General features: G+C 69.0%; 40 protein-coding genes and 1 pseudogene. 21 read left to right on the top strand and 20 right to left on the bottom strand.

Annotated features, from left to right (window positions below):
• On the bottom strand, positions 1-1,009 hold a 1,009-nt coding region (locus HR086_RS08550), incomplete at its 3' end, for a DUF4157 domain-containing protein (RefSeq protein ID WP_174465332.1).
• Positions 1,010-1,166: 157 nt separating this feature from the next.
• The gene (locus HR086_RS08545) at positions 1,167-1,757 is read right to left on the bottom strand and encodes a hypothetical protein (protein ID WP_174465331.1); all 591 of its coding nucleotides are present in this window, start codon (positions 1,755-1,757) and stop codon (positions 1,167-1,169) included.
• Between the two features lie 159 nt (positions 1,758-1,916).
• Here HR086_RS08545 and HR086_RS08540 point away from each other — a divergent pair, with 159 nt between their 5' ends.
• The 5 genes from HR086_RS08540 (at position 1,917) to HR086_RS08520 (ending at position 7,582) form a co-directional block, all read left to right on the top strand.
• Positions 1,917-2,600 (top strand): spermidine synthase, encoded by a 684-nt coding sequence (locus tag HR086_RS08540; RefSeq protein WP_141643536.1) that lies wholly within the window; start codon positions 1,917-1,919, stop codon positions 2,598-2,600.
• Between the two features lie 55 nt (positions 2,601-2,655).
• On the top strand, positions 2,656-3,228 hold the full coding sequence (locus HR086_RS08535; protein WP_141643537.1) for a TetR/AcrR family transcriptional regulator: 573 nt from the start codon (positions 2,656-2,658) through the stop codon (positions 3,226-3,228).
• Positions 3,229-3,310: 82 nt separating this feature from the next.
• On the top strand, positions 3,311-4,399 hold the full coding sequence (locus HR086_RS08530; protein WP_174465330.1) for an SDR family oxidoreductase: 1,089 nt from the start codon (positions 3,311-3,313) through the stop codon (positions 4,397-4,399).
• Positions 4,400-4,500: 101 nt separating this feature from the next.
• Entirely contained in the window at positions 4,501-5,817 is a 1,317-nt protein-coding gene (locus HR086_RS08525; RefSeq protein ID WP_174465329.1) for an amidohydrolase, read from the top strand.
• Positions 5,818-5,839: 22 nt separating this feature from the next.
• The gene (locus tag HR086_RS08520; protein WP_174465328.1) at positions 5,840-7,582 is read left to right on the top strand and encodes a DUF885 domain-containing protein; all 1,743 of its coding nucleotides are present in this window, start codon (positions 5,840-5,842) and stop codon (positions 7,580-7,582) included.
• A 103-nt stretch (positions 7,583-7,685) separates the two neighbouring features.
• On the opposite strand, the gene HR086_RS08515 is transcribed toward HR086_RS08520, so the two are convergent.
• From HR086_RS08515 to HR086_RS08470, 10 genes are all read right to left on the bottom strand, one after another.
• The gene (locus HR086_RS08515) at positions 7,686-8,405 is read right to left on the bottom strand and encodes a hypothetical protein (RefSeq protein WP_373564278.1); all 720 of its coding nucleotides are present in this window, start codon (positions 8,403-8,405) and stop codon (positions 7,686-7,688) included.
• Positions 8,406-8,455: 50 nt separating this feature from the next.
• Positions 8,456-10,228: a hypothetical protein gene (locus HR086_RS08510; RefSeq protein ID WP_174465326.1), complete on the bottom strand. Its 1,773-nt coding sequence runs from the start codon at positions 10,226-10,228 to the stop codon at positions 8,456-8,458.
• Between the two features lie 51 nt (positions 10,229-10,279).
• Complete coding sequence (locus HR086_RS08505; protein WP_174465325.1) at positions 10,280-12,196, bottom strand: HEAT repeat domain-containing protein; 1,917 nt, start codon at positions 12,194-12,196, stop codon at positions 10,280-10,282.
• 129 nt (positions 12,197-12,325) lie between these two features.
• The gene (locus tag HR086_RS08500) at positions 12,326-14,515 is read right to left on the bottom strand and encodes a hypothetical protein (protein ID WP_174453469.1); all 2,190 of its coding nucleotides are present in this window, start codon (positions 14,513-14,515) and stop codon (positions 12,326-12,328) included.
• 266 nt (positions 14,516-14,781) lie between these two features.
• Positions 14,782-15,333, bottom strand: a complete 552-nt coding sequence (locus HR086_RS08495; protein WP_174453468.1) for an ECF-type sigma factor — start codon at positions 15,331-15,333, stop codon at positions 14,782-14,784.
• 363 nt (positions 15,334-15,696) lie between these two features.
• On the bottom strand, positions 15,697-17,454 hold the full coding sequence (locus tag HR086_RS08490; RefSeq protein ID WP_174465324.1) for a sensor histidine kinase KdpD: 1,758 nt from the start codon (positions 17,452-17,454) through the stop codon (positions 15,697-15,699).
• On the bottom strand, positions 17,451-18,158 hold the full coding sequence (locus tag HR086_RS08485; RefSeq protein ID WP_141643546.1) for a response regulator transcription factor: 708 nt from the start codon (positions 18,156-18,158) through the stop codon (positions 17,451-17,453). Before HR086_RS08485 ends, HR086_RS08490 begins: the two co-directional genes overlap by 4 nt.
• Positions 18,159-18,167: 9 nt before the next feature.
• The gene (locus HR086_RS08480; protein WP_174461266.1) at positions 18,168-19,406 is read right to left on the bottom strand and encodes a VWA domain-containing protein; all 1,239 of its coding nucleotides are present in this window, start codon (positions 19,404-19,406) and stop codon (positions 18,168-18,170) included.
• 99 nt (positions 19,407-19,505) lie between these two features.
• Positions 19,506-20,063 (bottom strand): Uma2 family endonuclease, encoded by a 558-nt coding sequence (locus HR086_RS08475; RefSeq protein WP_174453465.1) that lies wholly within the window; start codon positions 20,061-20,063, stop codon positions 19,506-19,508.
• A 233-nt stretch (positions 20,064-20,296) separates the two neighbouring features.
• Complete coding sequence (locus HR086_RS08470) at positions 20,297-20,731, bottom strand: arginine repressor (protein WP_141643548.1); 435 nt, start codon at positions 20,729-20,731, stop codon at positions 20,297-20,299.
• A 170-nt stretch (positions 20,732-20,901) separates the two neighbouring features.
• Between HR086_RS08470 and HR086_RS08465 the strand changes: the two genes are divergently transcribed.
• Genes HR086_RS08465 through argC form a run of 7 tightly spaced genes read left to right on the top strand, consistent with a single transcriptional unit; the run spans position 20,902 to position 28,637 of the window.
• The gene (locus HR086_RS08465) at positions 20,902-21,912 is read left to right on the top strand and encodes an N-acetylornithine carbamoyltransferase (RefSeq protein WP_141643549.1); all 1,011 of its coding nucleotides are present in this window, start codon (positions 20,902-20,904) and stop codon (positions 21,910-21,912) included.
• Between the two features lie 51 nt (positions 21,913-21,963).
• Complete coding sequence (argB, locus tag HR086_RS08460) at positions 21,964-22,890, top strand: acetylglutamate kinase (protein ID WP_141643550.1); 927 nt, start codon at positions 21,964-21,966, stop codon at positions 22,888-22,890.
• Positions 22,887-23,948: a M20/M25/M40 family metallo-hydrolase gene (locus HR086_RS08455; protein WP_174461268.1), complete on the top strand. Its 1,062-nt coding sequence runs from the start codon at positions 22,887-22,889 to the stop codon at positions 23,946-23,948. The genes argB and HR086_RS08455 overlap by 4 nt, the downstream gene beginning before the upstream one ends.
• Positions 23,941-25,290, top strand: coding sequence for an argininosuccinate lyase (gene argH, locus HR086_RS08450; protein WP_174465323.1), 1,350 nt, complete (start codon positions 23,941-23,943; stop codon positions 25,288-25,290). Before HR086_RS08455 ends, argH begins: the two co-directional genes overlap by 8 nt.
• A gap of 26 nt (positions 25,291-25,316) precedes the next feature.
• Positions 25,317-26,510 carry an argininosuccinate synthase gene (argG, locus tag HR086_RS08445; RefSeq protein ID WP_174453461.1) on the top strand — a complete coding sequence of 398 codons (1,194 nt, stop codon included), beginning with the start codon at positions 25,317-25,319 and terminating at the stop codon, positions 26,508-26,510.
• Between the two features lies 1 nt (position 26,511).
• A complete protein-coding gene (locus HR086_RS08440; RefSeq protein WP_141643554.1) occupies positions 26,512-27,573 on the top strand; it encodes a hypothetical protein in 1,062 nt (353 codons plus the stop codon).
• On the top strand, positions 27,570-28,637 hold the full coding sequence (gene argC / locus HR086_RS08435) for an N-acetyl-gamma-glutamyl-phosphate reductase (protein ID WP_141643555.1): 1,068 nt from the start codon (positions 27,570-27,572) through the stop codon (positions 28,635-28,637). Before HR086_RS08440 ends, argC begins: the two co-directional genes overlap by 4 nt.
• A gap of 69 nt (positions 28,638-28,706) precedes the next feature.
• Here the strand turns inward: argC and HR086_RS08430 are convergent, their stop codons facing one another.
• Positions 28,707-29,285: a hypothetical protein gene (locus tag HR086_RS08430; protein ID WP_174453460.1), complete on the bottom strand. Its 579-nt coding sequence runs from the start codon at positions 29,283-29,285 to the stop codon at positions 28,707-28,709.
• A 364-nt stretch (positions 29,286-29,649) separates the two neighbouring features.
• On the opposite strand from HR086_RS08430, the gene HR086_RS08425 reads away from it, so the two are divergent.
• Both HR086_RS08425 and HR086_RS08420 read left to right on the top strand, forming a co-directional pair.
• Positions 29,650-30,531, top strand: coding sequence for an ATP-grasp domain-containing protein (locus tag HR086_RS08425; RefSeq protein WP_174453459.1), 882 nt, complete (start codon positions 29,650-29,652; stop codon positions 30,529-30,531).
• 99 nt (positions 30,532-30,630) lie between these two features.
• Positions 30,631-32,232: a Na+/H+ antiporter gene (locus HR086_RS08420; RefSeq protein ID WP_141643558.1), complete on the top strand. Its 1,602-nt coding sequence runs from the start codon at positions 30,631-30,633 to the stop codon at positions 32,230-32,232.
• A 65-nt stretch (positions 32,233-32,297) separates the two neighbouring features.
• On the opposite strand, the gene HR086_RS08415 is transcribed toward HR086_RS08420, so the two are convergent.
• From HR086_RS08415 to HR086_RS08395, 5 genes are read right to left on the bottom strand one after another with little or no spacing between them, the layout of a single operon-like run.
• Positions 32,298-33,245 (bottom strand): hypothetical protein, encoded by a 948-nt coding sequence (locus tag HR086_RS08415; protein ID WP_174453458.1) that lies wholly within the window; start codon positions 33,243-33,245, stop codon positions 32,298-32,300.
• A 21-nt stretch (positions 33,246-33,266) separates the two neighbouring features.
• Positions 33,267-34,064, bottom strand: coding sequence for a tRNA pseudouridine(38-40) synthase TruA (gene truA, locus HR086_RS08410; protein WP_141643559.1), 798 nt, complete (start codon positions 34,062-34,064; stop codon positions 33,267-33,269).
• Position 34,065: 1 nt separating this feature from the next.
• Entirely contained in the window at positions 34,066-35,349 is a 1,284-nt protein-coding gene (locus tag HR086_RS08405) for a serine/threonine-protein kinase (protein WP_174453457.1), read from the bottom strand.
• Positions 35,350-35,385: 36 nt separating this feature from the next.
• Complete coding sequence (locus HR086_RS08400; protein WP_141643561.1) at positions 35,386-36,360, bottom strand: class I SAM-dependent rRNA methyltransferase; 975 nt, start codon at positions 36,358-36,360, stop codon at positions 35,386-35,388.
• A 14-nt stretch (positions 36,361-36,374) separates the two neighbouring features.
• Positions 36,375-37,700, bottom strand: coding sequence for an amidohydrolase family protein (locus tag HR086_RS08395; protein WP_141643562.1), 1,326 nt, complete (start codon positions 37,698-37,700; stop codon positions 36,375-36,377).
• 1,822 nt (positions 37,701-39,522) lie between these two features.
• Here HR086_RS08395 and HR086_RS08390 point away from each other — a divergent pair.
• The 7 genes from HR086_RS08390 to HR086_RS48400 all read left to right on the top strand — a co-directional run bounded on the left by HR086_RS08390 (position 39,523) and on the right by HR086_RS48400 (position 48,061).
• Positions 39,523-40,248 carry a hypothetical protein gene (locus HR086_RS08390; protein WP_174461272.1) on the top strand — a complete coding sequence of 242 codons (726 nt, stop codon included), beginning with the start codon at positions 39,523-39,525 and terminating at the stop codon, positions 40,246-40,248.
• Positions 40,249-41,002: 754 nt separating this feature from the next.
• The gene (locus tag HR086_RS08385) at positions 41,003-41,413 is read left to right on the top strand and encodes a methylglyoxal synthase (protein WP_174461273.1); all 411 of its coding nucleotides are present in this window, start codon (positions 41,003-41,005) and stop codon (positions 41,411-41,413) included.
• Positions 41,414-41,596: 183 nt separating this feature from the next.
• Positions 41,597-42,538 carry a hypothetical protein gene (locus tag HR086_RS08380; protein WP_174465322.1) on the top strand — a complete coding sequence of 314 codons (942 nt, stop codon included), beginning with the start codon at positions 41,597-41,599 and terminating at the stop codon, positions 42,536-42,538.
• Between the two features lie 144 nt (positions 42,539-42,682).
• Positions 42,683-42,808, top strand: a complete 126-nt coding sequence (locus HR086_RS49165) for a hypothetical protein (RefSeq protein ID WP_256433614.1) — start codon at positions 42,683-42,685, stop codon at positions 42,806-42,808.
• A gap of 128 nt (positions 42,809-42,936) precedes the next feature.
• A complete protein-coding gene (locus HR086_RS08375; protein ID WP_141643566.1) occupies positions 42,937-43,245 on the top strand; it encodes a hypothetical protein in 309 nt (102 codons plus the stop codon).
• Positions 43,246-43,799: 554 nt separating this feature from the next.
• The gene (locus HR086_RS08370; RefSeq protein WP_174465321.1) at positions 43,800-45,308 is read left to right on the top strand and encodes a hypothetical protein; all 1,509 of its coding nucleotides are present in this window, start codon (positions 43,800-43,802) and stop codon (positions 45,306-45,308) included.
• Positions 45,305-48,061, top strand: a complete 2,757-nt coding sequence (locus HR086_RS48400) for a YfhO family protein (protein WP_254626247.1) — start codon at positions 45,305-45,307, stop codon at positions 48,059-48,061. The genes HR086_RS08370 and HR086_RS48400 overlap by 4 nt, the downstream gene beginning before the upstream one ends.
• A gap of 6 nt (positions 48,062-48,067) precedes the next feature.
• On the opposite strand, the gene HR086_RS08360 is transcribed toward HR086_RS48400, so the two are convergent.
• Positions 48,068-48,835 carry a MerR family transcriptional regulator gene (locus HR086_RS08360; RefSeq protein ID WP_174465320.1) on the bottom strand — a complete coding sequence of 256 codons (768 nt, stop codon included), beginning with the start codon at positions 48,833-48,835 and terminating at the stop codon, positions 48,068-48,070.
• A gap of 291 nt (positions 48,836-49,126) precedes the next feature.
• A pseudogene (locus tag HR086_RS08355) lies at positions 49,127-49,638 on the bottom strand (hypothetical protein); the annotation flags it as partial.

Here is a 49,638-nt window from a genome sequence, read left to right as displayed (position 1 = left end):
CCGCGCCACCTCCGAAGTTCGCCTGGGACAGCGGCAGCTTGCTGCGCACGACAATCCACTGCTGGGCGTAGGCCTGTATCGCGAAGGCCTGCGCGGGTGTGCCCGCGGCCGCGGCGTTGGCCGCCGCGCGTCGGGCCGCCAGCTCGTCAATCTCCACCTCGGCCTCTTCCTGCTTGCCAGCCTCCAGGCTGTCGACCAGGTCCCATCCCGGCAGATTCCGCAGGTGGCCATCCAGGGTGTTCATGTTGTTGAGGGCCTGGGCGAAGTTCCGGTTGAGCAACGCCCGGTCGAGCGTGTCCAGGTACGTCTGCCAGGGCGTGGTGTGGTGACGCTCCTGGGGCCACAGGGAGCCCGCGCGTCCGCCCACGTTCACGTTGTTGATGTTCCCCGCCCCGTTGATCCCCAATTGAACCGCCACGCGCTGGATGGGCTCGAGCGACGTGTCGCCCGAGACGGGAGCGACCTTGCGCTGAAAGGGCTCGGAGTCGAGGGTGGGCCCGGTCAGCTTCAGGCCCGAGGCGCGCGAACCCATCAGGTCGGCCTCGGACTCCAGGCCCGGCGCATCGTTGAGGGACTCGCCCTGTAGCTGCGTCGTGGGACGCACGCGCCCCTGCTTCTGCTGCACGACGTGCCAGGCCTCGTGGGCCAGGTGCTTCTCCTGCCCCGGCGCGACGTGGATGTCCGAGCCCTGCGTGTACGCCAGGGCCTGGAGCTGCGCGGGCGCGGACGAGTTGTAGTGGACGCGCACGTCGTCCATCGCCATGCCGGAGAGCGCCTCCACTCCGGACTTCAAGCCGTCGGGCAGTCCGGTGTCGTTGCTCGGAGCGGCACGGCGCTGGAGCGTCTGGGCCTGCTTCGCCTGGGCGACCACCCGAGGCGATGCGTCAAAGGTCTGCTGGAGCTGGCCCAGCGCGCGCGTCCGGGAGTTTCCTCCCTCGGTGGCTCCGGAGGAGGAGGCGGCGTGTGACTCGTCCCGCGTGGACAGCGACTCCTGCACGAACACGCCCATGCGATGTCTCTCCTGGAGACACGCAATGTAGCGTGCACGCTTCAGGGGCTGACAGGATGCCCCGGGTGTCGCGCGCGTCAGCCGGCGTCACACCGGGGGACGTCTCCTCCCCGCATGGGACGTGGAGGGTGGAGTCCCCACGTCCCGGCGCGTCCACTCAGGACGGAGAGGGCGGCGCCTGCGACGCATCCGCGCCGTCCGCGCGAATCTTGCGCGAGTTGTCCAGCAGCTCCTTCCAGGAGGCCTCGTACTCCCCGCGCAGCGTGGACCACTCACCGCCCTTGGCCGACATCAGGCGACGCAGGGCATCTCCCGTGCTCTTGAAGGAGCCGCGCAGGAACTGGAGCTCCTGCTTCGTGAGCAGCGAGTCCTCCGCCCGCGACTGGGCGATGCTCGCCTCCCAACCGTCGAACTGGGCGCCAAGTTCACGCAGCTCGGCTTCGCGCTTGCGCTCGTACGTCGCGCGCCTCACGCCCGCCTTCTCCTCCGCGTCGACGAGAGACTTGTTCGTGTCATCACAGGCCCGGAGCAGCTCCTTCTTGCCCCGCTCGAAGTCCTCCGTGCCGCGCTGGCGCCACTCCTCCAGCTTGCTGCGGAAGGCCTCGCGCCGCTGCTTCACGCCATGCAGCTCCTTCACCTCCTCGTCCGCCTTGCGGATGTCGGACTGCGCCTCGACTTCGGCGATTCGCGCATCGATTCGCCGCTTCTCGGCGTCCATCTTCTGCAGATAAGCCTCGCGCTCGTTCATGGTCTGGGCTCCTCCTGGGCCGCGCCGCTCGGTGGCGGCGGCTCGCGAGGGTATGGATGCGGATGACCCCTGGCGTCGGGCACAGGCGACGGCACGAGGGCACGAGATGTCGTGCGGAGTGCTTGACCCCGGGCCGGCTCCGGGCGAAGAGCCGTGCCCATGAAGCCCTGGGAGACACTCGAGAGCGCGAACCTTCCGGACGTGGGGGAGCTGACCCTGGTCCGCAGAGGGGACGAGTACGTCCTGCGCGTGCGCGGACAGACGCTGATGTCCAGCCGGATGCACGGCTCGGAGGAAGCGCTCGCGAAGGCAGGCTGCGCTGGCGTGGTGACCTCCGGAACCGGGCGGGTGCTCGTCGGAGGGCTTGGCTTTGGCTACACCGCGCGCGCCGTGCTGGACACCGTGGGCCCGGGCGTCCGCGTCTCCGTGGTGGAGCTGCTGCCCACCGTCGTCGCCTGGAACCGGGGGCCCCACCTCGCGCCCCTCGCCGGCGCTCCCCTCGAGGACAAGCGCGTCACCGTCATCGAGGGAGATGTCGGCGACGTGATGGCCCACCACTCCGCCACCTTCGACGCCATCCTGCTCGACGTGGACAACGGGCCCAGCGCCCTCACCCACCCGGACAACCAAGGCCTCTACGGCCTGCCTGGGCTCTCCAACGCCGCCAGGGCGCTGCGCTCCGGCGGCACGCTCGCCGTCTGGAGCGCGGGCCCCGCCCCCGCCTTCGAGCGCCGCATGGAGAAGTGCGGCTTCACCGTCGAGGTCCTCCACCCCCACGCCCACGGCACCAAGGGCCCTCGCCACGTCCTCTTCATCGGCAAGCTGGGCAGGAGCCGCCGCTGAAGTCCGGCCCCAGAAGGGCTCGACAGAATATGACGACCGGTATATTCATCTCCTCGTGAGCAAGGGAGAAGACACACGCCGGCGGATGATCGCCGCGGCGGCGGAGATGCTGGAGCGCTCGGGCTATGCGGGCGCGGGCATCCAGGAGCTGCTGGAGGCCGGCAAGGCGCCTCGGGGCTCGCTCTACTTCCACTTCCCTGGCGGCAAGGAGCAGCTCGCGGTGGAGGCGCTCCAGGTCTCCGCCTCGGAAGTCACCCGGCTGCTCGACGCGCACCTCGCCACGGAGCGGGGACTCGTCGCCGGGCTGCGTCGCGCGCTGGCGACGCTGGCGGACCGGGCGGAGGCGTCCGGCTTCGAGAAGGGCTGCCCTGTCTCGGCCGTGGTCCTCTCGTCGGGCGCCACCCCTGAACCCGTGCGCGCGGCGGCAGCCGAGGCCCTGCGCGCCTGGCAACAGCTCCTCACCGAGCGACTCCGCGCGGAGGGCCTCACGCCCACCGAGTCGCGGCGACGCGCGGCCCTGCTGCTCTCCTCCATCGAAGGCGCCCTGCTGCTGATGCGCGCCCACCGAAGCCGAGCTCCCGTCGAGGAGCTCTCGAAGGAACTGGAGCGCCTGCTCTCACTGGACTGACAGCGGCCCCGAGCCGACGCGGATGGGCCGCGTGGGCTCGGCTCCAGAATATGTAGACTGGTCTAGATATACGGAGGTCATCATGAAGGCGACATCACCGGATGCGCTCGTCATCGGCTCCACGGGATTGATAGGGCGTTGGCTCGTGCCGGAGCTCACGCGGCGGGGCCAGCGGGTGGCCCTGCTGTCACGCAACGCGCGGGCTCGGGCCCAGGAGTACCGGGACTGGGTGGCCGGGCTGGGAGGCGCACCCGAGCAGCTCGTGTTCCTGGAGGGCGACCTGGATGCGCCACGACTGGGACTGAGCGCCGAGGATGAGGCTGTGCTTCAGGGCGCGCGCGACGTGTTCCATCTGGGCGCTCGCTTCGCCTGGAACCTGTCCGCCGATGCGGCTCGGCGCACCAACGTCGAGGGCACCCGCGCCGTGGTGGAGCTGGCCTCCCGACTGCCCGCGCTGCGACGACTCGTCCTCGTGGGCGGATATCGCATCGGCCCTCGACTCGATGCCTCGGGCGAAGTCGTCCCCGCGCCCACGTTGGGCTTCACGGGCTCGGGCGCCTATGAGGCCTCGAAGGCGCTCGCGCATCGGGTGGCACTGGAGACCGCCGCGCGACTCGGTGTTCCCGTCACCACCGTGCATCCGTCCACTGTCATCGGCGACAGTCGCACCGGAGCGACGGTGCAGAGCCTGGGCCTCGGAGACACCTTGCAGCGCGTCCACGCGGGGACGATGCCCGTGCTGCTGGGCACGCCGGAGACCTTCGTTCCCGTGGTGGCCGTGGACACCCTGGCGCGCTTCCTCGCCGGCGTGGCGGAGCTGCCGGAGACGCAGGGCCAGGAGTACACGCTGCTGGACCCGAGCACTCCTCCACTCCACCAGCTCGTGCGCTGGGCGGCGGAGCGCTCCGGTCGACGATCACCGCGCTTCGCACTGCCCGTCTCGTGGGTGCGTTGGTTGCCGGAGCGCCTGCTCGGCGCGGCCACGGAGTCGCTCGACTTCCTCGACACGGCCCGCTACCCGGTGGAACCGGCGCTCGCGCTGGCCCGGCGCATGGGCGTGGAGCTTCCTCCGGTCGCCACGGTGCTCGACCGCTGGTTCGACTTCCTGCGCGCCACGGACTTTGCCCCCGATGTCGCGCGGGCCCGCACCGCATCGGTGCGTCCAGCCTGACCCCAGCCGAGCGGAGCCAGGAGCGCCGCGCGCTCCTCCCACCGAAAGCCTCGTCCTGTGGTGTAGTGGCGCGGCTCTCGACACGGACCGGAGACCTCCTGGTGAACCGCCCTTCCCTGCTGGCCTTGCTCGTCGTCCTCCTGACCGCGCCCGTGGGGCGTGCACTCGCGGCGCAGCCCTCCACCGTGCTGGGGGCCTTGGATGGCCTCTATCCGGAGCTGGACATCTTCTACCGGGACCTGCACCAGAACCCGGAGCTGTCGTTCCAGGAGGAGAAGACCGCCGCGAAGCTCGCCGAGCGCCTGCGCAAGCTGGGCTTCGACGTCACCACCGGCGTCGGCGGCACGGGTGTCGTCGCGCTGCTGCGCAATGGACCGGGCCCCACCGTCATGCTGCGCACGGACCTGGACGGGCTGCCCATGGAGGAGAAGACGGGCCTGCCCTACGCGAGCAAGGTGACGGTGAAGAACGGCGAGGGACAGACGGTGTCGGTGATGCACGCGTGCGGACATGACGTGCACATGACGGTGTGGCTGGGCACCGCCACGCTGCTGTCCAAGAAGAAGGACCAGTGGCGCGGCACGCTGATGCTGGTGGGCCAGCCCGCGGAGGAGATTGGCGCGGGCGCGCGGAAGATGCTGGCCGACGGCCTCTTCAAGCGCTTCCCCAAGCCCGACTTCGCGGTGGCCCTCCACAACACCACCGCCGCTCCCGCGGGACGCGTGGAGTACGTGTCCGGCTACGCGATGGCGCATGTGGACTCGGTGGACATCACCCTCTACGGCAAGGGCGGCCACGGCGCGTATCCGCACACCACGGTGGACCCCATCGTCATGGCGGCGCGCACCGTGCTCGCGCTCCAGTCGGTGGTCAGCCGGGAGAAGCATCCCCTGGAGCCCGGCGTCATCACCGTGGGCTCCATCCAGGGCGGCACCAAGCACAACATCATCCCGGACGAGGTGCGCCTCCAGCTCACCGTGCGCTCGTACAAGCCGGAGGTGCGCAAGGCGCTGCTCGACGGAATCGACCGCGTCGCGAAGGCGGAGGCCCTCGCCTCCGGCGCCCCCCGTCCTCCCAAGGTCGAAGTCACGGAGGGCACGCCCGCCACGTACAACGACCCTGCGCTCACCCGCCGACTCACCGACGCCGTGGTGCGCGTGCTGGGCGAGAAGAACGTGGGCGAGGCCCAGCCCGTCATGGGCGGCGAGGACTTCTCCGAGTACGGCCGCGCGGGAGTCCCCGCGGTCATGCTCTGGCTCGGCGCCGTGGAGCCCCTGCGCTTCACCCAGTCCCGCTCGGGGGGCGAGCCGCTCCCCTCTCTCCACTCTTCCGGCTTCATCCCGGACCGCGAGCGCACGCTGCGCACGGGTGTCACCGCACTGACAACGTCGGCGCTGGAGCTGTTGGGCAAGCCCTGAATCGCCTTGTTAGAACGGCGGAATGCTCAAAGCCGTTCCCGCTCGCGCGTTGCTTCTCACCGCCTGCTGGCTCTTCTGCGCCTGCGCGCGGCAGGTGCCCTCCACCACCCCTGAGTCACCCTCGGGGAGTGCCCATCCGCCCGAGAGCTTCGCGAGGCTGGTGGACACCATCTTCGAGGCCTCGTTCGACTTCTCTCCGTCGAACGGCACGGCGGTGGGGCTGCACGCCTATGACAGCAAGCTGGAGGACCTGAGCCGGCCTCGCGTCGAGGCCCGCATCCGAGAGCTGGAAACGCTCCTCGCCCGACTGCGCGCCGTGGACCGGGCCTCGCTCTCCTTCGACGACACCATTGACGCGGAGGCCCTGGAGAGCCAGCTGCTCGCGGAGCACTTCGAGCTGAGCGTCGTGCGCGGCTGGGAGCACAACCCCATGCTGTACGCGGGGCTGCCCGGTGGCGCCATCGACGGGCTGATGAAGCGCGACTTCGCGCCGAAGGCCGAGCGGCTGCGCTCGGTGATTGCGCGCCTGAAGGCCGTGCCCGCCGTCTTCGCCGCCGGCAAGGCCAACGTCCAGACGCCGCCGCGCGAGTTCACCGACCTGGCCCTCCGCATGGCGAAGGGCTCCGTGGGCTTCTTCGAGGGCTCGGTGGCGACGTGGGCCAGGGACGCCGCGGGCAACGACGCCGTGCTCCAGTCCTCGTTCCTTGTGGCCAACCGCGCCGCCGTGGCCGCGGTGAAGGACTACGCGCGCTGGCTGGAGACGGACCTGCTGCCACGCTCCACCGGCAAGTACGCGCTGGGCGAGGAGCGCTTCCTGACCAAGCTGCGCTACGAGGAGATGATTGACCTGCCCCTGCCCGAGCTGCTCGCGCGCGGAGAGGCCAATCTGGAGAAGGACTACCGCGACTTCGTGGCCACCGCGAAGCGCATCGACGCGCGCCTCACGCCGGCCCAGGTGATGGCCCGGATGGAAGAGGACCACCCCACGGCCCAGGACCTCATCCCGTCGGTGCGCCGCTCGGTGGAGGGCGTGCGCGAGTTCCTCGTCGCCAAGGACCTGGTCACCATCCCCTCCGAGGTGCGCCCCCGCGTGGAGGAGACGCCGCCCTACGCACGCTCGGGCTCGTTCGCCTCCATGGACACGCCCGGGCCCTACGAGACGAAGGCCACCGAGGCGTTCTACTACGTCACGCCCGTGGAGCCCGAATGGGACGCGAAGCACCAGGAGGAGCACCTGAGCCTCTACAACGCGCCCGTCGTGTCGGTCATCAACATCCACGAGGTGTGGCCCGGCCACTACCTCCAGTTCCTCTACGCGCCCCGCTTCCCCACGAAGGTCCGCAAGCTGGTCTCCGTGGGCAGCAACGCGGAGGGCTGGGCGCACTACGCCGAGCAGATGATGCTGGACCAGGGCTTCGGAAACGGAGACCCGAAGCCGCGTCTGGCGCAGCTATCCGAGGCCCTGCTGCGCGACTGCCGCTACGTGGCCGGCATCAAGCTGCACACCGCCGGGTGGACCGTGGAGGACGCCGCGCGCCTGTTCCGCGAGAAGTGCTTCCAGCAGCCGGCCAATGCCTACGAAGAGGCCCGGCGCGGCGCCTACAACCCGACGTACCTCTACTACACGTTCGGCAAGCTGGAGGTGCAGCGGCTGGCCCAGGACTACCAGGCCGCGAAGGGTCCGGGCCTCAAGCAGTTCCATGACGCCTTCGTCGCCCAGGGCAGCCTCCCCTTGCCGCTGGTGCGGCGGCTGCTCCTGCGCTGAAGACCGCATGCCGCGACGAGGGCCTCGGGCCGGAAGACCCTCGCCGCGACGCGCGGGAGCGCGAGCGTCCCCCAAGACGCCCGCGTTCCTCACTCCCCTCGGGCTACGTGCAGATGCCCGGACGGACGCTGACGCAGCCCGCGGCTCCGCAGCGGGTGAAGAGCGTGCAGCGCCGGGCCTCGAAGTCGCCGAAGGCCCTCACGGAGGTGGAGCGGCGCCCGTCCGATTCCGTCTCCACGCACATGTCGAAGTCGACAATGGGCGTGTTCGGAACCTCGAAGAACGCCTCGCCCGGATTGAGCATGCCGCTGGTGGTCGCGCACGTCATCGCGTTCGCGGCCGTCGTCGCGCGGACCTCCACGACACGCACCGCGCACAGGTTCATGTCCTGGATGCCCACGGTGAAAATCGAGCCCCCCGGGTCACACGCCCCGCCCGTCACGGACTGGCAAGCGCCGCCCACGCAGTTGCCTCCCGCGTTGCACACCTGCGCGCCTGACGAGTTGCAGCACGCCTCCCCCAGGTCACCGCAGTTGCGGCACACCTCGCCGGCCGACTCCATCACGCACATCAGGGAGCCGCCGCAGACCCCGGAGGCGCCGCTGACGCAGCACTCCTGGCCCTCGGCGCCACACGGGACGCACGCCCCGCTGTTGCACACCAGCCCCGCGTTGCAGCTCGCGGAATCGGTGCGGCACGCGCAGCCCTCGGTTCCCGCCTGGCTGGGGTCGCAGCTCGGGGTGCTCCCCTGGCAGCTTCCACAGCCCGCCATGACGACCATGCACAGCATCAACAGCCCCCGCAGGGGTGAATTCAGGTTCACGATGGGATTCCTCATTCGCAGAGTCGATGGGAGAACGGTGTCGGTGGGGCTCATGGGCGCAGCACCAGATGCACGGTCTGCCCCTGGCCATCGATGGCGCGGACCAGGACCTCGAAGTCGTCAGAGACGGCCAGCGCCTCCACGAAGCGATAGCCCGCCTTGGTCAGCTCCTCGGGTGCCACCTGCGACAGCGGGACGCTCTTCTTGCCGTCCGGCGTGGAGATGAAAGCCGCCTGCGTCTTGCCATCCTCGGAGGTGGCGGTGCCCACGGCCCAGCCGCTGGTGTTGAGGGACACGGCCTTCCCCGACACGAAGCCCTCGGGCAGGGGCAGCCACTGCACGCCCTCCTTCGAGGACCAGCGGAAGGGCCTCAGCTTCTTGTCGGAGCCGCGCACCGTTCCCAGCACATGGCCCACGTCGTTGAGCGCGGTGACTTCCGACTCCTCGTCCACCAGGACCTGCTGCTCCTTGCGGACGATTCGCACCGCGCGAGCGCCCTTGCTGGTCGCCACGGTCGACGCGGACTCGCCCAGGGCGTTGAAGAAGATGCGGCCCGACGCGAGCCCCGCCAGCCCCTCGTGCTTCATGGGGCCCACCTCGTCCACCAGGTACACGGTGTCCTTGTCATCCGGCCAGCGCACCAGCGGCGTGCCATGGGCATTGCCCAGGAGCGCCTCGTAGCCGTCGACCCACAGCTCCGCGCCTGACTTCACCGTGCTGGACTTCAGGCGGAACGCGCTGGGGCCCTTGGACGTGTACGCGGTGCCGAAGACATCGCCACTGCCATTGACGCCCTTCACCTCCACGCGGTCCGCCTTGAGCACCTCCTGGAGCGGATATGCGACCGACTTCGCGGTGATCAGCGTGTCCGACTCCTGGTTCGCCAGCCGCGCCACCAACGCACCCCCATTCAGCAGGAAGCGCGGAATGGAGGACGCTGGCAGAAACTGCCAGTACTTGAAGGGGAACACTTCGACGATGCACTTGAAGACCGCGACCTTGAGCGTCTGGCGGATTCCTCCCGACGAGGCCTGGATGACGGTGGGACCGGACCAGTCCGGGGGCAGCCGCATGGTGAAACGCGCGGTGCGCTGGGCCTCGGGGACCCGCACGTTGAGCACGCCCACGCTCGCGTCCACGCTCAGCAACTCCACCAGCGCCCCTCCCGTGGGCGCGGGGCTGCTCAGCGTCACCTCGCCAATCAGCTCCGTCGGGTCCGGCGACTGGCAGCGGTTGGTGGACGTCAGCACGCGAACCGAGGCCAGGCGCGGCCGGGGCACCCCCGCGTAGGCCACGAACTGGCGGACCGTCACCGGCTCCGTCCAGCCGACCCTGAAGATGATGTCCGTGTAGCCGTCCACCCAGACCTGGCTGCCGGAGGTCAGCACCAGCTCCACGTTGTGCGGACACGAGGAGTGGGCACAGAACGGGTCATCCGCGCCGCGCACCTGCCGGGCAAAGGCCTTCAGCGTGCCGCGCACACGCGTGACGCTGTTGGCGCCTCCCAGGTAATAGGGGCTCGGGAGCGTGTCATCGAAGGTCCAGGTCAGCACGTTGCCGGAGCGCGAACCGTACAGGTGCAGCACCAGGTCCGAGTTGATGCCGAAGTCGCGCGCGGGGACGTTGAGGTTCAGCGATCCGGACGCCTTGGGCAGCAGCCAGTAGCCCGTGGCGTAGTCGTTGCCCTTCACATGGATGCGAGCCGCGTTGAGGCGCACGTTCGTCCCGCGCCGCACGTCGTCCAGGACATCCGCCTGGGCCACCGGAGTCAACCAGAGGCCGAGCAAGGCCAGCAGGCCCAGCCTGTTCAGAATGCGTTTCATGAAGACCTCGAATACGTGGAGTGATTGAGACAGGGAGAGAGAGGCCGTGGCTCAGCCGTCACGCTGCGCGGAGGACTGGGCCATGAGGGACATGATGCGAGCGCGAAGTGAGGACTGCTGCCCCGGGCGCAGCGCGAGGGCCTGGAGCATCTGGTAGATGGGCGCGCTGCCGTCGAGCCGGTGGGTGATGACGTTCAGCAACGTGGACTCCGCGCCGGAGGCGAGCTGGCCGGAGACGACCCAGCCTCGCAGCCGCTCCAGGTCCGCCGCGTCCAGCGCGCGCGCGTCCAGGGCGTCGAGCAGCGCGGACTGCACCGCGCGGTCCTTCTCGAAGCCGAGCGAGTCCAGCAACATGCGAGTGGCCACTTCCTGCGGCGCGCGGCGCAGCGACTCCGCAGCGGCGGCGCGCACCTCCGCCGATTCCGCGCGCAGGTGGGGCCCCGCCTGGTCCAGCACGGACTCCAGGCCGGTGTTGCCCAGCGCGCGCAGCGCATGCGTGCGGTCCTCGTCGCTGCGTGCATCGCGCAGCGCGGCCTCCAGCGGACGCGCGTACGTCGCCACCTCCGGGTCACCCGGAGACAGGTGCGAGATGACGCCTCCCAACGCGTACGCGGACGCCCGCTCCGCTCCCACGTCGTTCGCCGCACGCGCCTGGGCGTTCATCGCGGTGAGCATCCGCCCCGTCTCCGGCTCGGGCTCGCGGAGGAAGCCGGCACGCTGCACCATCAGTCCGAAGGAAGCCTCGTGCTCACGGGCCGCCGGCGACTGGAGCAGCGCGCGCATCGTGGCCTGGGCCTCCGCGTGGCCCGCCCCCGCCAGCAGGTCCATGGTGAGCTCGCGCAGTCCTGGCGACACCCCCTTGCGCTGGAAGCTCACCGCCAGCTCCCGCACACGCTCAGGCTCCAGCTTGAGCGCGGCGATGGCGCGGCGCACAAAGCCGTCCAGGCCCGCGATGGCCTCGGCGCTCGTCGCGGAGGAGAGCACCTGGAGCACCCGGTCCATCGTCATGCCATCGGCCTGGCTGCGCAGCAGGGCGACCTCCGGGTCTCCCTCGAACGCAATCTGCGCGGGCTGGCGGATGATGGTCTTCTCCCCTCCGGTCGCCAGCAGCGGCTTGAGCTGACGGGAGGCGAACTCCACGCGCAGCCGCATCCGGCGCGACATCAGCGCGCCGCCGTCGGTCCGCGAGGCATCCAGGGACTCGTCATGGAACACGCCGGCCATGCGGCCCTCCGGGGTGCGCTCGAAACGCGTGAGCGAGCGGAGGTCCTGCTGGAAGGGGGCGTTGCCACCCGCGGCCCGCAGCTTGTGGTAGCGCGAGCGACGGCGCGTCAGTCGCGCGTCACCGTCACCCTCGAAGCGGAAGTGGGCCTCCACGTCGCCCGTCTGGGTGGACTCGACGGCGCTCCACTCGGAGGCGTCGCGCAGCTCGGTGGGGAACAGCTCGGCGGCGAGCGTCTGCGTGAGCTGACGGAACATGGGCGGCTCGGCCTCCGAGAAGCGCACGGCCAGCAGCGCGCCCCGCGCATCCAGCTCCACCCACGCGGAGGCAGTCTGGGGAAGGTGCGCCGCCACGGCGGCCGCGTCGGGCAGGAGGACCTGGCCGGACAGCACGGCCTCGTGTCGCTCCAGGGACTTCAGCGCCAGGTGCAGGCGCGTGCCGGTGGGGCGCACCTCGAGCGCCTGGAGCGTCAGCGAGCCTTCCAGGTGCAGCGTGCCATCGAGCGTCGAGGACTCGCCGGCGGAGGGCAGTGGCAGCGACACGCGCTGGAGGTCGTCCCAGACGAAGCGGTAGACGCGCTCCTCGCCCTGGGTCCACTGGTAGAGGGGCAGCCGAGAGTCGCTCACCACGGACGCGGTGTCGGCGCCAGGCATGGTGGGGCGCGTGAAGTACCAGGCGGACAGCGAGCCGGTGAGCAGCAGGGTGGACAGCACGGCCGTGCGGACGGCGAGCCTCGGGCGACGCATGAAGGACTCCAGGAATCAGACTGAAGAGGACTGGGAAGGAGCCACCCCGGCATGCCCGCACCGGGGTGGATGGAAGGGGGTCCGGCCCCTTCTCGAAGGGAGGGACCGGACCCGGACCCGCACGTGTGGCTAGAAGAGCTGCGCCACCGGCACGGTCACCTGCTGGGTGTAGATGTTGTGCTTCATGCCGAACCCGCTCCAGCTGAAGATGGGGAACTCCGCGTGGGCCGGCCCCAGCTCGGCGTAGAGCATGATGCGGCCGTCGAGGAAGCGCGCCTCGATGTCGAGCTTCGACGTGAGCCGCAGGAACAGCGTGTTCGGGTTCGTCGGGTGCGAGGGCGAGCTCAGGTAGATGCCAATGTCGCTGTAGAGCGGCAGGTTCACACGGGTGAGGACCACCTCTCCGCGCACGGCCACCTGGAACTGGGGAATGCCGATGCCCACGGAGGCGAAGCCGTTGACCGTGAGGTAGGGGGTGACAGTGCCGAACAGGTCCACGCCCAGCAGGTCCGCGGCGCAGTCGCGGGTGACGGCCCCGCCGAGGGAGATCTTGATGCCTGTCTCCGCGGAGACGCCGCCCTTGACCGTGACGGGGATGAACCACACCAGGAAGGTGGTGGACGCCTGGGCGGCGTCGCTCTTGAAGAAGGGCTTGTCCTCCGCGAAGGTGATGCGCAGCGGGTAGTGCATGTCGTGGTTGTAGACACTGAGGCCCAGCACGCGAGCGCCCAGCTGGAGCCGGATGCCGTTGCCCTCGGTGCCCGCGCCGCCGTGGACGTGGACCACCTCGAACGGCGTGGGGCTGAACACGTTCACATACGCGTTGAACTCCGCGTAGAGCCGCGCGTTGTAGTCACACCACGGGCCCTCGAACCCGAACCCCTTCGCCTTCAGGTCCGCGCCCGGCGCGGTGATTTCCCAGCCCGCCTTGTAGTCGTATCCACCGCCGAACATGCTGTCGCCGGAGTAGCCACTGTCGCCGTGCTCACCGCCGTGACGCACCAGGCCCGAGGACGGGTCCACCGGCACATCCAGCGCCGCGATGTGCGCGCCGTAGATGTTCAGGTACTGGGTGAGCAGCGAGGAGCTGAGCGTGTAGTCCTTCTGCTTCAGCGTGGAGAGCTTGAGCAGGTCCGCGTTGCGAACGAAGCTCTGCTCGCTGAAGTCGTTGCCCGTCAGGTTCAGACAGGCCTGCAGGTCCGCGGCGCGGCGCGGCGCCATGGCGGCCTCGAGCTGCCCCTTGTAGCGGCGCGGGCTCCAGTCGCAGGACGTCACGTTCGAAGTGTCCAGGCAGCCCTGCTCCTGGGCCTTCACCAGCCGCTCCTCGATGGCCTTGTCGAGCATGTAGAGGTGCTCGCCCACCTGATTGTTCAGCTCCTTCGGGTCCTGGTCCTGCTTCTTGAAGATGAGGACGGCCTGCTGCCACTCGGCGTAGACGGCCTCGCGCCGGCGCAGCAGGGCGGTGAAGACCTCCTGCTCCTCCTGACGCACGGTGAGCACGTCATCGGGGGTCTTGCTGAGCTGCTTGCTCATCGACTCGTGCCAGGCGTCCGTCGGCGTGGCCCACTTGCGGGCCTCCTCGTTGTTGGCCAGGGACGCGGCCTCGCTGGTGAACTCGTAGCCATTGATGCCGTCCGGGTACGGGCCCGGAGCGAACTCGAAGTACGCGTTCTTGGCCACCGCCTGGTCCGCCCAGATGGGCGCCAGCTTCTTCTGGTCGCGGCTGTAGAGCGTGCGGTTGGCGATTCCGTTCGCGCCGTACGCCGCGTTGAAGAGCGCGCGGTAGTCATCACCGTACTGGCCCGCCAGCCGCTCGAAGCGGCTGTAGCCCAGGTACTTCTCGTCCACGAACTCCTGGCACGACGTGATTTGCGTTCCGTTCTTGTCCCAGGCCTCCAACTGGATGAGGTACGCCTTCTCCGCCTTGGTGAGGTTCTCCAGCCGCTTGCGGTAGAGCACCTGGCCCTTGAGCACCTGGCCCGCGAGCCCCTGGTCCATGCCGGTGAAGCGGGTGGTGCCCAGCTTGACGGGCTGGGTCGCCACCGTCGCCGTCTTGCCACCGAGTTCCTCTGGCAACAGCACTACCTTCTTGGCCGCCAGTTCCCAGCGCGCCTTCCACTCCGACTCCGTGAGGTCCTGGCAATACGCGTCGTGGGCCTGGCCGCAACTGCTCGAGCGGTAGTCCACGTTCGCGCACTGCTCGAGCACCGGCGTCGGGCAGTCGGCCGCGAGACTCGCGGGCGCCGCCAGAATCGTCGCCGACAATCCGGCCCAACGCAGCGGGCTCCCCAACAGACCCACCTTCATCCCCTTGGTCATATGCAGCTTCGTCCTTGGTGTGAGGCCGGCTTCGGGCTCGGCCCGCGCAGCCAGAGAGCACACGCTGTGCCGCGCGCTTCTCACTCGGGGACACGAGGAGACACGCGGGCCAGACGAGGACCCCGGGACAACAAGGCGATGGGGGCCGTTGCCTGCGAGGCAACACCCCACGCGTGACGAGGCGCAAGGCTCCAACGACATGAGCGAGCACCGGGCCTCTCGGTTCGAGGGCCCGGGCTCCGCCAGCCACGCATGGGTTCAGGGAATCAGTGGCCTACGCGCTCGCACAGGCCCAGGCGCGCGTAGGTCCAGTCGCGTCGGACGGTGGCGGGAACCACGCCGAGCACCGCCGCGGTCTCCTGGATGCCCAGGCCCGCGAAGTAGCGCAGCTCCACCACCCGGGCCAGCCGGGGCTTGAACGCCTCCAGCTCCACCAGCACCCGCTCCAGGTCCAGCACGTCGATGTCGACGCCGACCGGAACCTCGAAGACCTCGTCGCGAAGGAACAGCGGCTCGCGCCGCGCATCGCTCCGCCGGGCATTGCGCACCCGCACGCCCTCCACCAGCACCCGGCGCATCGCCTGGGCTCCCGCGCCCAGGAAGTGCCTCCGCCGGTCCGCATCCGCCACGTCCCCCGCGAGACGCAGCCAGATGTCTCGCAGGAGCATCATCGGACGCATTGAAAGGCGGGGTGACTCACCATTCATGTCCGAGTGCGTCATTTCTCGGAGTTCCTGGTACGCCACCCACCGCAGTGCGTCCCGAGCCTCCGCGTTCCCGTTGCGAGCGCCGTCCAGCAGCGATGTCATCTCCGACATGCCCATGGTGTCCTCCTGGGTCTCACATCCCATCGAGTCGCTTCGCCACGTCTGCCTACGATTTCGAACGAGGACGCCCGCAAATCTTGAGAACAAAGAATTGTTTTTCGCGGATGCCGACAATTCCCTGCCCGGTGGGATGACCCAACCTGTGCTCTCAAGGTGGGTCGGCGCAATGCGCGCTCGCAAGTATTTCTTATTTTTCTTGTTTATCTACATTTCCAAGGATGACTGGGATACGTTCGCGGCGCGGGCGCCCATGCGGGCTCCTCTGCGGGCGTGAGGACGACGTCGACCGCCTGACAGGCGAACGCCTCCCTCACCGGGCAGGCGCCCGCGGCCACCCGGGAGTCGCGGCGGACGTCAGGCGGCGGGAAGCCAGAGCACGAAGCGCGCGCCGCGCCCGCGCACCCGCTCATGGCGAAGGTCTGCGCGCATGCTCCGCGCGAGCCGCCTGCAGAGCGCCAGCCCCAGTCCCACGCCGGGCGCGGACTTCGCCGCCGTCTGCACGGATTTGGAGAACGGCTCGAAGAGCTTGCGCGCCGTGGCCGCGTCCACGCCCGGCCCGTGGTCCCTCACCACCAGACCCACCGTCGCGCCGCGCCGCTCCAGTTGCACGAGGATGCGCTTGTCCACCGCGCCCGCCGCGTACTTGGAAGCGTTGTCCACCAGGTTGAAGAGCACCTGCTCCACCGCCGACGGGTCCGTCAGCACCACCACGTCGGCAGGCACCTCCACGCACAGCGACATGCCCGCCTGGAGCGCGCGCTGAGAGAGCCGCTCCTCCATCCGGGACAGCAGCGTGCCCACCGCCACCCGCTCCAGCCTCGCGGGGGTGCGTCCCCGTTCGATGCGGGCATAGGCCAGCACGTTCTCCACCAGGTGGCTCAGCCGCTCCGCCTCGCGGTGGAGGATGTCGAAGTATTCCTGGCGGCGCTCCGCGTCGGGGACCATCCCCGCCGACAGCATCTCCGTGTACATCCGGAACGTCGTCAGCGGCGTGCGCAGCTCATGCGTCACCGCCGAGACGAACGCGCCCCGCCGCTCGCTCAGCGACATCACCCCGCCCAGCAGCGACACCACGGCCACGCCCGCGAGCACCACGCCACTCCACGCCACCATCAACACCAGGGGCAGTGAGGACAGCGCGCCGGATGAGCCCTCCTCGCCTGGTGCCGCGCCCGGCACCAGCCGCACCGGCAGCGACGCCAGCAGCCGCCCCTCCCCCTTCGCTGTCTCGGAGCCCTTCACCGGCTCCAGCGTCGCGCCCGGCAGCAGGTCCTCCACCTTCCCCTGCAGCCAGCGCTGAAGCGCGGGCCAGTCCAGCCAGCAGCCCTGGAGATATTCCTGACCGTCGACCTGGACACGCCGGCCGAGCAGCAGGGCATCCCCCACCCAGATGGCCCGCATCTCCTCGACCACTTCGCGGGCGGCGACGTTCTCCGCCGGCGCCATGTTGCCGTAACCCACCATGTTCTGGCTCGCGGCCTGGCGCGCGCTGCGGGAGCGCGCATCGAACTCGCTCGCGTTCTTCGTCCACTGGAGCGCGTCCCCCAATTTGTTCCCACTCGCCCGCCGCGCCACGGGCTCCCCATCCGAGGGCGCACGCATCGCCAGCGCCTCCCGCACATTGGCGCTCCGCAGCAGCAGCGACACGCGCTCCAGCCGCTCGCGCAGGACGTCCGCGTCGACCCCCGGGTGCGCCAGGTGCGCCAGGCTTCGCAGCTCGGGCTCCATCACCTGGGGCGAGGACACCTCGCCATCGGGCCCCATCTGGAAGTGAAGCAGGACGTGCTCCGGCGGGCCCGAGAGCAGGGGCGAGGCCACCCAGGCCTGTCCCCTGGCAAGGGGCCGCCGCTGTCCGTCCAGGATGCCGCGCGCGGGAGCCACGGCCGCATACGACTCCACCGCCACCGCGCTCTCCCGGGCCACCAGCGGCAGCAGCTCCGAGTCGAGCCGCCACAGCGCCAGCCGCACGTTCTCCTCTCGCGCCGCGCTCTCACGTGCCTGACGGTCCGTGCGGTCCAACCGCAAGGCGAAGACGGACAGCCACACCACACCGGCCAGGGCGAGCAGCAGACAGGCGCTCACCGCGAGCCAGACACGCCAGGAGCGAATCATCCCGGGCCGCCCGGCGCGGAGAACATGTAGCCCTTGCCTCGCACCGTGAGGATGACGCGGGGCTCGGCCGAGTCGTCGCGCAATTTCTCCCGGAGGCGCGCCATCGTCATGTCCACCGTGCGCGTCTGCACGCTCCTCGCGGGCAGGTGCCAGACGCGCTCCAGCAGCTCTTCCCGGGAGATGGCCCGGTTGGCGTTGTCGCCCAGGTAGCGCAGCGCCTCGGCCTCGCGCTCGGAGAGGTCCGTCCGGGAGCCGTCGTCGAAGCTCAGCTCCCGGCGCTCCACCACGAAGTGGCCTCCGGGGAAGTCCACGCGGGAGGCGCCCTGGGGCCGCTCCGCCGAGCGTCGGAGCACCGCGCCCGCGCGTGCCAGCAGCTCACGCACCGAGAAGGGCTTCACCACGTAGTCGTCCGCGCCGAGCTTCAGCCCCATCACCCGGTCCTCCTCCTGGCCCCGGGCGGTGAGGATGATGACGGGCAGCGTCGGCCGGCTCTTTCGCACGGCCCGGAGCAGGTCCAGCCCGTCACCGTCCGGGAGCACCAGGTCCAGCAGCACCAGGTCCACCGGCGTGCGCTCGGCCAGCCGCTGGCCTTCCTCCCGCACGCCCGCTTCGAGGACCTCGTAGCCCTCGAAGCGAAGCGCATCCACGATTCCGCGCCGGATGGCGGGGTCATCCTCGACGACGAGTACTCGGCGCGCGGCCATGACGGCATCCTACTCCAAGGTGAACTGACGCTTCGTCGCCTCGCGACGCACCACCTGACCGATGACCCCGTCCAGCGTGGACTCCTCCTCCGTGGGATTCTTCTTGCGAGCCTCCGCGAGGAACTCCTGACGCTGCCGGCCCAGCTCCTGGATGCGCTGCTGCAGCGCCGCCCGCTCCTTCTCCCGGGCCTCCAGCCACGCCTTGCGCCCGTCGCCGTCCAGGTTGCGCATCGGCTCGGGCAGGTCATCGGCGGCGACCGCGCCCAGGTCCACCTTGTTCTTCTTCACCGCGTCCACCAGGTCCCAGCTCTCGTTGGAGTAGTTCCCGGAGGACTTCGCCACCGAGCGCGCCGCCATGTTCTGCACCGACACGCCGCGCGAGAGGCTGTCCTGCTCCTGCTGCCGCATCTGGCTCGCCTTGCCGGAGGCGCCGCCATAGACGACGTACGTCTTGTTCAGCTCGGTGCCGAGCCGGGCAATCTCCTCGTCCTGCGGCGCGGGCAGCTCCACCACCTTCTGGTTCTGGTCGATGTTCATGTAGCTGCCATCGGCGAGCGTGGCGGCCGCCTTCCACTGGTCCGAGATGCCCTGCTCGTAACCACCGCAGTGGATGGTGTTCACGGTGATGCCCCGCTTGCTGGCGGCGGACACGGCCTCGCGGAAGTCGACGGGGCCCTGGGTGAAGGTCTCGTTGCCGGCGATGAAGATGAGCCGCATCGCGTCCGGGTTCGTGCTCCACGCGAGCTTCTGGCTGGCCTCCTGGATGACCTCGCCGCAGTGCTCGGAGCCGCCGGAGGTCCTCAGGGCGAAGAGGCGCTCGGAGATGGCGTCCAGGTCCGTGGTGAAGGGCGTCAGCAGGCGAATCTCATTCGAGCCCGCGCCCTCCCCCGCGTAGCCGTAGGCGTAGAGGGCCAGCTCGAGCCTCGGAGCGGCGCCCCCACGTCGGGCCTGAGAGAAGCGGTTCACGATGTTCCACAGCTGCGTGCGGGCCTGGTCCAACAGGCCGTCCATGCTGCCGCTGGTGTCCAGCAGCAGGGCAATCTGGATGACGGGGGCCGAGGCATCGGCCGGCACGGGCTTCGTCGGGGTGGGGACCTCCACGCGAGGAGGAGGGACCACCGCCACGGGAGCAGGACGCGGCACCTCGGGAGGAGGCGGGGTGGACGCGGGCTTGCCCAGCAGGAGCGCGGAGAGCGCGAGCACCGTGGCCGAGCCAAGGATGACAGGGAGCTTGAGGGCCGGTTTCATCGTGAGTCCTTTCGTACGGCGGTGCCCTGAAGAGCACGCTGGGACAGTAACGATGGAGACCGTCCGAAAGGTGTAACCGCCGTGTAACCAGGTGCGTGGCTACCGCGCGTCCCAGAGGAAACCCAGCTCCAGCTCGAAGGCCTCGAAGGGCTCCGCGCGAACCCTCGCGTTCGCCTCATGAATGACGGGTGGGGCGTAGCTTCGTCCATCGAGGCGATGGACCTCCAACGTCCTGGCTATCGGATCGATGATCCAGACATGGCGCACGCCTTCGCGGGCATACAGGGGCAGCTTCAACGAGCGGTCCAGTCGCGACGTGGAGGGGGACAGCACCTCGCAGACCCAGTCCGGGACGACCGTGAAGCCGACCGTCTGCGGAAGCTCTGTCATCCGCTCACGTCGCCAGCCCGCGACATCCGGGACGAGGACATTTCCCCCGAACAGATGAAGCTCCGGCTCGTCCAAGATGAACCAGCCTCCAGGCCCGCCCCGTCCCCGGTCGAACGGTCCGCTCAACTCACCTCCCAGCCGGGACGACGCCAGCGCGTGCCGCGGTGCTGGCCGAGGGCTGACGTGCAGTTCCCCATCGATGAGCTCCCCGACCACCGTCTCGGGAAGCGCCTCCAGGTCCGCATAGGTGGCCGGTTTCTTGTCCATGACGTCCCCATATCCATAAGCCTCGCCGCCCAACCCCAGTTCCATGGTCATGCGAGGGGAATAACATCGGGGTCTGACGCGTGAGGGTGTCCATGTCGCTACCGCCCTCCCAGGTTGTATCGGCTGGACGGCGGACGCAAGGGGGGCGCTACACCGCCACCCGGCTCGGGCCACGCGCGTGCACGTCGTGCAATCACGCGGCCAGTGAGCGCCACGAACCAGGCACCGCCGACTCAGGCGCTCCGGAGCATCAGCCGCTCCACGACGGAGCGCACCTCGCGCAGCCGCGCGGGGTCCGTCACGGCGACAAAGATGGTGTCGTCGCCAGCCACCGTGCCAGCGAGCCCCGGCACCTCCGGCTCTCGGTCCAACGCCAACGCCAGGGCGGGCGCATAGCCAGGCCCCGTCTTCACCACGAGCATGTTCGGCGGAGCCTCGATGATGCTGACGCGCTGCCGCTCGGTGGCCACCACCGGCTCCATCGACGCGCGCTGATAGCGCCCGCCGACCTTCTGCACGCCCAGCTTCTTCAGCCGCCGCGACAGCGTGGACTGGCTCGGGGCCTGCCCTTCCGCCTCCAGCAGCTCCTGCAAGACCGCCTGATCGCTGATCTCCCGCTCCGAGATGAGCCGAAGGATTTCGTCGTCCAGGTTCATTCCCACCACCATGCATGCGCGTGAATTTCCATGCAAGGAACCCGCATGAAAGATTGCGGGAACATTACCCTTGCGCGTCGCGTCTTTCTGCATAATATCCGCGCCCCATTCGCGGAAATGCACGCATGCTGGTGCATATTCATCCACCTATGCATCCGGTCCAGGCCGGGGAGCGCAGGCCCATGAAGCACGTCACGCACATCAAGGATCTCGGCCCCGCGGGTGTAGAGGCCATCCTCGCGCAGGCCGCGGCCTGGAAGCAGACGCCTCCGGGTCGTCATCTGGAGGGGAGCATCCTCGGGATGGTGTTCTTCAACCCGTCGCTGCGCACGCGCACCTCGTTCGAGGCGGTGATGCTGCGCGGGGGTGGCAACGCCATCATCCTGGATGTCGGCTCGGGCGTGTGGAAGCTGGAGCACCGCGAGGGCGCGGTGATGAACCTGGACCGGGCCGAGCACCTCAAGGAGGCCGCGCCCGTCCTCTCGCGCTTCGTGGACATGCTGGGCGTGCGGACCTTCTCGCAGGGTGGCGGCGACGAGGAGGACGAGGTCGACCCCATCATCAACGCGTTCCGCAAGTGGGCCACCGTGCCCGTGGTCAGCATGGAGTCCGCGCGCGAGCACCCGTGCCAGGGCCTGGCGGACATGCTGACCTTGCGCGAGACGTTCGGCACCACGAAGAAGCTGCCCGTGACGCTGACGTGGGCGCCGCACATCAAGCCGCTGCCCAAGGCGGTTCCCAACTCGTTCCTCCTGAGCGCGGCGGCGGCCGGCTGTGAGGTGCGCGTGGCGCATCCTCCTGGCTTCGAGCTGCACCCCGCGGTGCGCGCGGAGGCGGAGGCGTACGCCAAGGCCACCGGCGGCAGCATCACCTACACCCACGACCAGGACGAGGCGCTCGCCGGCAGCCGCGCCGTCTACGCCAAGTCGTGGGGCCCGACGGCCGCCGCGGCCTTCTCCCCCAACGACGTCACCGCGCTGCTCGCGTCGTATTCCGGGTGGATGCCCACGCTGCGCACCATGGCGAGCGCGGCGAAGGATGCCGCTTTCCTGCACTGCCTCCCCGTGCGTCGCAACGTGGAGGTCGCCGATGAGGTCCTGGACCACTCCAGCAGTCGCGTGGTGGACGAGGCGGGCAACCGCTTCCACGTCCAGCGCGCCCTGCTCCACTGGATGCGCTCGCAGTCCCGCTGAGCGGCGCCACCCAGGCGCGCCTCTCCCCTTCTCTTCATTTCGAGGTCTCCCGTGCCCTTGTCACCCGACCCGTACTCCGCGCTTCGCAACGCCGCGCGCTATGTGCAGCAGTTCCGCCGCAAGACGTTCGTCGTGAAGCTCGGCGGCGCCATGCTGAGCGACCCGCGCCTGCGCCGCTCCGCGTGCGAGCAGATTGCCCTGCTGTGGACGTTCTCCATCCGCCCCGTCGTCGTGCACGGCGGCGGGCCCGAACTGGACACGCTGTGTGACGCCCTCCACCTGCCGGTGGAGAAGGTGGCGGGCCGTCGCGTGACGTCCGCGCCCGTGCTGGACGCGGCGAAGATGGTGCTCGCCGGCAAGCTGCACACGGACCTGCTCGCGGACCTGCAGGCGGCGGGCGTGCCCTCCGTGGGCCTGAGCGGCGTGGACGCCGGGCTCATCAAGGCGCGCAAGCGTCCTCCCGTCATGGTGACGGAGCCGGGGGCCACCGAGGGCCGGCTGGTGGACTACGGCCTCGTCGGCGACATCGAGGCGGTGGACACGCGCGTGGTGGAGCACCTGCGCTCGGCCGACTACGTGCCTGTCATCGCGCCCCTCTCCGGCGGCGCGGACGGCGCCGTCTACAACACCAACGCGGACACCGTGGCGGCGGCGCTGTCGGTGGCGCTGTCGGCGGAGAAGCTCTTCTTCCTCGTCCAGGTGCCGGGCCTGCTGCGCGACTTGAATGACCCGACGTCGCTGGTGACGCTGGCGAACCTGACGGACCTGGCGACCATGGAGAACACGGGCGCCATCTCCGGCGGCATGCGTCCCAAGGCGCACGCCATCCGCCACGCGCTGGTGGGCGGCGTGGGCAGCGTGCATCTGGTGAGCGGCGTGGCACCCAACGCGCTGTTGGAGGAGGTCTTCACCAACGAGGGCAGCGGGACGATGGTGGTGCGCGAGAAGGCGCCGAAGAACGCGGGGAACGGGGGATGAAGGCGGCGGAGCTGCTCCAGGCGCTGGTGGCCATCCCCAGCGTTTCGGGTGACGAGCGACTCATCGCGGACACGGTGTCCGGGTGGGCGGAGGGCTGGGGTGCGCGCGTCCAACGGAAGGGCCACAACGTGTGGTTCTCCGTGGGAAGCGGGCCACGCCGGCTGCTCGTCAACTCGCACCTGGACACGGTGAAGCCGTGCGCCGGGTGGACGTACGCGCCCCACGCGCCCGAGTGGCGTGAGGACCGCCTGTACGGCCTGGGCAGCAACGACGCCAAGGGCTGCGTGACGGGGATGCTCGTCGCGGCCCGGACGCTCCTGAAGGAAGGTCCGCCCACGGGTGGAGAAATCGTCTTCGCCTTCACCGCCGAGGAGGAGACCGGAGGCCAGGGCCTGGGCACGCTGCTGCCGGACCTGGGGCCGCTGGACGCCGCGGTGGTGGGCGAGCCCACGAGCCTCAAGCCCTGCACCGCCCAGCGGGGCATGCTCCTCTTGCGCTGCACCGCGCACGGCCGCAGCTCGCATGTCGCGCACGCGCACAACGCGCAGGCGGTGAACGCCATCCACGTCGCGGCCGGAGACATCTCCACGCTGGCGGAGCTGCGCTTCCCGTCCCACCCGCTGCTGGGTGAGGCGCGGGCCCAGGTGACGCAGATTTCCGGAGGGCTGGCGCGCAACCAGGTGCCGGACGCCTGCGAGTTCTTCGTGGACCTGCGCACCACGCCGAGCATGGACCACGCGCAGGTGGCGACCCAGCTCGGTGGCGTGTTGAAGAGCGAGGTGAAGGTGCACTCGGCGCGGTATCTGCCGAAGGCGACGCTGTCGCATCAGCCCATCGTCCGGGCGGCCATCGCCGCGTCGGGCGAGGAGCCCGTGGGCTCCAGCACCACGTCCGACTGGGCCTTCCTGGGCGAGCTGCCCACGGTGAAGGTGGGTCCCGGCGACACCCTGCGCAGCCATCTGGCGGACGAGTTCATCACCCTGGCGGAGCTGGAAGCCGGCGCCGCCTTCTACACGCGCCTTCTGCGCGGCTACTTCGAGGAGGTGGCCCGTGGCTGAGACTCTGTGGGGCAAGGGCGCCGCGCTGGACGCGGTCATCCACCGGTTCACCGTGGGCGACGACCCCGTCGTCGACCTGGCGCTGACGCCGCACGACGCGCTGGGCAGCGCCGCGCACGCGCGCATGCTGGGCAAGGTGGGCCTGCTCAAGCCCGAGGAGTCCCGGGCGCTCGTCGGCGCTCTGAAGACGCTGCACGACGAGGCGCGCGCGGGCCACTTCACCATCCGCCCCGAGCAGGAGGACGGCCACACTGCGCTGGAGGCCGCGCTGGTGGAGCGCGTGGGCGAGCCGGGCAAGCGCATCCACCTGGCGCGCTCGCGCAATGACCAGGTGCTGCTCGCGGTGCGCCTCCTCCTGCGTGAAGAGGTCCTCGCGCTCGGCGCGGGCGCGGTGAAGCTGGCGGAGGCCTTCCTGGACTTCGCGCAGGCGCACGCCCACGTGGCGATGCCGGGCTACACCCATCTGCGGCGCGCCATGCCGTCGACGTTCGGCATGTGGGGCATGGCCTTCGCGGAGGGTCTGTTGGAGGAGCTGGAGGCGCTGCGCGGCGTGTGGGGACGGCTGGACCGCTGCCCGCTCGGCGCCGCCGCGGGCTTCGGCGTGCCGCTGCCCATCGACCGCGAATACGTCGCTCAGCTGCTCGGTTTCAGTCGGGTGCAGAGAAGCCCCATCGACGCGCAGAACGGACGCGGCCGTCACGAGTCCGCGGTGCTGGCCTGGGCCTGCAGCGTCGCGGGCACGCTGGAGAAGTGGCTGTGGGACGTGCAGCTCTACAGCACGGACGAGTTCGGCTTCCTCGGGCTGCCGGATGCGTTCACCACGGGCTCGTCCATCATGCCGCAGAAGAAGAACCCGGACGTGGTCGAGCTGGCGCGCGGGCGATGCCGCGAGCTGCGAGGACTGGCGCACCAGGTGGAAGCGGTGGCGGGCGGCCTGCCCTCCAGCTACCACCGCGACTTCCAGTTGCTCAAGCGCCCCACCTTCGCGGCGCTGGCGTCCAGCCGTGCGCTCCTGGACGTGCTCGCCCGACTGGTGCCGGTGCTCCAGGTGAAGGCGGACGCCGCCGCGCGCGCTTGCGACGACACGCTGTACGCGGCCCACCACGCCTACACGCTGGTGGCCGGAGGACAGGCCTTCCGCGACGCCTACCGGCAGGTGGGCCGGGAGCTTTCGGACGGCACGTTCCACCCGGACCGCGAGGCCCTGACGGCCACCCACCTGGGTGGCGCCGGAAACCTGGGGCTGCCCCAGGCCCGTGAGGAGCTGGCCGCCGCGCGCGCCTGGCTCGACGACACCCACCGCGCCCTGGCCACGGCCACCGCGCGAGTGTGGGACGTATGAACGCCTTCCCCGTGAGGAGTGACGACATGAGCAAGAAGAACGTGGTGCTGGCCTTCTCCGGCGGACTCGATACCGCTTTCTGCACGGTGTACCTGCGCGAGCAGGGCTACGCCGTCACCACCGTCACGGTGGACACGGGCGGCTTCCCGCCCGAGCAGCTCGCGAGCATCGCGGCCCTGTCCGCGAAGCTGGGCGCCGTGGAGCACATCAAGGTGGACGCGCGCGGCACCCTCTTCCAGGGCTACCTGCGCTACCTCATCGCCGGCAACGTGCTCCGCGGGCAGCTCTACCCCCTGAGCGTGTCCGCGGAGCGGGCGTGCCAGGCCGTGGAGGTCGTCCGCGTGGCGCGCGAGAAGGGCGTGCAGTCGCTGGCGCACGGCAGCACCGGCGCGGGCAATGACCAGGTGCGCTTCGACGTCGCCTTCCGCTCGCTGGCCGGTGACTTGGAGCTGCTCACCCCCATCCGCACGCTGGGCCTGAGCCGCAAGGAAGAGCTGTCCTTCCTGGCCGAGCGCGGCGTCCACATGCCGCCGAAGCTGGGCTCCTACTCCGTCAATGAGGGCATGTGGGGCACGTCCGTGGGCGGCAGCGAGACGCTCAACTCGTGGAGCGCGCTGCCCGAGGCGGCGTTCCCCTCCGGGGAGATTCCCACCGACTTGAAGCCTCGTCCCCTGACGGTGGGCTTCGAGCAGGGCATCCCCGCGTCGCTGGACGGCAAGGCGCTGGGGCCGGTGGAGCTGGTGGAGGCGCTCAACGTGCTGGGGCGCCAGTACGGCATCGGCCGGGGCATCCACCTGGGCGACACCATCCTCGGCATCAAGGGCCGCGTGGGCTTCGAGGCGCCGGCCGCGCACCTGCTCATCACCTCGCACCGCGAGCTGGAGAAGCTGGTGCTGTCCGGCAAGCAGCTCTTCTGGAAGGAGACCGTGGGCAACCTCTACGGCTCGCTGCTGCACGAGGGGCACTTCTTCGACCCGCTCGTGAAGGACCTGGAGGCGTTCCTCACCTCCTCGCAGGACCGGGTGACGGGCGAGGTGCGGCTCGTGTTGCACCCTCGCTCCATCGTGGTGGAAGGCGTGCGCTCGCCCTATTCGTTGATGGACGCGAAGGTGGCGACGTACGGGGAAGCGAACGTGTTGTGGACGGGCTCGGAGGCCGCTGGCTTCGCCAAGCTGTACGGCGTCGCGCAGATGCTCTCGCACCGGGCGAAGGGAGGCTGACATGAAGGTCTTCGTCGACAAGGTGGGAAGCGTCACCCGCAACCTGGGCCTGGGGCGCACCGTGCACCTCACGCCCGAGGTCAAGGCCGAGGAAGGCGCCGTCATCGCCATCCGCATCCACGGTGAGAAGACGGTCTACAACCAGCTCGAGGACGTCCACGGGCGCCTCGTCACGCTGCACGCGGGCGACATCATGGTGGGCGCCCTGGGGCACCGCAACGCGCTGCACGGCTACGAGGGCGTGGTGCCGGAGTCCGTCACCGTGGGTCAGCGGCTGCACGTGCTGAACATGGGCGGCGTCATCGGCAAGTGCACGTCGCACAACCCCGGCGTGGGCATGCCCTTCGAGGCGGAAGTGCTGGGCCAGGTGCTCGAGTTCCCGGAGCTGATGTCGCGCAACGGGCAGCCGGCGCACGTGATGTCCGGCGCGCTCAAGGGCACGAACGTGGCGGTGAAGTGCCCCGTCGTCTACGTGGTGGGCACGTGCATGAACGCGGGCAAGACGTTCGCCGCCAGCGCCATGGTGCGCAGGCTTGCGCAGGCGGGCTACCGCGTGGGCGGCGCGAAGCTCACGGGCGTGTCGCTGATGCGGGACACGCTGAGCATGCAGGACTCCGGCGCGGACGTGGTGATGGACTTCACCGACGCGGGCATCGTCTGCACGGGGCCGCGCACGGCGGCGCGCGTGGCCAGGGTGCTGTTCTCCGAGCTGGCGGTGTCCGACGTGGACGTCATCGTCGCGGAGACGGGCGACGGCATCATGGGTGAGTACGGCGTCCAGGCGATTCTGGCGGACCCGGAGCTCAAGGCCCTCGCGGGCGCGTGGGTGATGTGCGCCAACGACCCGGTGGGCGCGGCCGGCGGCGTGCGGCACCTGAAGGAGACGTACGGCATCGACGTGGACGTGCTGGCCGGTCCGGCCACGGACAACGCGGTGGGCGTGCGCTTCGTGGAGCAGGTCGTGGGCGTGCCGGCGCGAAACGCTCGCGCGGACCCGGCGGCGCTGGGTGGTCTCATCCTGGAGAAGCTCTCGCCGAAGCTGGGCGCGGGGAGGAAGTCATGACGCGGGCGCATATCTACATCCTGGGGGCCTCCGGTTTCGGCGGAGGCGAGCTGTTGCGGATTCTCTCCGGGCACCCGGCCGTGGCCGGCATCCGCGTCGTGTCCCGGCACCACGCGGGCGAGCCCGTCCACAAGGTGCATCCGCATCTGCGCGGCCTGGTCGACGCGAAGTTCGAGGCGGAGCCGGACTGGCGCTGGCTCGCGGACTCGCAGCAGCCCGTGCTGTTCAGCGCGCTGGGTCACGGTGAGCTGGCCACGCAGTTCCTCGGCCTGGAGAAGAAGTGGGCCGAGGTGGGGCTCGCCGACCGCCTCCTGCTCGTGGACCTGTCCTCCGACTTCCGGTTGGACCACCCAGGACGGTACGCGGGCGCCTATGGCAAGCCGCACCCCGCGCCGGACCTGCTGGGCACCTTCACCTACGGCCTCACCGAGTGGAAGCGCGAGGAGATCAAGGGCGCCAGGCGCATCGCCAACCCCGGCTGCTTCGCCACCGCGGTGCAGTTGGCGCTCTTGCCCATCGCGTCCACGCCAGGCCTGGGCCTGCTGGCCGTCTCCGGTGTGACGGGCTCCTCCGGCTCCGGCTCGCTGCCGGGCGAGGGCACGCACCACCCGACGCGCGCGCACGACTTCCGCGCGTACAAGCCGCTGGAGCACCAGCACGAGGCCGAAGTCGAGGTCATGTTGGTGGCCCACGGCGCGCAGCGCCACCGGCTGGCCTTCGTGCCGCACTCGGCGCCCATGGTGCGCGGCATCTTCGCCACCGTGCAGTTCGAGTGGCCCGAGCACGGCGGCGCGGTGGTGACGCAGTCGCTGACGGACAAGTTCCGCCGCTATTACGAGGGCTCCAAGTTCGTCCGCATCGTCGAGGGCACTCCGCGCGTCGCCGCCGTCACCGGCAGCAACTTCTGCGACATCTCCGTGGCGACGAAGGGCCGCTCCGTGGCCGTCATGGCCGCGCTGGACAACCTGGTGAAGGGCATGGCCGGCCAGGCCGTGCAGAACTTCAACGTGTCCCTCGGCTTTCCCGAGGACACCGGGCTGCGTCAGGCCGCCTGCTACCCGTGAACGACGCCGCGCCCGCTCCGGTGGCCTCGGAGCGGGCGCGGTGGCCCACGGCCTGCTTCGCCGCGAGGGCTAGAGGACGCGGGTGATGGTGAGCTGAGCGATGCCCCCCAGCGAGGACACACCCGCGGGGTTCAGGCAGGCCAGGTTCAACAGCGCCGTCGTGTAGACAATCGACCAGGTCGCGGTGGAGCCGTAGTACTTCCCGTGCAGCACCGTGCCCGCATAGGTCACCACCGTCGTCAGGCCCACGACGCCGACCTCGACCGAGGTGTAGTCGAACCGGGACGTCTCTCCGGTGTTCCAGGTGATGGTGGCCTCGCCGGCCCCCGTCGTCAGCGGGCTCGAACACGTCAGCCCCGTCTGGAGGTTGGGGCCCGTCGATACGCTGCCGTTGAGGACCACCTGTCCGAGCACCGTCAGGCAGTTGCTGAAGGCCGAGGCCGTCGACACGTTGATGTTCTGCGGATTCATCGTCGCCGCTGGCGAGAAGGTCCGGGTGGACGTCCCCAACTCACAGATGACACTCACCGGCTCGACAGCGAGGGCCGAGCCCACCGGAGAGGCCAGCACCGCCAGGAACGCACCTCTCAGCAGCACGCTCCCGAGACGACGCACGTTTCCACCGGCAACCATATCGTCCATTTTCATGATGTCTCCAATGACTGGGTTCAGGCCGGCCAAGACACCCACGCGAAGGCAGACGCCCTCCCAATGACTGTCATCCAGCCCGGCGCCACTCTGGCGACTGGGAATGACGTCAGCAATTGAACCTGAGGGTACGGGTACACCAACGCCGTGCCGGGAGTGCGGGCGATGACGTTGCCCGCAATCAGCGCTGTCAGGCTTCACCTGGGGCTCGCGTCTGTTTCACTCAACGCCCCCACTTCCTTCCAGGCACCGCCCATTCTCGGGCGAGCGTCCCGCCGGGAGCACGTCAGGCCGCGCTCGAGTTCGCGTCGGAGGAGGCCCGCCCGGCAATCCCCGCCGTGCGCCCTCCACGAAAGCGGTGCCCATGCCTCGACGCTCCCGTCCTGCAAGTGCCCTCGTCTTCGGTCGCAATCCCTCTCAGTACGACACATTCGACGTGGAGGCCGAAGCCGCGGAGTCCCTGGGCCTCGACACGTATCAGGTGGACCTGGCCGCCCTCCTCCATGGCAACCTGGAGCGCGCGCTCGACGCGGTACCGGAACATGGAACACTCCGGCTGCTCTACCGGGGGTGGATGCTCACAGAAGAGGAGTACGGCGCGCTCGACGAGGCCCTCTCCGAGCGCGGCCACCGGCTGCTGACCACCCCCACGCAGTACGCCGCCGCAATGTACCTGCCGAACTGGTACCCCCGCCTCGCCCGCTACACCGCGCGCTCCATCTGGACCGAAGGCACGGACGCCCAGGAGGCCTGGCGAGCCGCCCAGGAGCTCGGGCCTGCTCCGTACATCCTCAAGGACCACGTGAAGTCCGCCAAGGAGCGCTGGGAGGAGGCCTGCTTCGTCCCGGCTGGCGCCACGCGCGAGGACTTCGAGCGAACGTGCGCCAACCTCGTGGAGGAGCGTGGTGAACGCTTCGAGCGGGGACTCGTCGTCCGGAAGTACCTGCCCCTCAAGGTCTACGGCAGGATGCCCACCGGCCCCGCGCACCTGGAGTTCCGCCTCTTCTTCGGACACGGCCGCCTGCTCGCGGCCGAGCCGTACCACGAGTTCGACGTCGAGGTTCCGGACTTCACCGCCTTCGAGCCCCTGGGCCGCCGCATCGACTCGCCCTTCTTCTCCCTCGACGTCGCCATGCTGGAGGACGGCGGCTGGGCCGTCGTCGAGGTGAATGACGGCGGCGTCTCCGGCCTGCCTCCGGGGTTGGACCCTCGCGCCCTCTTCGAGCCCCTGCTGGGGGCCGGGTAGCCAGGCACCCGCCACGCCGGCCCCACCCAGGAGCAACCTTCGCGACGCGCTCCTGGGTTATGGTGCGCAAAGGTTTGACGTCAAAACAGGCAAGGAACGATGCACTTCGAATTGGCCTTCGTCCTCATCTTCGCAGTCGCGACCGCGGTGGCCATCGCGGCGCGGTACTTCAAGATTCCCTACACGGTGGCCCTGGTGGTGGCGGGGCTGACGTTGGGTGCGGTGCATCTGTTCGAGCCGCCGCATCTCACCAAGGAACTGCTCTTCGCCATCATCCTGCCGGGCCTCTTGTTCGAGGCGGCGTTCCACGTCGAGTTCCGCAAGTTCTGGAAGAACAAGCTGACCATCCACGCCATGGCGATTCCGGGCGTGGCGGCCTCGGCGGGCCTGACGGCGCTCATCCTCTCGGAGTGGGTCGAGGGAATGAACGTGGTGAGCGGCTTCGGGATGATTCCGGCGATGGTGTTCGCGGCGGTCATCGTCTCGACGGACCCGATTGCCGTGGTGGGGTTGTTCAAGACGCTCGGCGCACCCAAGCGCCTGCTCATCCTGGTGGAGGGAGAGAGCCTGCTCAACGACGGCACCGCCGTGGTGCTCTTCACGCTGGTGGTGGGAGTGGCGATGGGAGGCCAGTTCACCGTGGGCGGCGCGGTGATGGACTTCATCAAGGTCGCGGGCATGGGCGTGCTGGTGGGCAGCGCGGTGGGGTATGCGGCGGCGCGGGTCATCAAGCGTGTGGATGACGCGATGGTGGAAATCACCTGCACCGTCATCGCGGCGTACGGCTCGTTCGTCATCGCGGAGAACTTCCACTACTCGGGCGTCATCGCGACGGTGGTGGCCGGCATGCTCTGTGGCAACTGGGCCACGCACGAGGGCATGAGCCCCACCACGCGCGTCGCGGTGGAGAGCTTCTGGGAGTACTGGTCCTTCGCGCTCAACTCGGTGGTGTTCCTCCTCATCGGCCTGGAGGTGAACCTGTCGTCGCTGCTGGCGTCGTGGAAGCCGATTCTGGCGGCCTACGTGGCGGTCATCGTTGGACGGGCGGTGGTGGTGTACGGCGTGTCCGCGCTGCTGAGGCTCACGTCGGAGCGCATGCCCTGGTCCTGGAGCGCGGTGCTCACCTGGAGCGGCCTGCGCGGCGCCATCTCCATGGTGCTGGTGCTCAGTCTTCCGGCGGACTTCGACCACCGCGAGCTCCTGGTGAACATGACGTTCGGCGTGGTGGTGCTGTCCATCGTCTTCCAGGGCCTCTCCATGGCGCCGCTCCTGCGCAAGCTGGGCATCACCGGCCTGAAGGACGCGTACCAGGAGCAGTACGAACTGGCGCGCGGCCGGCTGGGCGCCATCCACGCCGCGATGGCCGCGCTCGAGGCCCTGCGTCGCACGCGCGAGATTCCCGCCGACGTGCTGACCCAGTTGGAGAAGGACTACCAGGAGAAGGAGCGCGTGACGGAGACGGAGCTGGCGCAGCTCAAGCAGCAGTCGATGCGCTTCCACGAGGAGGAGCACCAGGAGGCCGTCCGCCGCATGCTCATCGTGGAGAAGGAGTCGCTGCTCAAGGCGTACCAGTCCGCCGCCATTGGCAAGGAGGCCTTCGAGCGACTCACCGCGGAGCTGGATGAGCGCATCGCCCATGCCGACGCCGCGGAGATCCACACGTCGGTGCCCGCCACGCCCGCCGGGGCCGTCGGGACCTGACGTCAGGCGGTCCTCGCGTCACGGGTGGCCTTCACGGGCTCCCGTGACGCGGGCGCTACGGGCCTTCAGACCGCTGGCGTCTTGGAGGTATCCGAAGTCGCGGGCGGCGCCTCGGAGAGCGACTGCTCGGGCAGGCGAATCACCGGGTCCGGGCGCTCCACCTCCGAGGGAACCGCTTGCACCGCGCTCGCGGTCGCGGCTCCGAGGGACTCCACCGCGGACACGGACGTGTCCACACGTCCCTCGGCGCTCGATGACGAACCATCGACCGATGTGTCCACCCGTGCTTCGGCCCCTGATGCGGACGACACCGGGCTTTGAATCGACGTGTCCACGCGTCCCTCGGCGCTCGCAGCGGATTCGCCCGGACCGGGACTCGACGTCTCGACATGTCCCGCGACGCTCGCGGATGCTCCAGGCGCCTCGGCGGATGTATCGACTCGAGCCCCGGCGGCTGACTCGGCCTCGCGCTGCTCCAGCCTCGCGCCGCCCTGCTCCGCCGCGCGGAGGAACTCGTCGTACTCGGACTTGCGCTCCTCGGCCTTGGATTGGGTCTTCTCGGATTGTTGCGCGGCGGCGGCCCTTCCGGCCTTCAGCGCGCGCGCACTGACGACGATGCCCGCCCCGAACACCGCGACGTTCAGCACCGAGCCCAGCCCACCCAGCCACAATGAGTCCACGCCGCCCTGGACGTAGCCCAGCGCGAGCACGAAGACCGCGCCGGACACGGCCGCGCCAGCCGCCGTCTGCCAGGGCTTCAGCTCCATCACCCGGCCCGCGCCGTAGCAGAGCACCGGCAGCACGCCGACCAACCACACGTTCTCCAGCAGCACCGCCACCAGCACCTTCAACGAGTGGAAGGGCAGCGCCTGCACGCGCAGATTCAGCCGCAGCGTCAACGACACGCTGAGGGCCGAGCCCAGGACAAGCGAGATGAAACCCAGTCCAACGATGAACTGGAAACGGCGGATTCGAACACGCAGCGGCTCGAGGACACTCGGCTTGGGGCTCACGGGCAGGCAGCCTACCCCAGTTCAGCCCTCGTCCTCGTCAACGTCCGCTTCCCCCCCCGGAGTCCGAGGAGGCGGGCCATCCGCGTAGAAGACCTGCTCCAGCACCAGCCCCTGGGGCGGCGCCGTCTGTCCCGCGAGCTTCCGGTTGCGCGAGGCCAGCACCTCCGCCACCCACGCCTCGGGCCGCTTCCCCTTGCCCACGTCCACCAGCGTCCCCACGAGGTTGCGCACCATGTGCTTCAGGAAGGCCGTGCCCTCCACCACGATGGAGATGGCGCCCCCGGCCTCCCCCTCCACCGTGATTTTCCGCACCTCGCGAACCGCGTGCTTCGCCTGACAGTCCGCGGCCCGGAACGCGGAGAAGTCATGCCGGCCCAGCAGATGCGCGGACGCCCTGCGCATCGCCTCGACATCCAGCGGCGCGAAGACCTCCCAGTGCGTCGTGCGGTGCAGCGGGGAGCGCGTGCGGCGATTGTTCAGACGGTAACGGTAGCGTTTGCCTCGGGACCAGCGGCGCGGGTCGAACCCCTCGGGTGCCTCCACCGCGTCCACCACCGCCACGTCGTGCGGCAGCAGGCCGTTGAGCCCCATGACGTACGCCTTCATGGGAAGCACCCGCTCCGTGTCGAAGCAGATCACCTGCCCCGTGGCGTGGACGCCAGAGTCCGTGCGCCCGGCGGACCGTACGGACACGGGCTCGCTCAAGAGCCGCGACAGCGCCTCCTCCATCACCGCCTGGAGCGAGCGCCCATTGGGCTGCACCTGCCAGCCCACGTAGCGAGTGCCCTCGTATTCGAGCGTCAGCTTCAGCCGAGGCATGTCAGCGGTACTTGAGCCAGGACTCGAGGAGCTCCGCCACCATGCGCCCCGCGGGGACACCGTTGCGCCGGGCCACCGCCTCCACCGCCTCCAGCACCTCCATGGAGAGGGGCACGACCAGCATGCGCGGCTCGGTGCGCTCGTCGGGCCCCCCCGGCGCCAGGGCGGCAATGCCCGGGGGGATGGTGAGCGGCGCGGTGACGGCGGGAGGTGGCTCGGACACCGGGGCCGGAGGAATCCCGGGGTCCAGGGAGGCCACGACCTCCGACAGCTCCAGCGCCTCCTCGGCGGTGGGCGCGGTGGCGTTGCGGCTGCGCAGCCGGCGCTGCTCCTCCTGGAGCTCCTCCTCGAAGAGCTGCTTGATGAAGTTGGCCAGGTGCAGCGGCGTGGGCGTGAAGTCGTACGCGTCCAGGAACGCGTCCAGGTCCTTCTGCATCTCCGCCGCCGTCTGGTAGCGCCTGTCGCGGTCTCGCTCCAGCGCCTTCATCAGGATGACTTCCACGCGCTCGGGCAGGTCCTCGCGGAAGTACGAGGGCGCGTAGATCTTCCCCTCGGTGATGCTGCGCATCACGGCGACCTCGGACTCGCCCGTGAAGAGCTTGAAGCCCGTGAGCCACTCGTAGAGCACCACGCCGAGCGAGAACACGTCGCTGCGGCAGTCCAGCGCCTTGCCCAGACACTGCTCCGGGCTCATGTAGCTGAGCTTGCCCTTGATTTCGCCCGTGCGCGTCTGGCCCACCTGGTTGGCGGCCTTGGCGATGCCGAAGTCGAGAATCTTCACCGAGCCGTCGAAGGCGACGACGATGTTCTCTGGCGACACGTCCCGGTGGACGATGTTGAGCGGGCTGTCGTACAGGTCCGCCTTCGTGTGCGCGTGGTGCAGGCCCGCGCAGACACACGAGGCAATCTTCACCGCGTACACCAGCGGGAAGGGAATCCCGAGCGCCTCCGCCTTGGGGACGACGCGGCGCATGTCCCGGCCGGCCACGTACTCCATGGCGATGAAATAGCTCTCCGCGATCTTCCCCAGGTCGTGAATCTGCACGACGTTGGGGTGGTTGAGCTGGGAGGCGAGCCGGGCTTCGTTGAGGAACATCTTCACGAAGGCCGCGTGCTTGGAGAGGTGCGGGCGGATGCGCTTGATGACGACGGGCGACTCGCGACCGTCCTCGCCTTCCTGGTGTGCGAGGAAGATCTCCGCCATCCCTCCGACGGCGATGCGGTCGATGAGCCGGTACTTGCCGAAGCGACCGGTTTCGCGCTGCTGCGGTGCGGCGGGAGACATGGCGTCCTGACCTTACCCGCGCCAGGGGCCCTGGCGCTAACGAAGTTGGACGACGTGGACCTTCAAGGCCGGCTCCTGGCCAGGAGGGCTCGGAAAGTCGAGGGAAGAAGGACCCGAGGAATCCACCGCCCTGCCCTGCCGCCCCGCGAGGGAGAGGCCCTCGGACACCATGGCCTCGAAGCGCCGGGCGGGCAGGCCCGCGTGGTTGCAGCAGGCGACCAGCCGTCCCCCGGGGGCGACGACGCGCGCGGTGGCCTCGGCCAGCCGGGCATAGTCACGGGCGGCGGAGAAGCGGGCCTCCTTCGTGTTGGAGAACGACGGAGGGTCCGCGATGACGAGGTCGAACGTCTCGCCCTTCTTCGCCAGACGCTTGAGCCAGTCGAAGACATCACCGGCCACGTAGTCATAGCGGTCCACGGGCTGGCCATTGAGCTGGGCGTTCTCCTCACCCCACTCCAGTACGCGGCGACTCGCGTCCAGGTTGAGCGCCCGCTTCGCGCCGCCCGCTTTCGCCACCACTCCGAATGCACAGGTGTAGGCGAAGAGGTTGAGCACGGTGAGGCCGCGCGCCTCTTTCAAGAGCCACGCGCGAGTGTCGCGCATGTCCAGATACAGCCCCACCGAGAGGCCCTGTCCGGGGCGGATGAGGAAGGACAGGCCATTCTCCAGGGCCGTGAGGGACTCCACCGGCTCGCCCCGGGCGGAGGTCTCCGGGGCCAGCGTCTCCTTCGCCACGTTGGCGAGGACCCGTGCTTCGCGGGGACGGCGCTTGAGATACAGGCTCGTCGGCGCCCACGCCGTCATCGCGGCGTCGAGCAGCGCCTCTTCCTCCGTGGGAGAGAAGTCGCGGTAGAGGCTGAGAACATACAGGCCACCGAAGCGGTCCGCCGTCACGTCGGGGACGCCATCGGCCTCGCCGTGGAGGACGCGGAAGGCGGTGGTGCGAGCGTCGGTCAACAGGGGGCCGCGCCGGGCTTGCGCGGTCCGAAGCGTGTCCACGAGGGTGGGCATGGGCCCTCCCTGTATCAGCTTCCCAGTCGGGCGCGAGACCAGACGCGCTCGAGCGCCTCGGTGGCGGCGCGGGACAGGTCCACGTAGTCGGAACCCAGCAACTGGCCTTCGCGCACACGGACGCGTCCATCGACGATGGTCCAGGCCGCGGGCGAGCGGGCGAGCTGGCCGATGAGATACGGCGAGTAGCCCGTCTCGGGGTCGGCCGCGGGCACGGAGTCGTAGACGACGAGGTCCGCGAGGCTGCCCTCCTCCACGGTGCCCGAGGGCAGGCCGAACAGGCGGGTACACAGCTCCGCGGGGCCGCTGACGAGCAGGTGCGCGAGGGTGCTGTCCACGTCCGGCAGGTGCCCGGCGCGGGAGATGCGCAGCACGCCCACGAGGGCCGCGAGCAGTTCGTCCTGAAGGGTGCCGTGGCCGCCCGTGCCCAGTCCAAGCAGGTGCAGCCGCAGGAGGATGGCCTCCATCGGGTCCGTGCCGCGCTCCAGGGTCCGCACACCGCGGGCCGCGAGCGAGACGAAGGTTTCGGTCTGCTCCAGGCGCGCGGCCTCGGAGCTGTCCAGCGCGCGCGCATAGCCGGCGATGGCGCGAGGACCCAGCAGGCCCAGCGCGTCGAGCCGGGGCACCACCCGCTGACCGTGACGAGCGTAGGTGGTGCTGAGGTCGTCCTCGTTCTCCGCGAGGTGGAAGACGGTGGGGACTTCGAGCTCCGCGCTGAGGCGGGAGATGCGCGAGAGGAGCGAGTCCTCGCAGGTATACGAGGCGTGGAAGCCCAGCGCGCCGCGCACCAGGGGGTGCTTCGCGTAGCGGCGGGCGAAGTCCGCATTGGCGTCGAGCCATGCGTCAGCCTGAGCGGCGCCATCCATGCTGTGGGTTGCGTGGCTCGTCACCAGTCGGAGGCCGACGCTCTCGGCCGCGCGGGCCTGGGCGGTGAGCCCTCCGGCCACGTCGGCGCAGGCGAGGTGTTCCACGACGAGGGTGACACCATCGCGAAGCGCGCGGGCGGCGGCGAAGCGCGTGAGGGCCTCGATGTCCTCGGAGGAGACGAGGCGGGCCACGCGGCGCATGCGCTCCAGTCGCTCGCGAGGCGGCAGGAGGAGAAACTGGCCATTGGGCGGCAGGAGCTGGCCGTTGACGAGGTGCGAGTGGCTGTCCACCAGCCCGGGGGCGACGAGGCGGCCTCGACAGGCCACTTCCCAGTCACCTGGAAGGACAGGCACCTGCGCGTCCGGAGCGACGCGGCGGATGACACCACCCTCGACGACCACGGCCATACCGCGCCTGACCCGGCCATCCGCCCGGAACACAGCGCAGTTTTTCAACAGCAGGCGACCTTCCATGTCCGGCAACTGTCATAGCACGGGTCAATGGAGGTGGGAGCGGGGTAAGTCCAGGAATCCGGGGTCGGCAACGAGGGCTTGCCAGAGGAGGCGACTCAGGGCAGGGCGCCCCGCTCCGCCGAGCCAAGGGGTCCACGGACCGGACAGCCCACCGCCTCTGTACCGTCCCCTCTCCGCGGAGTGGGGCATTGCACCCGCCGGCGAATCAGGGAGGCGTCGCATCACATCCCGTCTCAGAGGGGACGGGTATCCGAGGGTATCCCGGTGCCCTGCACCTCCCTGCGACACAGCGAACTCGAGGCGAGTCCGAGCACATGACGCAGTAGTAGCCACAGGCAGCGTGTACGAGATGGCTGATACGTGGCAGTTCCTCATTCACCACCTTCTTCGAACCGACCAGCCAACACGCATCATACGGAACTGGCTGCAACGCAACGAGCGAGCAGTCGTCATCGGCCTGGCAGGTTGAGAGTTCCTCGATCTCCGCGGCGGCGGCCCACCATGTCTCGCGGCATTCAGGCGAGAGTTCCCAATTATCATTCGGGTCGAGAAGTTCCTCACGGCCAGCAGACACAAGGCACTCAGATATCTTCCTGGCATGCGCGACATCGCGAGGCACCACCGAGTGTGAACACCCCCATAGAGCCAGCACGAGGAGAAGCCCCATGTCCTGAAGAATCTTCATGTCCCCAATCACGGTCCTCCCCCTGGTCATGACACTCAAGGGATGACCTGCTCCCCCTGGGATTGAGGCTGAGTTTCCATCCATCGCTCATGGTGGCGGGTCCGCAGTAAGACCTGGAGCGTGACGACGCCACGTTTGCTGGCGCCAGCCCTCCGCTCGCAGCAAACGCTCAATCTGTCTCCAGCCACAGCACCGTCATGGCACTCCCTCCAGGAGAAGTTGGGCCAGTTACCCCAATGCTCGATGCGGGGGCCCTTCAGGACAACACCCGTCTCACGCCGCAGATGAGCAAGCACCTCGGACCGCGATTCGCACGAAGCGCTGGACTCAGCACGACCCCAGAACATCAGAGCGAGTTGCCCGACCGAGAGAAACTCGAGCCAGACACTCCCTGACCGCCCCGCCAGCACCGCTGTTCCCGTGGGGGGAGTCCCGGCCGCGCTTCCCCATGGTTCCGAGCAGACTTCTGTCAGGACACGACCCGCCACGTGGACGGGCACGCAACTCTTTCCTGAAGCGTCCTCGGCCAGGGCAGAACCCGAGATGAGCATCACCGCCCATGCGCCGTGAATGAGGCTTCTCCGGACAGACATTTCCGCTCCATTCCCTGGGGCTTCTCGTGAGAGGCCATCCTAACCCTTGACCTCCACCGCACCGAGAGAAACACGTTCCACGCAAGCAACGTCGAACCATGACGTCGCCATGATTTAGACCGTGCGTCCATTCGATATGCTCCGTCGGCCTCCATCTGAACGCCGAGCCTGGGCTCACGTCTCCGAAAGCTGCCTCGAAGCGAATTTCATTCGAGGAACAGGAGAGTGCTGGAGTGGAGCGGACGCGGCGGACGGTCCCTGCTTCGCCAGGGGGTGGCGGAACGGCTTCTCGTAGCGGGGCGAGGTCGGCGGCGGGAAGGAGTCCAGGACGCTGCACGAGACAAGAAGACAACGGGCTGGTTTGTGTTCCTGGAGCCCTATCCGAGCGGCGGCGGGGCTGCCTATAGTTGTCGCATGAGCCATGCGTCGTGGAACGCGGATCTTCAAGGTCGCGCACCAGCGAGGTCATCTTGCTCATCCGACATCCCGCCGGTCCCGCGGTGCAGCAGACAGGAGATTGAGCGTGACGAAGAGAGCACTCTTGTTGGCGGCGGTCCTGGCCGCGGGTTGCGGCGGTGAGGCCAAAAAGGCCATCGAGCAGCGCCGCATGGCCGTGGCCCCAAAGCTCGCCAAGGTGACATCCATCGCGGACCAGGCGCGGGCGCTGCCGCCGGTGAAGGAGGGCTCGCTCACGCTCGGCGCGGCGCCCCTCGTCATGGCCTTCCTCACGACCACGCCGCTGCGCACCGGCACCGTGGTCTACGCCGAGGACCTCGACGACCTCTCGGTTTTCAAGGACGAGCCTCCGCACTACAAGATGCGGGTGAGGCAGGCGGGGCTGATTCAGGCCTGCGGCCAGCTCCTCTCCAAGGGCACCTACGGCATGCAGACCGCCGCCAACGTGCACGCCAACGTCGCCATCGAGTACCTCGATGCCTGCGCCAACCTCGCGTACGTCTTCGTGCTGCGCACCCGCGAGGTGAAGGGGCGCTCCTTCGAGGGCGACGTCGTCGCCTTCGACCTCGCCGACGGAAAGCCCATCGGAGGCTTCCCGATCTCGTTCACCAGCGAAGGCCGCCGCGACCAGGTGAGCAACACCACGAAGAGCGTGAGCACGCGACGGGTGGGTAACCGCAACCGCACCACGGTCACCGAGACGACCACGACCGCCACCGTGGATGCTGATCGGGAACAACTGCGCAGCGACCTGGATGGCGAGATCGAGGCCGCGATCGTGAAGCTCGCTCCCTCGAGCAAGTGGCTCAACTGACCGAGGTACCCCGAAGACGGTAGCGGGCCTGGAGCGTAATGGTGAAACCTTCACAGGGACTGCAAGACCTCGTGGGTCTTGCGCCCTGTGAAGCGCCTCGCGAGCGCGCGACTTCACAGAATCGCCGAGTCAATGTGACGACACGCGAGGCTTCCTCGTCCTGCTTGATGCGAGCCACCGTCACCGCCTCCGCGGAGGCCAACTCGAAGGGCCTTTCACATACGGCCATGCCCGTTGCTTCGGCGAGGTGAGCGCATCGAAGCGTGTACCCTTCGACCCCTCAGGCATTTCAGAGATGGGCCGAGGATGCTCGATCCGGGCATGCGCGCGTTATCCACCATCGCCTTGGGCTCACGTCGGTTCGTTGTGCCGCCCGTCCCGTCTTGCCCCGCTCTCGTCCCCGTTTGCGGGGCTCACTGGGAGGACATGCGGCCCCGCAGGTCAGCCCGCTCACGCCGGCCGGGAGCATCACGCAGGGGACTTCCTCAACCCCGCTCCACCCTCTCCCTTCAACAGGGCGTCTATCCCGCATATCCGCTGTCTTCGTGAACATGAGGCCCATTGTCCGGAGGGACAGTGTCGATGTCTTTTTTGTGCGAGAGGAGCGGGTGATAACTCGCGAATTCGCGGAGGACGATGTTAGGGGTTGAGCCGAGATGGATGGTGGGTAGGTTCTGGGTATCGCGGGGATATTCAACATCGCCCTCGTGCGGGCCTGACTCTATCGGCCGTCTAGAAACCTAGGGAATCCCGAATGAAACTCCGCATTGCATTGATTGCTCACGACACGAAAAAAGACGACATGCTCGCCCTGGCCGCTGAATACAAAGCCTTCCTCTCAACCTGCACGCTGACCGCCACCGGCACCACCGGCAGCCGCCTGACCAACGAACTGGGGCTGGAAGTGGACCGCAAGCACTCCGGCCCCTTTGGCGGCGACTTGCAGATCGGCTCGCTGTTGGTGGAGGGTGAGATCGACTGCTTGATCTTCCTGCGCGACCCGATGACACCGCAGTCGCACGAACCGGACATCAACGCCCTGGTCCGCGCCTGCGAAGTGCACAATACGCCGTGCGCGACCAACGTGGCGTCAGCACATCTGGTGTTGACTCAACTCGAGCAACGCGCGGCACAAATGAGCAACGGAGGAAGGGAATCCGCATGAACCGCGGCGGCGGTCCTGTATCCATGGACCTGGTGAAGGTGGACCTGCCGCCGCGCGGCGCGCTGGGCCGTGGGGGCGGGGCGCCACCTGAACCTTCTCACGCGACAGTGACCTCCGCGACTACCGGAACCGTACGACGCGTGGGGGCTTGTCACCGGCGTGCGGGCTCGGGAAGGTAGGGGGATGCTCGTTTCGGTCCATCTCTATGCATGGCAGGCCGTCATCGTCGGCAATGCGCGGCTCGGAGGGCGCGACCTGCGAGCGGCGGTGCTCGACGACCCGTGGGTGGGCGTGACGAAGAGGGAGGGGGACGTCTTTCGCGGCTTCGCCTGCGATGGGGATTTCGAGCCCTCGTTCTATGCATGGCTGGATCTCCAGCGGGTGCGGGGCCTGCAAGCGATCCGGACGCTGTGCACCGTCGATCCCGGTGACTGGGCGCTCCACACGCCGCCACCACGGCAGCCCCCGTTGCCGGAGTTCGCCCTCGTCTTCCCGGATCGCCTCGCCTGGTACCGCTACAAGCATTCGAGCCTCGACCCGCGAGGCCTGAGCGGACCCTATGAGGAGTGCTTCGTCGAGGTGCCTGAGGAGTCGCGGCCGGCGACGATCACCCCTCTGGAAGAGGCGGAGCGGGAGCTGCTTGTGGCCACCCGGGACTATGTCGCGTTCGTGGAAGCCAGGGCCCGAGCGGATGACGCGACGGACATGTTCTACGCGAAGCAAGGGCGCACCACGTTGGAGCTCCTGGAGGACACGGAGGACTCCTTTCGGGAGAGGCTCATCGCGCTGCGCCAGGAGGAGTTGAAGGAATATCGCCGGCGGGCCAAGCAGTGGCACCCCGTCCAACCGGCGACGAGGGCGATGCGGCCCGTCATCCTGGAGAATGCCGCACGCTGGCTGGTGCGGGACGATTATCTGAGTGTCCTGGAGGCCGCGGGCGCGTCGTGGCGGGCGGTGCGACTGGCGAGAGCCTCGCAGGACGCCTGGCCCCTGAACATGGACGTCGACCGCAGGTCCCAGGAGGATCTTCCGCCCTTCATCCACGCGCCAGGCTATGTCGCCATCGGCCGGCGCTGGGCCTGCGCGGCTGCGGCGGCCCTGAACGCCGCGTTGAACATGCGCTAGGGGAGTGTTCGCAAACTAGAGCCAAAGGCTTGCGACAAGCCCCAGTCCTCGCTCCAATGCCCTTTCCCTATCTCGAAGCACCTGACGATCATGAACCCACGAACCCTCGGTGATTGGCTCGCGACCCGTTGGCGATATGCCACCATGGCTGTGCTCCTGGGGCTGACTGTGTCGCTCGGAGTGCCGTATTGCGGGCGGTGGTGGCGCATCGACACGTGCCTCGACTCGGGTGGCGCCTGGAACCATGAACAGAGCACCTGCGAGCACTGACCCCGCTGCCCCACCAGGCCTCGGGACCGGTGATTCCGCAAACCCCTCCTGCGCCCCAGCAACCATCCTTCTTCGCAGGGGTCCCAGGGGCGAAGGTGCCTGGAGCCCCCCATAGGATTGAGCGACCCATGACCCTGGACGTTCGCGAACTGATTCATCAAGCGATGGTCGAGCCTCGCCAAGGAGTGCAGTCGCTCGCCCGTGAGATCCGAATCGCCCTTGGCCAGGGTGACCCCGACGCCGCACGAACCTTGGCTTATGCACTGCTGGCACTGGCCGTCGAGAATGACCTCGCACATGAGTCGCTGACGGACGCTGTTGATTGGTTGATTCGTGATGAACGAACCAACATTGCAATCATGCAGCGCCTTCACCGGTACGCACAACTGGCTGGCGACACCCTCTTGGAACAACGACTCACTGGACGCGTGGACTGAACCCACCCCAGACCTCGCGAATCGAGTCCCTCCCACGTGCAACTTCACGGACGAATGTCGCGGCAATGTCCTGGAAGAGTGGAGCCAGGGCCATCTCTGGTGATGACGCAGCTCCACCCTTCAGGACAAGAGTCATTTCCTCTCGGGTTGCAGGCAAGCTCACAGGTCGAGCCCCCATCCGTGTGAGCGAAGTTCGTCCCGCCGGCGCACACCAGGCCTGGGCCACAATCGCTCGGAGCCGCGCAACGAGTGCCGATGACCGCGAGCATCTTCGCGTCGGGGTCGCTCCCATTCGCCTCACACTTGCAGCCTGCCAGCCCCCAGGTCAGCAAGAGCAGCGTCACCGCACTCCACGACAGCCGATAGGCACGACTCATGTGATCTCCATCTCGGACCGCTCCTCGCAGGAGCCCCGGGGACTTCGTCCTGCCGCATCCCGACGGCTTTCGAGGCACAGGCAGCACCCTGCCACGCCCAGGACCCTACTCGCCCCCTGTCCTTCCCTGCAGGCATGCCTTCGCAGGGCGCCAGGAGCGAAGTAGCCTGCGGCCCACATGAGAACGCGGTCCCTCCTCCTTCCCGGTCCAGCGGCCCTGGCGGCACTGGTGCTCACCGTGCGGCTCGGGATGTCGCCGCTCAAGAACTTCGACCTGTTCTTCCACCTCGCCGGTGGACAGTTCGTCTTGAAGAACGGCTTCACTCGCATCGACCCCTTCAGCGTCACCGGCACCGCCGGCTGGGTCCCTCATGAGTGGGGCTTCGGCGTCCTCTGCGTCGCACTGGTCCGCTGGCTCGGCGCCGCTGGGCCCGCTCTCCTGGTCGCCGGCCTCGTCGCCCTCAACCTCATGCTCCTGTGGACCGTCCTGGAGCGCGCGGCCTCGGGGAGACGTGGGTTGCTCGCCGTGGCGACGCTCGCGGCCCTCCTCGTCGTCTACGCGCCCACATGGCCTCAAGAGCGCCCCTACCATCTGGGCCACCTGCTCTTCACCCTCGCGGTGCTCGCCATCCAGTCCTGGCGCGCGGGCAATGACCGCACCCTCTGGGTGTTCCCCTTCCTCGGCGCCGTCTGGGCCAACGTCCACGGGAGCTGGCTGCTCGGCCCGGCGCTGCTCGGCGCCACCGCTGTCGGACAGGCCCTGGACGAGGGCACTCCAGAGTCGCGCCGGCGCTCGCTGCGCGCCATCGGCTTCAGCGTCGCCGCGTTCCTCATGGCGGGACTGGGTCCGGACGGGCTCAACATCTACCTGTACCCGCTCCATCACTCGCTGCTGCCGTCCACGCAGACCATCGTCGAGTGGCGCCCGCTCAACCTGGACCTCGCCTCGAGCTGGGCCTACCTCGCGCTCGGCGGCGCGGCCTGCTTCGCCGTGGGACAGGCCCGCGTGCGCAAAGTGGCCATCCTCCTGCCCACCTTCGTGCTCGGACTCGCCGCCATCAAGGTGCAGCGCCATGCCCCCTTCGCCGCCGTGCTGCTGGCGCTCGCCCTCCTGGAGCATGTCGCGTCGAGCCGGGACACCGCCGTGGCAACGGACGCGCCGGTCGGAGCGTGGAAGCGCTTCTGGTCACGGTTCGATGGACTGACGGCCGGTTGGAACGACAAGGCCAGCGGCGGGCTCTGGCCCACGCTGGCGCTGCTGGGACTCGTCCTGATTCATGCGCAGAGCCCACTGCCGTTCGAGCAGGGCGTGAAGCGCTCCATCATCCCCATCCCGGTCTTCGAGGCGCTGCGCAAGCACCCTCCGGGCAAGGTGCTCAACCCCTTCGTCATCGGCGGCCCCATCTCGTTCTTCGCGGGCGCCGACTACAAGGTGTTCATCGACAGCCGGAACGACCCGTTCCCCATGTCGGTCCACGAGGACTACGACAAGCTCGTCTGGGGCGAGCCCGGCTGGGAGGAAGCCCTGACGCGCTATGACCCGGACTACCTGCTCTGGGACATCGAGAACCCCGGCAACATCCTGCTCGACAACCTGAAGGTGCTCGGCGGCTGGCGCGAGGAGGCTCGTGACGGCAACTACGTGCTGTGGATTCGTGAGCGCACCACCGCGACGGGCCATCCATGACCGCGCGGCGGACGGAAGCGCGGAAGGCGGGGCTCGCCATCGTGGGGCTCGTGGCGATGCTCGCCTTCGCCTACAGCCCGGTGCTGCGCGGAGAGCTGCTCGCCGGTCGAGACGTGTTCCGCGTCTTCTTCCCCGACTCCGCCTTCCTGTTGGAGTCCCTGCGCGCGGGCGAACTGCCGCTGTGGACACCGTACCTGCGACTGGGACAACCGTTCGCGGCCACGCTCTACTCGCAGGTGTTCTATCCACCGCGCTGGGTGGCGGTGCTCGTCTCCGGCCCCATCGTCTCGATGACGGTGTTGCACATCGCGCACGCGGCGATCGCCTCGGTGGGAGTGTTCCTGCTCGCCAGGAAGCTGCGAGCCTCGTGGCCCGCGTCACTCGTCGCGGGGGCGATGTTCGGCCTGTCTCCGATGATGACGGACCTGGGCATCCAGCAGAACGTCGTGGACGCGGCGGCGTGGAGCGGGTTCATCCTCCTCGCGGCGCATGACCTCGCGCACCGGCCCGGACCCGGTCCGCTCGCTCGCCTCTCCGTCTTCTCCGCCCTGTCTCTCTTCGCGGGCTCGCCCGAAACCACGCTGTGGCAGGGAATCGTCGCGGTCCTGGTGGCACTCCTCACGGATTCGTCGAGGCGTCGGGCTCATGAAGGGCCCTCGGCGACACGCGGGTTGCCCACGCCCGAGGCGCATGCAGCCGCTCAGCCGCTACCCATTGGCACGCCTCCCCCTGTTTCGGTCGCGACGTTGGCGGGGCCACACGCCGACACATCGACCGCGAGCGAGCAAGGGACCCAGGTCCGCTCCGATTCTGAAGCAGCGAGCCGAGCACTTCAGCCCCACGCGGTACTGACCGCGGCAGCGTCGCATCACTCCGAAGTCGCGCGGTCGAGCCAGCCTCCGTTCGGCGCCACCTCGGAACTGACGGAGGAGGGCCATCGACCACTCCGTGCGGAACAGTTGATTGCCGCCAGAGCCGCGAGGCCCTCGGACGCGGGACTCGAACAACCTCACCTCCTCGCGCATGAGCACATCGCCGAGCACGGTACGGCCGCGCGGAATCCATCGATGGGTCGCGAAGCGGTCCCCCGTTCTCAGCTCCACGGCGTTCCTTCGTCGGTAGCGCCTTCGAGCACGCGCGACGCACGGACCCGCCTCCAGGCCCGGGGACTCGCGGTGGCGCGTATCACCGGGGGCTTCATCCTGTCCGCCGTGCTCGCGTCGGTGGCGCTGTTCCCTGCGGCGGAGTTCGCTCGGAACTCCCTGCGCTCCCAGCGCGGCTGGGCCGAGCAGCTCGCCTGGTCCGTATCCTGGCCGCAAGTGCTGTCTTCTGTGTGGCCGCTCGCGGACTGGCCTCGTGACAGGTACTGGGGCGAGGACCAGTGGTTCATCCTCAACCTGTTTCTCGGCACCCTGCCCTGTGCGCTCGCCATCGTCGGCGGACTCCATGGCCCGCGTCGCGCACGGCCCTTCATCGTAGGGGCCCTCACGCTGGTGATGCTGAGTCTGGGGCGGCACTTTCCTCCCTCGGCCTGGGTCCTCCAGTCCGTGCCGCCGTTCTCGCTCTTCCGCTACCCCGCGAAGTACTTCGTGGGCGCGGCCTTCTGCCTCGCGGTGCTCTCGGCCTTCGGGCTGGATGCGCTGGGCCGGCTCGCACGAAAGCTGCCTCCCTCCCGACTGAAGGCCGCCATCGCCTTCGTCGCCATGGGCGCAGCCATCGCAGCCATCGGCCCCGTGGTGCGCATGCTCCCCATGCGCGCCTCCGCCGAGGCCGGTGCACCCTGGGTGCCCTTCGCGCTCGGGCTCGCCACCCTCATCCTCTTCCTCCTGCCGTGGTCCTTCGCGCGCCCGCGCCGCGTTCGCCATGGACTCGCGGCTCTCGCCGTCCTCGAACTCGCGGCGGCACACTCGCTGCTGGGGATTCCCAAGTACACGCCCTGGGACTCGCTTCGACAGCCCTTCTCCCTACGCACGCTGTTGCCCCAGCCGTTTCAGGGACGCATCAGCGCGGACATCGAAGGCCCCGAGGACCCCACTCGCGCCGTGGTGACGAACACCATCGAGCGCAGCCTCGACCGCCTCATGCCGAACAGGTTCGTCGAGGAGCGACTGCCCGCGCTCGAAGGCTACGGCGCCCCCGAGCCCGTGCGCTCGGACCGCTTCCACCTCGCCGGAGAGCGCAGCGTCTATGACCTGGCCGGCGTCACGCACTATCTCCGCCAGGGCCCGCCCCCGTTCGACGACCTGGAGTTGCTCCACCGCGCCGAGGACGGCACCACGCTCTCCCGCTCGCGCACCGCCCTGCCCCGAGCCTTCCTCGTCCAGCGCGCCCGCGTCGTCACGGATGACGAAGCCCTGGAGGCGGTGCTGGATGCCGACCAGCCCTTCCGGGAGATTGCCTTCCTCGCCTCGGGCGAGCCACTCGAACGTCCCGATTGCGAAGGCTCCGTGCGGCCCTCCAGCAGCGGAGCCCAGCACCTGGCACTGGACGTGAGGGCTTGCGACGACAGCTACCTCATCGTCTCGGACAGCTACTACCCGGGCTGGCGCGCGACAGTGGACGGCAAGGACGCCCCCATCCACCGCGCGGACCACTCGCTGCGAGCCGTGCGCCTTTCACGCGGTGAGCACCACGTCCGCTTCGACTACACCCCGCTCAGCTTCCGCGCGGGACTCCTGCTGTCCCTGCTCGGCTGGGCGGGGCTCGGCTTCGTGTGGCTCAGGGCGAGACGACGTCCAGTCGCCCCGGCGTGACGGACGTCACGACTCCACGCCGTTGCGTTCCGCGTTGGCCACGAAGGCGTCTCGCAGGTACCGCGAGAGCCCGGGCTTCACGCTGTCGATGTTCTCCGTGAAGCGGGAGTCACTCACGTACATCTCCCCGAGCCCCCGGTGGATGACGTATGAGCACGGGTAGAACCACTTCGAGATGTACTGACGATGCGCCTCCGCGAGCGCCAGCACCTCGGGCTCCGTCGGCGCGCGTCCTGCTCCGAGGTGCTCCGCGAGCGCCTTCATGAGCTGGTCCCCTTCCGCCTTGATGGCGCTCCAGTCCTCCTTCTTGTAGCGCGAGGTCCGCCGGGCCGATTCCTTGTAGGCCTCCGTGTCGCCCCAGCGCTCCTTCACCTCGGCCTCGTACTTCGAGGGGTCGAAGTCCCCAAACGCCTCGAACATCTTCTCGCTGTCCATCGTCTTCCCCTGGTCCAGTGCGTCCAACGCCGCGTCCACGGCGTGGCGGAGTGCGTCCAGCCGCGAGGCCCGCTCGGTCAGCAACTGCCTCTGCATGAGCAAGGCCGCGCGAAGGTCGAAGCGAGGGTCACCCAGGATGCGGCGGATCTCCTCCAGCGGGAAGGCGAGCTCCCGGAAGAAGAGCACCTGCTGCAACCGCTCCAGGTCCGCCTGCGTGTACAGCCGATACCCCGCCTCGCTGCGCCCCGAAGGACACAGCAGGCCAAGCTCGTCGTAGTGATGCAGCGCCCGAACGCTGACCTTCGCCAATCGGGCCACCTGGCTGACCGTCAGAGCCATCTCTTCACCTCGGATGAGATGTCTAAGGCCTCACGTCGCGTGAGGGTCAACCCCCGCCACGTCGAGACGCCACGAATGAAGCGGGCAACCTGTCACGGGCTCCCTCAAATGGGGGCTCGGGCGGCCCTCCGAGCATCATCGGGCGGGTTGGGCGCACGGTCTCCGTGCGAGTCGCGCCCCTCGAGTCCTTCATGCAACGCGCCTCGACACCGGCCGTTGTGGAGTGGACCTTCGGGCCATCCACCGCGAAGTCTCGGGCGTTCATCGCGAGGCAACGAAGCCTCGGGCGCCTCAGGGCGCGTGCGCCACGTCTGGCGGAGCGTCCACGGGAGGACGAAAGACATACATCATCAGCGAGGCCCCCTCCGCCACGCGCACCGTCGCGTCGCGGCGTAGCACCCAGAGCTGGCCCGGCTTCACCGGCCGCTCGTCCGCCGCATTCAGGGAGCCCGAACCCTCCGCCACGTAGACGATGGCGGGCTCTGCGCGCGTGGCCGTCAGGGCATGCTCCCCCTTGGCGAGCACCACGCTGGACATCTTCCCCTCCAGCGCCGGCAACGTCTCCACCGTCACGCCCCCTGCCTGTTCCGCCAGCATGACGAGCGCGCGGGTCGGCGCGTAGGTGAAGGGTTCGGGCCCCTGCGCCAGTCGCGCATCCGTCGGCTCGACGTACAGGTTTCCGTCGAAGCGCGGCGTGGCGAACACGAGGTTGCCCAGCATCTGGTCCTCCGCGCGGTTGAACCACGCGTGGCCGGTGAAGGGCTCGGAGGCAATCAACGCACCGGGATGATGCGTCCCCCGCC

It is taken from the genome of Myxococcus sp. CA039A (assembly GCF_013336645.1).
Lineage (GTDB): Bacteria > Myxococcota > Myxococcia > Myxococcales > Myxococcaceae > Myxococcus > Myxococcus llanfairpwllgwyngyllgogerychwyrndrobwllllantysiliogogogochensis.
Note: the sequence above shows the minus strand (reverse complement) of the source record. Positions and strands in the feature narration are given on the sequence as shown.

Bases quoted from the DNA above. Each gene is read 5' to 3' on its own strand.
- HR086_RS08545 (WP_174465331.1), bottom strand. From the start codon at position 1,757: ATGAACGAGCGCGAGGCTTATCTGCAGAAGATGGACGCCGAGAAGCGG.
- HR086_RS08540 (WP_141643536.1), top strand. From the start codon at position 1,917: ATGAAGCCCTGGGAGACACTCGAGAGCGCGAACCTTCCGGACGTGGGG.
- HR086_RS08530 (WP_174465330.1), top strand. From the start codon at position 3,311: ATGAAGGCGACATCACCGGATGCGCTCGTCATCGGCTCCACGGGATTG.
- HR086_RS08520 (WP_174465328.1), top strand. From the start codon at position 5,840: ATGCTCAAAGCCGTTCCCGCTCGCGCGTTGCTTCTCACCGCCTGCTGG.
- HR086_RS08510 (WP_174465326.1), bottom strand. From the start codon at position 10,228: ATGAAACGCATTCTGAACAGGCTGGGCCTGCTGGCCTTGCTCGGCCTC.
- HR086_RS08505 (WP_174465325.1), bottom strand. From the start codon at position 12,196: ATGCGTCGCCCGAGGCTCGCCGTCCGCACGGCCGTGCTGTCCACCCTG.
- HR086_RS08500 (WP_174453469.1), bottom strand. From the start codon at position 14,515: ATGACCAAGGGGATGAAGGTGGGTCTGTTGGGGAGCCCGCTGCGTTGG.
- HR086_RS08495 (WP_174453468.1), bottom strand. From the start codon at position 15,333: ATGTCGGAGATGACATCGCTGCTGGACGGCGCTCGCAACGGGAACGCG.
- HR086_RS08490 (WP_174465324.1), bottom strand. From the start codon at position 17,454: ATGATTCGCTCCTGGCGTGTCTGGCTCGCGGTGAGCGCCTGTCTGCTG.
- HR086_RS08485 (WP_141643546.1), bottom strand. From the start codon at position 18,158: ATGGCCGCGCGCCGAGTACTCGTCGTCGAGGATGACCCCGCCATCCGG.
- HR086_RS08480 (WP_174461266.1), bottom strand. From the start codon at position 19,406: ATGAAACCGGCCCTCAAGCTCCCTGTCATCCTTGGCTCGGCCACGGTG.
- HR086_RS08475 (WP_174453465.1), bottom strand. From the start codon at position 20,063: ATGGACAAGAAACCGGCCACCTATGCGGACCTGGAGGCGCTTCCCGAG.
- HR086_RS08470 (WP_141643548.1), bottom strand. From the start codon at position 20,731: ATGGTGGTGGGAATGAACCTGGACGACGAAATCCTTCGGCTCATCTCG.
- HR086_RS08465 (WP_141643549.1), top strand. From the start codon at position 20,902: ATGAAGCACGTCACGCACATCAAGGATCTCGGCCCCGCGGGTGTAGAG.
- HR086_RS08455 (WP_174461268.1), top strand. From the start codon at position 22,887: ATGAAGGCGGCGGAGCTGCTCCAGGCGCTGGTGGCCATCCCCAGCGTT.
- argG (WP_174453461.1), top strand. From the start codon at position 25,317: ATGAGCAAGAAGAACGTGGTGCTGGCCTTCTCCGGCGGACTCGATACC.
- HR086_RS08440 (WP_141643554.1), top strand. From the start codon at position 26,512: ATGAAGGTCTTCGTCGACAAGGTGGGAAGCGTCACCCGCAACCTGGGC.
- argC (WP_141643555.1), top strand. From the start codon at position 27,570: ATGACGCGGGCGCATATCTACATCCTGGGGGCCTCCGGTTTCGGCGGA.
- HR086_RS08430 (WP_174453460.1), bottom strand. From the start codon at position 29,285: ATGAAAATGGACGATATGGTTGCCGGTGGAAACGTGCGTCGTCTCGGG.
- HR086_RS08425 (WP_174453459.1), top strand. From the start codon at position 29,650: ATGCCTCGACGCTCCCGTCCTGCAAGTGCCCTCGTCTTCGGTCGCAAT.
- HR086_RS08420 (WP_141643558.1), top strand. From the start codon at position 30,631: ATGCACTTCGAATTGGCCTTCGTCCTCATCTTCGCAGTCGCGACCGCG.
- truA (WP_141643559.1), bottom strand. From the start codon at position 34,064: ATGCCTCGGCTGAAGCTGACGCTCGAATACGAGGGCACTCGCTACGTG.
- HR086_RS08405 (WP_174453457.1), bottom strand. From the start codon at position 35,349: ATGTCTCCCGCCGCACCGCAGCAGCGCGAAACCGGTCGCTTCGGCAAG.
- HR086_RS08400 (WP_141643561.1), bottom strand. From the start codon at position 36,360: ATGCCCACCCTCGTGGACACGCTTCGGACCGCGCAAGCCCGGCGCGGC.
- HR086_RS08395 (WP_141643562.1), bottom strand. From the start codon at position 37,700: ATGGAAGGTCGCCTGCTGTTGAAAAACTGCGCTGTGTTCCGGGCGGAT.
- HR086_RS08385 (WP_174461273.1), top strand. From the start codon at position 41,003: ATGAAACTCCGCATTGCATTGATTGCTCACGACACGAAAAAAGACGAC.
- HR086_RS08380 (WP_174465322.1), top strand. From the start codon at position 41,597: ATGCTCGTTTCGGTCCATCTCTATGCATGGCAGGCCGTCATCGTCGGC.
- HR086_RS49165 (WP_256433614.1), top strand. From the start codon at position 42,683: ATGGCTGTGCTCCTGGGGCTGACTGTGTCGCTCGGAGTGCCGTATTGC.
- HR086_RS08375 (WP_141643566.1), top strand. From the start codon at position 42,937: ATGACCCTGGACGTTCGCGAACTGATTCATCAAGCGATGGTCGAGCCT.
- HR086_RS08370 (WP_174465321.1), top strand. From the start codon at position 43,800: ATGAGAACGCGGTCCCTCCTCCTTCCCGGTCCAGCGGCCCTGGCGGCA.
- HR086_RS48400 (WP_254626247.1), top strand. From the start codon at position 45,305: ATGACCGCGCGGCGGACGGAAGCGCGGAAGGCGGGGCTCGCCATCGTG.
- HR086_RS08360 (WP_174465320.1), bottom strand. From the start codon at position 48,835: ATGGCTCTGACGGTCAGCCAGGTGGCCCGATTGGCGAAGGTCAGCGTT.